Source organism: Paracoccus denitrificans (genome assembly GCF_900100045.1).
Taxonomy (GTDB): Bacteria; Pseudomonadota; Alphaproteobacteria; order Rhodobacterales; family Rhodobacteraceae; genus Paracoccus; species Paracoccus denitrificans.
This window is the reverse complement of the sequence record NZ_FNEA01000030.1, coordinates 1-51,856: the sequence shown is the minus strand read 5'-3', so window position 1 is coordinate 51,856 and position 51,856 is coordinate 1. Positions and strand designations below refer to the sequence as shown.

Sequence of the window (51,856 nt, the reverse complement as noted above, 5' to 3'; positions counted from 1 at the left end):
CCGAACTGGCAATAGAGGAAATCGGCGTAATAGTTGATGTTGTGATAGGAGGTGAACAGCGCCGCATCGACGCCCGCCTGCGCCATATGCGCGCGGATGCCGTCCTGGCGGCGCTGCATCTCGGCGGCCGAGAAGGTCGGGACCGCCTTCTCGCCATTGCCGATGAAACTCTGAAGCCGGTCGCGTTCGGTCATCGATCTCTCCTTGCGTAAGATTTCCTTTACGATGAGGCGGACCTTTGCAGGCGTCAAAGGACGTTTTATAATCAGTTCATTAGATTTCCTCATGATTGCAGCTCATGTCCCAGCCCCCGCTGAACGCTTTGCGCGCCTTCGAGGCGATCGCCCGAACCGGCAGCTTCCGCGCCGCCGCCGAAAGCCTGTTCGTCACGCAACCCGCGGTCAGCCATCAGATAAAGCATCTGGAACAATGGCTTGGCGTTCCCTTGTTCGACCGCAGCGGGCGGGTGCCGAAGCTCTTGCCACGCGGCGTGGCGTTGGCGCGCGACCTGACGACGGCCTTCGACGGTATCGATGCGGCCTGCCGCCGGGCACGGCCCGCTGCCTCGGACGGCGCGTTGGTCGTGGCGGCGATTCCGTCGGTCGCGATCTGTTGGCTGATCCCTCGCCTGCCCGGTTTTCGGGCACGGCACCCGGAAATCCAGCTGCGTGTGATCTATGCCCATCACGGGCACGACATCGATTTCACCACGACCGATCTGGCATTCACCTTTTCCAGTTCATGTCCTGCCGGCGAAACCATCTCCTCCCGGCCTTTCCTGTCGGGGCGCAGCGTTCCGGTGGCCAGCCCGGCCCTGGTCGGATCGGCCCCGCCCAAGCTGTCGGTGGAATGGCTGCTCGGGGTCGGGCTCTTGCATGACACCGATCTGTCGGGCTGGAGGACCTGGCTGGATCGGGCGGGCCAGCCGGTGCCCGAGCGAATGCCCGGCGCGATTTTCGAGGATTTCAACCTGCTGCGCGCCGCCGCGCTGGCGGGGCAGGGCGTGGCGCTGTGCTCGCTGGCGATGATCCGTCCCGATCTGGCAGAGGGACGGCTGGTGCAACTGTCCGAGGTCTCGGTTCTGGAAGAGTTCGACTATTATCTGACGCAGTCCAACCTGACCCCGCGCGACGCCCCCCGCCGCAAGGCGCGGCAGGTTTTCCTGTCCTGGATCGAATCCGAGCAGGCTGCCGGTTAGGGCTGAAAGGCATCGCGGCGAACGGTCAGGGGACCTGCTCGCCCAGCCGGAGGATATGCTGGCGCAGGAAATCGGGCAGAGCGCTGGCCGAGATCGGGGCCTTCGCGCAGGCCCGCTGCGGTTGCTTCGGGCTGGGTGCCAAGCTGTCTTCATGATTGAATTGGTGGAGCCAAGGGGAGTCGAACCCCTGACCTCTTGAATGCCATTCAAGCGCTCTACCAACTGAGCTATGGCCCCACCGGAGGTCTCGGGCGGCGTCTCCGGCGCCCGTGTGAGGCGTCGTATAGGAGGGCGCGCCGGAAGGTGCAAGCGGAAAAATGCAGCCTCGGTACAAAATTCTCGACTAACGCCTCAACCAGTTGAAAAACCTAATTTCATTCGGAAATTCCGGCCGCATTCCGGGCCGAGGGCGAAGCGGCGGCACCGCTTCGCCGGCCGGTTGGCGATCAGCCCAGGCCCAGCTTGCCACGCAGCGTCGCAAGATCCTCGGCCAGCGTATTCACCTTGGCCGAAAGGGCGTTGCGATCCGTATCGGTCAGTTCCTCGTAAGAGACGAAGCCGCCGTCGGCGCTGCGGTATTTCTCCAGCACCTCGTCCACCGCTGCGAAATTGCCGTCCACCTTGGCGGTGAAATCGGCCTCGTCATCGGCGATCAGCGGGCGCAGCAATTCGTAGATCTTTTCCGCGCCCTCGAAATTCGCGTCGAAATCCCACAGGTCGGTGCGCGAATAGCGGTCCTCCTCGCCCGAGATCTTGGTGGCGGCGACCTCTTCCATCAGCACGGCCGCGCCGCCCACCACTACTTCGGGCGGGAAGGTCAGGCCGTTGATGCGCGCGTCGAGTTCCTTCACGTCGGCCAGCAGCTTGTCGGCATATTCCGCCAGCCCCTCGGTCGAGCCCTGTTCCCAAAGCCCGTATTCGATGCGGTGGAAACCGGTGAAGTCCGGGTCCTGCTCGGCCTGTTCGTAATCGTCGGCGCGCGCGTCGATCGAGACGTCGAGATCCGAGAACAGCTCGGCGATGGGCTCGATCTTTTCATAGCTGGTGCGGGTGGGGGCAAAGAGCGACTTGGCCTTTTCCACGTCGCCGGCCTTGACCGCATCGGTGAAGGCGGTGGTGTCCTCGACCAGCTTGGCAGTGTTTTCCGCGACATAGAGCTTGTATTCCGCCAGCGGCTCGACCAGGTCCAGCGAGGGGTCCGCCGCCATGGCGCCCGTGGCCCAGCCGCCCAGGGCCAGCGCCAGCGCCGTCGTCTTCAGGTAATGTCCGACCATCGTTTCCAACTCCCGTTTGGGTAAGATTTCCGGCTTGGCGGGTCAGCTCCGCCTGGCTGCGTTGACAAGGGATGCGCCGAGATAGTCCCCGACGGCTGCGCCGGGCAGGGCGAAGAAATACCCCCCGCCCACCGGCTTGATATATTCCTCCAGCGGCTCGCCGTTCAGCTGGTTCTGCACGGCGATGAAGCCCGCCTCCAGATCGGCCTGATAGGCGATGAACAGCAGGCCCTGGTCGAGCTGGCCATTCCTGAGCACGCCGCGGGAATAGTTGAAGGGGCGGCGCAGCATCAGGTTGCGCTCGCTTTTCGGGGTGCGCGGATTGGCTAGGCGGATATGCGAATCCGGCGGCGTCGTGGCGCCGTCGGGGTCGGCTGCGTAGTCGGGCACGTCGTATTCGCTGGCCCGGGGCGCGTCCAGGGGCGCGCCGGTCATCTTGGTGCGGCCGAAGATGCGCTCCTGCTCGGCCAGGGGCGCGCGGTCCCAGCGTTCAACGAAATTGCGGATCACGCGCACGGCCTGGTAGCTGCCGCCATGGGCCCATTCCGGCTCGTCCGGGCCGTGGGTCCAGACCACGCGCTCCATCAGCGCGGCATCGTTGGCATCGGGGTTGGCCGAGCCGTCGCGGAAGCCCAGGAAGTTCCGTGCGCTGGGGGTCGAGCCATCGGGGGCGGGCGGAACCGGCGGGACCGAGCCTTCGATCATCCAGCGCAGCACCAGGAATTCGGACAGGTTCTTCACGATGTCGCGCAGGGCGTGGATGTTGGTGTCGGGCAGGTTGGCGCAGAATTGCAGCGACAGGTCGCCATGGCACAGCGCCGGGTCCAGCGCGTCGTTGGGAAATTGCACCATGCGTTGCAGCCGCGCCGGCTTCAGCCCCGCCAGCCAGTCGTGCCTGTCAAAGAGCGAGGCGCCCAGCCCCAGGGTGATCGTCAGGTTGTCCGGTGCGATCACCGGACCCAGCAGGCCGGAATCGGCGGGCGGCAGCTTGGGGTCGCGGGCCGGCACCTCGCCGCCCTGGGTCAGGAAAGCGGCGCGCTCGGTCAGCAGCCGCAGCATCCGCTCGAAATCGTCGAGCGAGGCGACGACCACGTCGAAGGCGGCAAAGATGCCGCTGGCCGGGCGCGGGGTCAGGATCCCCGCCTGGTGCCTGCCGTGGAACGGCACATGCTGGGCGGCGGTCTCGGCATGGCCCGGCGGCGCATCGACCACCTGCGGCGCGGTCTTGGCGTCCTGCGCCCGGGCGTGGATGCCAATGCTGCCGGCGATGGTCCCGCCCAGGGCGCCCAGTCCGATCTGCCTCAGAAGGGTGCGGCGCGTGGTGGAAAGGCGGCCCTGGTCGTTCATGTCAATTCATCCCGATGGCGGGTTGCAATTTGCGCAGGCTTTCGGACAGCCGCGTCAGGTCGGCGGCAAGCGCGTCGCGCGCGGCTTTCGGGACATCGCCATAGGTCGGGTGCGCTTCGGCCGCGATGGCGGCAAGATGCGCCTCGGCCGCCTGCATGTCCTGTTCGATGACCTTGTCCAGCGCCGGATCGACCCCGGCCACGACCTGCCGCAACAGGCCGGCCAGCTTGCCGATCCCCTCAAGGCTGGCGGCAAGATCCTGCAAGTCGTTGCCGGCATAAAGGTTCTCGCCCTGCGGTATCTGGCCCTGCGCGATCTGAAGCGCGCTTTCGCCCGGTATCTCGATCAGCAGGCCGGGATCCAGCGGCGCCTGTTTCAGCCGGGCGGCCAGTTCGGTCAGGTCTGCGACCAGCGCATCGGCAAAGGGCGCCAGCCCCTCGGTGCGGTTTTCCGCGAAAAGGCCGTATTCGATGCGGTGATAGCCGATGAAGGCGGGGTCCTGCTCGCGACCGGCCAGATAGGCGGCGCGGGCGTCGATGCGCTCTTCCAGGTCCGAAAAGCGATAAGCCAGCGGCTCGATGCGGCGATAGGGCAGGCGGGCCTGGTGCCATGCCTCGCGCGCGGCCTCCAGATCGTTCGCAGTGATGGCGTCGCGCAGCGCCTCGGCGGCCTTGACCGCGGCATTGCCCTGCATGACCAGATAGACGCGGTATTCCGACAGCGGTCCCAGGAACTTGCGCAGCGTGACTTCCGAGGCGGCGGCCGCGGCCTCGTCCGACGGCGTCACGGTCAGCGTGCCGCGCGGGTTCGACAGCAGGCCGCAGGTGATGGCGTATTCGCCCGGCGCCAGTTGCACCTCCAGCGTTGAGCGGAAGCCGGGTGCGATGTTCTCGCGCTCGGCCACCACCATGACGCCGTTCAGGATCTCCCATTCGATGGGGCGGTCGCTGGCGTTCACGATCTCGAAGCTGCGCCGTCCGCCGGGCACGGTGATGGCATTGGGCTCGCAAGTGGTGGCGTTCACGGTCACCAGCTGGTCCGCCGCGGTCTGCGTGCCGGCATTCCGCTGCGTCGCATACCAGAAGGCCGCGCCGCCCGCGACGGCCAGCACGGCCGCGCCCGCGATCGCCAGGTAAATGCCTTTCGAGGGTGAAGTCATTTGCGCCCCGCAGTCTGCGGCCGGGCGGGCAGGGGTTCTGCCTGCGGCCTGAGGAAAAGCACCAGCGTGACCGCCAGGAAGACGCCCCAGACCAGCGCCTCGCCCAGCGTGGGGGCCTCGCGATAGCCCAGAAGGCCGGACAGCACGGTGCCCAGCGGGCCGGATTCCGGCAGGGTCAGGCTCAGGTCATAGACCCGGTCCTGCAAGCCGTTCCACAGCCCGGCCTCGTGCAGCGCGCGGACCGAGCCTGCCAGCAGCCCCGCCGCCACCAGCAGGATGAACACCCCGGTCCAGCGAAAGAAGCGGCGCAGGTCCAGCCGCAGCGCGCCGGCATAGATGCCCCAGCCGGCGCCGATGGCGACGATCACGCCCAGAAGCGCGCCGATGGGCGCCGCGCCGTCCCGGCTTTGCTGGAATATCGCCAGCAGGAAGAACACCGATTCCAGCCCCTCGCGCGCCACGGCCAGAAAGACCATGCCGATCAGCGCCCAGGTGCCGGCGCCGCCCCGATGCGCCAGCGCCTCGTCGATGCCGGAATGCAGCTCGGCCTTGATCGAGCGCGCGGCCCGGCGCATCCAGAACACCATGCCGACCAGCACCGCCACGGCGACAAGCCCGATCACCGCCTCGAACAGCTCCTGCGTCCTTTGCGGGAAGCCGCTGCTGATCAGCTGGATCGCCGCGCCGGCGAAAAGCGACATGGCGACGGCCAGGAACACGCCGACCCAGATCGCGGGCAGCCAGGCGCGCCGGCCGGTCTGGCGCAGATAACCGGCGATGATGCCGACGATCAGGGCCGCCTCCAGCCCCTCGCGCAGCATGATGAGAAACGGTGCCAGCATCGGCCTTTCCCCAGCATTTTGTCGTGGTGCGGGTCCGGTGGCGGCGGATCGCGCCGGCCGGAAGGGCATCGCGGCAAGTCTCCGGCCAATACGGGCCGGCGGGAAAAGGAATACGCCGCCAGCAGGGCTTGTCAATCCAGAGAGAAACTCTAGGAAAGCCCCGCGACGCCTTGTCTCAGCCCCGGCCGTGCGGCTCGTGCCAGTCGATCAGCGGATTGATCGGGATGATGCGATGCGGGTTTATCGTGTCATGGCTGTAATGGTAGTGCCGCACGATATGGTCGAGATGCACCGTCTCGGCCACGCCGGGCCATTGGTAAAGCTCTCGCGTCCAGCCCCAGAGGTTCGGGTATTCGCGCAGCCAGCGCCGGTTGCATTTGAAATGCGTGTGATAGACCGGATCGAAGCGCAGCGTGGTGGTGAACAGCCGCCAGTCCGCCTCGGTGATGCGCTCGCCGCAAAGATAGCGGTTCGCGGCCAGGTGGCGCTCCAGCCAGTCCAGCGTCTCGAACAGCGGCCCGACGGCCTCGTCATAGGCGGCCTGCGTGGTGGCGAAGCCCGCCTTGTAGACGCCGTTGTTCACGCGGTCGTAGAGGCGCTCGTTCATCGCATCGATCCGGTCCAGCAACTCGGCCGGGCAATAATCGTCGCCGTTGCCGGTCAGCCCGTCGAAGGCCGAATTGAACATGCGGATGATCTCGGCGCTTTCGTTGCTGACGATGGTGTCCTGCGCCTTGTCCCACAGCACCGGCACCGTCACCCGGCCCGAGGTTTTCGGGTCCGCCTTCAGGTAGATGTCGCGCAGAAAGGGCAGGCCGAACAGCCCGTCCCCTGTGGCGCCGGGGAAGTCGGTGGCGAAGGTCCAGCCCTCGGACAGCATGTCGGGATGCACGACCGAGACGTCGATATGCGGCGCCAGCCCCTTGATCGCGCGATAGATCAGCGTGCGATGCGCCCAGGGGCAGGCATAGGAGACATAGAGGTGATAGCGCCCGCTTTCCGGGCCGAATCCGCCCCTGCCGCTGGGGCCGGGACCGCCGTCCGGGGTGATCCAGTTGCGCCAGGCGGTCACGCTGCGGTGGAAGCGCCCGCCGCTGCTGTCGGTGTCATACCATTCGTCATGCCAGACGCCGTCGATCAACTGGCCCATGCTGTCCTCGCGCGTTTCCGTCCGGTCTCCAGCATAGCCAAGCGGGCGGTGCGGGCAACCGCCCCGGCCTTAGCCGCGCAGTTGCGCGCGCGCCCAGCCGGCGATCGAGGCGGCGTCCATGGCGCCGGACTGCCGCCCGATCTCGCGCCCGGGCGGCAGGCGGTTCGTCGCGCCGCAGGCGGTGCAGGCGATCTGGATATCGGTGCCGGACATGCTCGACCTCGGTTCTCGACGGTGCCATGACGATATGTTCGCATTACCGTAGGTGTTCAAGGCCGGGGCCGGCCCGCGGGTCTATCCGCCCGAGACCCCGTCCCGCCGGCAGCCCGGTCCCATCTCTTGTTCGGGGGCCGCGTCCGGGCCCAGTTCGCGGCGCAGGCGGCAAATGGCCTCGTGCTGGCTCAGGAAGACCTTGCCCGACAGGTGGCGCAGGAAATCGCTGCGATGCAGCCGGTCCATCACCGGCCCCTTGACCTCGGAGAGATGCAGCTTGACCCCGCTTTCGGCCAGGCGGCGGTTGATCTCTTCAAGGCTTTCCAGCGCACTGGCGTCGATATCGTTCACCGCCGGGCACATCAGCACGACGTGGCGGACGCGGGGATGCTCGGCCACCAGCGCGGCGATGCGATCTTCGAGAAAGCGCGAATTGGCGAAATACAGGCTTTCGTCGACGCGCAGCGACAGGATCTCGGGCCAGACCAGCACCCGGTGGCGGTCGATGTTGCGAAAATGCTCGGTCCCCGGTACCTGGCCCACGACGGCGGAATGCGGCCGCGAGCTGCGGTAAAGCTGCATGACCAGCGACAGCACCACACCGGCGCTGATGCCCGGCTCGACCCCCACAAGCAGGGTGATCAGGATGGTTGCCGCCATGGCCAGAAAATCGCGCGGGGAATAGTCCAGCACCCGGCGGATGGCACGGAAATCCACCAGCGACAGCACGGCCAGGATGATCGTCGCCGCCAGCACCGCCTGCGGCAGGTCGGCCAGCAGCGGCGTCAGGAACAGCGCGGCCAGCGCGATGCCGATGGCGGTAAAGATCCCCGCCGCCGGCGTCTGCGCGCCCGCGTCGTCATTCACCACCGAGCGCGCAAAGCCCCCCGTCACCGGATAGCCCGCGCTGATCCCCGCCGCGATATTGGCGGCGCCCAGCCCGATCAGTTCCTGATCCGGCGCGATCCGCTCGCGCCGCCGTGCCGCCAGCGTCTGGCCGACCGAGACCGACTCGACGAAGCCCACGACCGAGATCAGCAGCGCCGCCGGCGCCAGCGCCACCAGCAATTCGGCCGACAGCCCCGGCAGCGCCAGCCGGGGCAGGCCCTGCGGGATGGTGCCGACCAGCGCCACGCCCTTGCCCCCCAGCTCCAGCGCCTTGGCCAGCGCGATGGTTGCCGCGATGGCCAGGATCGGCGCCGCCCGCGCCAGCATGTCGGCCAGCCAGCCGGGCAGCCCCGCCCGCATCAGCCCGCGCTTGCCCCAGCGTCGCGCCGCATGGAAAAAGGCCAGCGCGCCCGCGCCGATGGCCAGCGTCCATGGATTGGTCTGCGGCAGGGCACCCCAGAGCGAGGGCAGGATCTCGGGCAGGGTCGCGCCGCCGCCGCCCACCCCCAGCAGGTGCCGGACCTGCCCGGCCGCGATCAGGATGCCCGAGGCGGTGATGAAGCCCGACATCACCGGATGGCTCAGGAAATTCGCCAGGAACCCCAGCCGGAAGATGCCCGCCGCCACCAGCATCGCGCCCGAGAGCAGCGCCAGCCCGACGGCGGCGTCCAGCGGATCGGCCAGCCCGGCCTGAACGACCGGCCCGATGGCCGAGGCGGTCATCAGCGAGACCACCGCCACCGGCCCGACCGCCAGCACCCGCGAAGTGCCGAAGACCGCATAGGCGACCAGCGGCAGGATCGAGGCGTAAAGCCCGACCTCGGGTGGCAGGTTGGCCAGCATGGCATAGGCCAGGCTTTGCGGGATCAGCATGATCGTCACGATCACCGCGGCCAGCAGGTCGGTGCCCAGCACCGCCCCGCCATAGCCGCGCGCCCATTGCAGGAGGGGCAGGCGGCGGATCAGGCGCATCTGCGGTCGATCCCTCGTATCGCCCTGGTCGCTGCGACCAGGCCCGACGGCGCCGGATCGACGCCGGATGCTGCGGGGGCGCCCGTGTTGTGCCTCATGGTGCGGCCCCGCCTTGGGATGCGCGGGTATCGAAAGACAGGTCCAGCCGCCAGCCCGGACAATCCGGCGCCAAGGGGGCGACCCTTGCCGCCAGCGCTTCGGTCGCGCCGGTCGCGGCGCCGGCGCGCGCAGCCAGTTCCGCCGCCCGATCCTCGGTCACGGTGCGGCTGCCGAAGCGGATCGAGACCTGATGCCCGCATGCCCCGCCGCATTCCAGGAAATGCCGCGAATAGCGTGGCGGCGCGCAATGCCCGGGCAGCTCGAAGCCGCGCAGAGCGGCAGGCAGCAGGACCCAGACCCGCGGATCGGCGCCGGAAAGGTCGTCGTATTCCATGGGAAGCAGGCGCAGGACGGCATAGCCCGCGCCAAGCGCAAGCACCGCCAGCGTGGCGGCGATGGCTGAGCCCCGCCTCACGACCCGGCGCCCCGATGATGGAAGGGGACGGCGAAAGGGCGATGGAGCCGCTCGGGACATTTCCCCCTGTCCCGGCGCGGCCATGAGCGGCGTTCGCGCCTTGCCGGGCCGGCAGCGACTTGGTGCGCCCAGCCCGACCGCGCCTTGCGGAACCCTGCCACCCCCGAGGCGTGGATCATCGACTGCTCCCCCCTGCTGTTCGTCGCTTGCGGCAGCCTCAAGACATATTCGGGAATGCGTATATATGCAATGCACCCGATGGGCAATCGTGGCACCGAATGCCGCTGCGGCGGATGCTTGCGCCCATTTTCTTGACGGCGGAAGATTCTTCGATTCTTCTGGTCGACCGGAGGATCCTGTCTCGTTGCGCCCGCTTGCCCGGGGGCAGTTTCGCAGCACCTTGCGAAACGGCAATGTCAGACTGGTGCCAGGAGCCTTGAAACCAGCGGGAGGAGAAGGGAATGAAGATCGGCTGCCCCAGGGAAATCAAGCCGCAGGAATTTCGCGTCGGCCTGACGCCCGCCGCCGCGGCCGAGGCCGTCGCGCATGGCCATCAGGTGCTGGTCGAGACCGGCGCGGGGCTTGGTGCCGGCTTTGCGGACGAGGACTATCTGGCCGCCGGGGCGCGGATCGCGCCGGACGCGGCCGCGGTCTTTGCCGAGGCGGACCTGATCGTGAAGGTCAAGGAACCGCAGGCCGTCGAACGCGCCATGCTGCGGCGCGGGCAGGTGCTGTTCACCTATCTGCACCTGGCGCCCGATCCGGCGCAGACGCGCGATCTGCTGAACTCGGGCGTGACCGCCATCGCCTATGAAACGGTCACCGATGCGCGCGGCGGGCTGCCCTTGCTGGCGCCGATGTCCGAGGTGGCGGGGCGGCTGGCGCCGCAGGTCGGCGCCTGGGCGCTGCAAAAGGCCAATGGCGGACGCGGCGTGCTGCTGGGCGGGGTGCCGGGGGTCCGGCCGGCCAATGTGCTGATCATCGGCGGCGGCGTGGTCGGCGCGGCGGCGGCGCGGGTCGCGGTCGGCATGGGCGCCAACGTGACGGTGATGGACCGCTCGCTGCCGCGGCTGTCCTGGCTGGACGATCTGTTCATGGGCAAGCTGACCACCCAGCATGCCAGCGCGGCGGCGACCGCCGAGCTGATCCAGGGCGCCGACATGGTGGTCGGCGCGGTGCTGGTGCCGGGCGCGGCTGCGCCGAAGCTGGTGTCGCGGGCGCAACTGGCGACCATGCCGCGCGGCGCGGTGCTGGTCGATGTCGCCATCGACCAGGGCGGCTGCTTCGAGACCTCGCGGCCGACCACCCACCAGGACCCGATCTACGAAGTGGACGGCGTGATCCATTACTGCGTCGCCAACATGCCGGGCGCGGTGGCGCGGACCTCGACCCAGGCGCTGGGCAATGCCACGCTGCCCTTCCTGCTGTCCCTGGCCGACAAGGGCTGGCGCCGCGCGCTGGCCGACGATGCGCATCTGCGTGGGGGCCTGGCCACGCATGAGGGGCAGCTGACCTCGCCGCCGGTGGGCGAGGCGCTGGGGATCGCCGCGATCACACCGGGCGAGCTTCTGGCCGGGTAGGCCAGCGCAGGGCCGCCGCCCTCAGCGCCAGAAGCGCTTGGCATCGACGAAGGCGTCATGCGCCTCGGCGGCGGCCTCGATCTGCGCGCGCTTGTCGCGTTTCGTGCCCAGCAGCGCGGCCGCCTTGGGATCGCCGGCAAGGCCCAGCCGTTCGACCAGTTCCGGCGCGCTCACCAGATCGTTCAGCGCGCCCATGCGGTCCTGCAACGCCTCCAGCGCGGCAAGGAAGCGCGCGGCCCGGCGCCTGCGGCGCTTTTCCGCAAAGAGCGGCGCAAAGAACTCCGCGGCATAGCGCAGCTTCTTGGCGTCCTTGCGCAATTCGTGCCGGGCCTCGTCGCCGAGATCGGCAAGGTCGATGCCGTCCTTCTTGACCTTGCGGCGAAAGCGGTCGAGGGCGGCGGCCGCGAATTCCCGCAGCGGCAGGTCGCGGATCTCGGCCGCCGAGGGCAGCGCGGTCCAGGGACTGATGGCGAGATACTCCCCCAGATCCAGCATCAGCAACCGCGCTCGGCGCGATTCCAGCGCCGCTTGCGCCTGGGCATAGGCGGCCATGCGCGCCGGCTCCAGACGGGCGCGCAGCGCCTCGGACCGGCAGCGCATGCGCAGCACGTCCAGGTCGCGTGCCTCGCCCAGCATGCCTGCCAGCCAGCGGCTTTCCCGGTTCAGCCGGCCGGCCTCTTCGTCCTGAAGCATCGGCTTGCAGATGGCAAAGGCCGAGCGCAGCCGGCGCAGCGCCACCCGCGCCTGATGCACGGCCTCGGGATTGCCGGGGCCGATCAGCGGCTCGTTGAGCCGGAATTGCCGCAGGCAGGCGCTTCCGATCAGGCGAAACCCGTCCGCCGCCACCATGTCGCGGCGCAGGGCGACCGGCGCCGCCTTGTGCATGTGCAGCACCGGCCCCAGCAGCCGAAAGCCGTGCTCGGCCTCGGTCTGGGCGGCCAGGCGCAGCGGTGCGATCTCGTCCAGCCGGCGTGCGAGCGCGTAAAGCGCCGCAGGCGGGCCGTCGCGCAGCGCCAGCCGGATCGCGCAACGCATCGCGCGGCGGTCGGCGGCTGTCACCTCGCCCTGATCCAGCGCCAGTTCGATGCCGGCGCCCTGCCCGGGCAGGGTCCAGACATGCCGCATGACGCGCAGTTCGAACAGCGGGCCGATATCCGCGATCTTCGCCCCCAGCAGCGCGGGAACCGGCGTGTGGTCGTCCAGCACCGGCCTGTCGCCCGTCAAGGTCTGCCGCCATTCGGGCAGCAGGAACAGATCGGCGGTGCTGCCGGTGGCCTTGACGGTCTGGAGGCGCTGATCGCCGGTCTCGCCCCCGGTCTTGGTCAGGCTCAGCGTGAAGCCGGCCGCGGCCAGGTCCTGTGCGGGGGTGTCGAAATAGGTCGCATGGACCGGCATGGTGCGCGGCCGGCCGGACAGCAGGTCCGAGGCGCGCAGGATCTCGGCCGCCTCGGGCGTGATGTCCAGCGTCAGTTCCGGCGCGGAGACGATGGTTTCCTGTTGCGGCATTTCGACCTTCCTTCGGGACGCTCCGTGACGTGGTGCCGGGCCATTCTGAAGCGGATGGCGGCGCGCGGGAAGGATAACCGATGGCTGAAACACCTCCATGTCACCTTCGCAGGACCGGACGGGATGGCGAGCCGGCAATCGCCGATCCCGGGTCAGGGAGACATGTGCATCCACGTCGCGAACCCGAACGCGCCCGGGGGGGCGATCCGCATCTGCTGTCGAACGGCCGGCGACATCGCCATGCGCGCCCCACGACCTCTGCATGGCACCGTGGCAGATGACGGGCTTGCCCCGGTTCGCCCTTGCGTTCCGGCCGGAATCCGCCGACCGGAAGCGGTCGGATCTTGTGCGGCAAGGGCCGGCGGGCCTTAATTCCCGCATGACGGGAAAGCGACATGCCTCGTTGCTGCGGCGTCTGAGGGTGCGCATGGCCGCCTCGATCGGGGTTGCGGCCGCGGTGCTGCTCGGCCTGTGGCTGAAGGTCGAAGAGGTGCGGGCGCCGCAGGAACTGCCCCGGATCGTCCCCGGCGAGCCGGTCGATCTGGGCCGGGTCGAACTGACCCCGCTATCGCTGTCGCTGGTCCCGCCCGGGCAGGAGGGCGAGCCCGCCCGCCTGTTGATGCGCGCGCGGCTGCTGAACCTGACCGGAGAAAGCCAGATCGCCGTCTTCGGCTTTCCGCCGCATCCGCCCGAGCTTGCCGCCGGTGGCGCCGCCTGGCCCGAGCCCGAGGTGATCCTGGACCGCGACGGCGCGCCGCTGGCGCAATTGCATCCGCGCCTGGCCGAGCGGGTCACGCTGGTCTGGCAGGTTCCGCCGGACTGGCGGCCCGGGCCGGTCTCGCTGACTTTCCACCGGCAGATCTTCAAGCTCAAGGACAATCTTTACGGCAAGTCGAGCTGGCTGCTGTTTCAGCCCGCCGCCCGCATGTCCGTCGTGCCCGAGGGGGCGCCATGATCCGGGGGGGCAGCATCGCCATCGTGCTGGCCGGCGCCGCCCTGCTGGGCGCGATGATGCAGATCGCGCCGGATTACAACAGCACCGTGCAGCCGTTCCGCAGCCATGTCGCGGCGGGCGGGACGGGCGAGGCGCGCAGCTTTCGCGCCCGCTTTGCCGGCGCGCGCCTGGCCGACCGCATCGCCTTTTCCCGCTTCGGCACCGAGTTCGTGCACGACACCGACGGCGTCTTCCTGATCGCCGAGATCGAGGTCGAGGCGACCATCGTCTCGCAGCGCATCGATGCCTCTTGGCAGGGCGCGAGCGGGCGGCGCTATGCGCTGTCCAGGCGTGCCCAGGACATCCCCCGCGGGCTCGACAGCCACTGGTTCCAGCCCGGCCTGACCGGGCGTGCCATCGCCGTTTTCGAGTTGCCGCCGGACGAGGTCGCGGGCGGCGAGCTGGTGGTGAACAACAGCTTCACCGCGGTTTTCGACAGCGCCCTGCATCTTGCCCCGCCGGAGCCGGCAGGGGGCAGCCAGTCGATCATCCTGTTCGAGCCATGAAACATCTGCTTTGGGTAATCATTGCCGCAGTCCTGCTGCTCGCCAACGTGGTGGTGGGGGGGTGGACCGAGATCGCCGACCTGCGCCGTGCCCGGGAATGGACCGTGTCGCAGGCTGGCGAGGCGGGGGCCAAACTGCGCGGCGTGCATGTCCGGGTCGATCAGGTCTGGGCGGGAAGCGCGCCCAACCTGTCCGAGCGGGCGCTGGTGCTGGTCCGTCTGGCGCTGCGCGGTCCCGAGGCGGCGCGGCAGGGCTGGGCCGGCTGCGACCTCAGCCTGCGCGACGCGGCGGATCGGGTCTGGCTGCCGCTGATCAGCACCGATTCCGAGGGTGCCGTCCGGGTGCTTTCCCCCGACGGCGAGAACAAGGGGCGCTGCAATCCCATCCCCTACGACGCGCCGCCGGACAGGCAGGAGTTCCTGTCTGACCAGCTTTTCCTGGTGCCCTCCGAATTGCTGAAGGGTGCGCGGCTGCGCGTCTCGGCTTGGGGGACGCGGCCCGAGGCGCTGGAATTCGCGGTCAAGCCGGTTCTGCGCGATCTGCAATAGCTGCCTTTTCCGCCTGGGCGCGCCCGGCCAGCTCCAGCCCGGCGGCAAGGATGCAGAACTGCAGGACGCAGACCACCACGCCCTGCTGCGGCTGGCCCGGCGCACCGAACAGCAGGCCCAGCGGATATTGCGCCACCTGCCAGACCCTCAGGTCTTGCGGCCCGATCAGTTCGGCCAGCCCGATCCAGGCCCAGCGGCCGGCCCAATCGGCCAGCCGCCACAGCACCAGCACCGAGACGGTCAGCGCAAGGCCGGCCGACCCGGCCAGCAGCACGCCGTTCGCGACCGCGTGCCAGCGTTTCACAAGCCCGGCCCAGAAATGGCCGATGAAGTCGGTCAGCGGCTTCGGCAATGCCTGCCAGCGCTCCACGACCCTGCCGGCCGAGCGGCGCGTCTCCTCGGCCATCAGGTTCAGGTCATGGCCATAGACGATGGCGCCGAGGTTGAACCAGATCAGCGGCAGCAGCGCATACCAGAACAGCGCCACGAGCCAGGGGCCGGGCTGGAATACGGGCGCCCAGTCCACCGGGCGCCTTGCGGCATCGACGACCTCGGCCGAGGCGGGCGGGGCCAGGTTCCGCCACAGCTCGGCGGGCGAGGGCAGGCCGGCCAGCCATTCGATGAACCCCGCCTGCCAGCCCGAGATGACGTAAAGGCCCAGCACCGCCCAGCTTGCCTCGCAGGCGACGACCAGCAGCGGCCAGATCCCGGCCTCGCTGCGCTTGTGCATGGCCTTGGCGCCGCGCCGGATCGCCCAGATCAGCAGCACGGCGACCATGACCCAAAGCGTGCTTTGCACCTCCAGCGCGGTCGGCTGGGGCTCGGGCGAAACCGCCGAGAAGTCGATCCGCTCCATCGAGGTCGACAGGAAAGCCTTGGAGTAATCCCGCAGCGTGTTTCCCAGAAGACCCCAGCCCGCATAATAGCCATAGAACGGGATCAGCGCCGCCAGCAGCGCCCCGGCCAGCATGCCGATGCCGGGCTGGCCTTGGGCTTCGTCGCGGGTTTCCCCATCGGCGGGCGCCTTGCGACGGCGCCTTGAGCGAAAGCGCAGCACCGGCAGCCCGTCGCGCAGGATGACGAACATGGCGACGAACAGCACCAGTTGCAGCAGGATCACCGGCACCAGCGCGATCAGCCCGGCCAGCCGGTCGACAAAGCCGATCTCGACCGCCAGCATCATCAGGAGCGTGCCGAGCAGCATGCCCGCCAGCCATGTGGCGGCCAGCACCGCGCCGTAGTTCCGAAACAGCCGCGCCGTCAGCAGGACGTGCTGGCGCAGGATATGCAGATCCCCGGTCATGGCGGCAGGATCGCAGGATCGATGCCGCATCGCAAGCGGGGCGTTTCCGGCGTCTCAGGACGGGGCGTCGTCGGCATGGCGGCCAAGGCCAAGCCCCATTCCCATGCCCATGCCACCGCCGCCACCCATGCCACCTCCACCGCCGCCTCCACCGCCGCCGCCCTTGCTGCCGCCTTCGCCGCGCCCGCCCCTGGACGAGCCGCCCGATTGCCGCGTCGGACCTTGCGAGGGGATGGTCACGTCGCCGGGCACCGGACCCAGGTCCAGCGCCTTGCGGATGAAATCGCGCAGCGAGACGACCAGTTCGGCGGTATGGATCGGCCGGCCTGCGGCCATCTCGGTGGCGGCGCGGCTGGCCAGGCGGACCTGTTCCTCGGTGCCCAGCAGGATGATGTCCGAAAGCGCCGCCTCGACCGCGTCGCGGATGCGCCTTGCGCGATCCGAGCCGGCGGCTTCCTCGTCCCCCGCCTCTTGCGCGCGCTGCCGCAGGTCGCGCAGATGGGTCGGATCGACCAGCAACTCGCCGGTGAACGAGCCGCCCAGCACCTTGTAGGCGGCGATCAGCGTGCGCAGGCGTTCGTTGATCTGGCGGTTCATGCGTTGCTGGCGCTGCTGGATGGTCAGCAGCATCAGCACCCGGATGCCCACGCCGATCAGCGTGAACAGCGCAAGGCCCAGCAGGGTGGTCAGAACCCCCTGCCAGGTGCTGAAGTCGAAATAGCGCATCGGCACCCCCATCGGCCTGTCCCGGGCCTTTATCCCATCCCTTCGGCCCGATGCGCCAGAGGAGTTTTCCCGCAGGATGCCGTCTGGCGCCCGTCAGTCCCCTTGCCGCAAGGCCGCGATCAGGTCGTGGAAACGGTCGCCCTGCACGATGACATGGATGCGCAGCGCCTGGGCCGCGCCCTCGCCGTCGCCGGCACGGATGCGCGCCACCACCGCGTCATGTTCGGCGAATGACCGCATCATCCGGTTGCGCACCTTGAGCTGCATGCGCCGATAGGGTTGCAGCATGGCATGCAGCCGCGCCGCCTCTTGCGCCAGGAAGGCGTTGTGGGTCGCGCGATAGATGCAATGGTGGAAATCCGAGTTGCGGGCGTAATAGGCCTCGACCTCGCCGGCCTCGGCCAATTGGCGGCATGCCTCGTGGACGGCCTCGAAATCGGCCATCTCCGCCTCGGTGATGCGGCGGGCGGCAAGGCGGCCGCAGGTCGCCTCGATCTCGGCCATGACCTCGAATCGCTCGGCCAGCTCGCCCGCGCTCCATTCGGTGACGAAGGTGCCGCGCTTGGGCACCACCCGGACCAGTCCCGAGGCTTCCAGCTGGTGCAGCGCCTCGCGGATCGGGGTGCGCGAGACCTCGAATTCCCGCTCCAGCGCCTCGGGGTCCAGCCGGGCGCCGGGCGGATACTTGCCCTCCACGATGGCGTTTTCCAGCGCGTTGCGGATGCGCAGCGTGTTGGGGATCGTCGCCATGGGAAGCCTCCTTCGGGTATCTGCCCGGAAGATAAGCGTTTCCCACGCATTTATCCATGTTCGGATTTGATATATACAACAGACAAGAGGAAACGTATAACAGCCGGGTGAGGATTCGCGTGCCGGAGGAGGGTGCGGGAATCGACGGCCGCCTTGTCGGCCACAGGAGATTGCAAGGAGAGGAGCCGCGCATGACCCCGCATCTGTTTTCAATCTACGCGCTGGCGGCGATGTTCGTCGTCGCTACGATCTGGCCGATCAACATGGGCGTGCTGGCCTATGTCGGCGCCTTCCTGGTCGGCACCTTGCTGGCCGGGCAGGCCGCCAAGGAGATCATCGCCGGTTTCCCCAGCGGCCTGTTCCTGACGCTGGTCGGCATCACCTGGCTGTTCGCCCTGGCGCAGAACAACGGCACCATCGACTGGCTGGTGCGCATGGCCGTGCGCGCCGTCAAGGGCCGCATCGGCGCGATCCCGTGGATCATGTTCGGCATCTCGGCCGTCCTGACTGCGGTGGGCGCGGTCAGCCCCGGCGCCGTTGCCATCGTGGCACCCATCGCGCTGGGCTTCGCGTTCCGCTACCAGATCTCGCCGCTGCTCATGGGCCTGATGGTGGTGCATGGCGCGCAGGCCGGGGGCTTTTCGCCGATCAGCATCTATGGCGGCATCACCAACGGCGTCGTGGCCAAGGCCGGGCTGCCGCTGTCGCCCATGACCACCTTTGCCGCCAGCTTCTTCGTCAACGCGGCGGTGGCGCTTCTGCTGTTCATGATGCTGGGCGGACGCAAGCTGATGCAGGCGCGGCAGGACCGGATCGAGCCTGTCGCGGTGCCGCATGTCGAGATCGCCAGCCCGGCCACCGGCCCGCAGATCTTCGGCGACAGCGAGGCCGAGGCGCTGAGCCGCCGCATCGGCGAGGAGGGCGGCGGCGAATCGAACCGCCTCGTCGCCGAGACGGACGAGGGCGACCAGCCCGACGGCACGCTCTACCAGATCGTCACGCTGGCCGGGCTGGCATTGCTGGCCGTGCTGGTGCTGGCCTTCAACCTCGACATTGGGTTCGTCTCGCTGACCATCGGTCTGGGCCTGGCCTTGTGGAACCCGACCATGCAGAAACGCGCCATGGCGCAGGTGGCCTGGCCCGAGATCATGCTGATCACCGGCGTTTCCACCTATGTCGCGGTGCTGGAACACATGGGCACCATCGATTTCGTCGGCGACAGCGTGGCGGGCATGGCCTCGCCCTTGCTGGCGGCGCTGATGCTGTTCCTGATCGGAGCGGTCGTCTCGGCCTTCGCCTCGTCCACGGCGGTGCTGGGCTCGCTGATCCCGCTGGCGGTGCCCTTCCTGCAAGGCGATACGGGCGTGGGCGCCATCGGCTTCATCGCCGGCATGGCCGTCGCCTCGACCATCGTCGATGTCAGCCCGTTCTCGACCAACGGCGCCCTGGTCCTGGCCAATGCGCGCGGGGTGGACCGTCAGGTCTTTTTCCGCAAACTGCTGAGCTATGGTGCGCTGGTGACGCTGGTCGCTCCGGTCGTGCTGTGGCTGATCTTCGTCGTGCTGCCGGGATGATCCCGGCAGGCCACCCGCTTTTCGGAGGCCCGAAATGATCAAGACCGTCGAGACCCCGCGCCCCAGCCGCCCGGCCTTTCTGGGCGAGCTGTTCGAGGTGCTGACAGAGCGCGGCCGCCGCCTGCTTGGGCGGCGGGGCGCCGGCGCTGCCACCGAGGCGCCCGACCTGTGCGAACTGGGCGAGGCGCTGCTGTCGCGGCGGGGCGAGGCTTCGGGCGTGGCCATCGCGCAGGGCCTGCTTGCCGCCTTCGAGGATGCCGATGAGGCGACGCGGCTGGCCTTCCTGCAAAACCTCGCCGACCGCTTCGGCCCCGATCCGGCGGCGGTCCGCGCTGCGCTGGAGGCCGTGCAGCGCGACCCCGAGGACGGGCGGGCCATCGAGGCGCTGCACGATGCCGCCGAGCCGCGCCGGCAGGAACTGTTCCGCCGCCTGAACCTCGCCCCCGGCGGCACGGCGGCGCTGGTGCGGATGCGCGAGGAGCTGCTGCGCCACCTGAAGGGCAATCCCCCGCTGCGCCGGGTGGACGGCGATTTCGCGCATCTTTTTGCATCCTGGTTCAACAGGGGGTTTCTCGTGCTGCGCCATATCGACTGGAACACGCCCGCCAGCATCCTGGAAAAGATCATCCGCTACGAGGCGGTGCATGCCATCCAGAACTGGGACGACCTGCGCAATCGCCTGCAGCCGACCGACCGGCGCTGCTACGGCTTCTTCCATCCGCAGCTGGTGGACGAGCCGCTGATCTTCGTGGAAGTGGCGCTGACCGAGGAGATCCCGGACAATGTCGCGGGGCTGCTCGACCTCGACCGCCAGCCGATCGAGGCGGAGCGCGCCAGCACTGCGGTGTTCTATTCCATCTCGAACACCCAGCGCGGGCTGGCCGGGGTGTCCTTCGGCAATTTCCTGATCAAGCAGGTGGTCGAGGAGCTCAAGGCGGAACTGCCCAACATCCGCACCTTCGTCACGCTGTCGCCGGTGCCGGGCTTTGCCGCCTGGCTGGCCCAGCAGCGCAAGGACGCGATGTCGGAACTGATCGACGCCGACCAGCGCCTGGCCTTTGCCGTGCTGGACGATCCCGACTGGCACAAGGACCCGGCCGTGGCCGAAAGCCTGCGCGCGCCGCTGCTGGCTGCCGCCGCGGCCTATTTCCTGCGCGCCCGCGACGGCAAGGGCCGCGTCGTCGATCCGGTGGCGCGCTTCCACCTGGGCAACGGCGCCCGGCTGGAGCGGCTGAACTTCCTGGGCGATGTCTCGGCCAACGGGCTGAAGCAGTCGCATGGGCTGATGGTGAACTATCTCTACGACCTCGACCGGATCGAGGCGAACCACGAAGCCTTTGCCGAACGCAGCGCCATCGCCGCCTCGGACAGCGTCAAGCGCGCGCTGCCGGCCTCCAACCCATGAACCACGGGGACAACTCATGAGTGACAATCTGTTCGACCTTCTCACCGCCGGCATCAGCGATCCCGAGGCCGTGGCCATCGAAACGCAGGCGGGCGAGCGCATCCGCTATGGCGACCTGATCGCCCGCAGCGGCCGCATGGCCAACGCGCTGGCGGCCTTCGGCGTCCAGCCCGGCGACCGGGTGGCGGTTCAGGTCGAGAAATCGGTGCAGGCGATCATCCTCTATCTCGCCACCCTGCGGGCGGGCGCGGTGTTCCTGCCGCTGAACACCGGCTACACCCCCGCCGAGATCGGCTATTTCCTGGGCGATGCCGAGCCCCGGGTCTTTGTCTGCGACCCCGCCCGGCAAGAGGCGCTGCGCGGGCCCACTGAGGCCGCCGGTGCCCGCATGGTGACGCTGGACGCCGAGGGGCGGGGCAGCCTGACCGACGCCGCCGATGCTGCCCCCGAGGCTTTCGCCACCGTGGCCCGCGACAGCGACGACCTGGCCGCGCTGCTTTACACCTCGGGCACCACCGGCCGGTCCAAGGGCGCGATGCTGACCCATGGCAACCTGGTCTCGAATGCGCAGGTGTTGCGCGAGGCATGGCGCTTTACCGCGCAGGACGTGCTGATCCACGCCCTGCCGATCTTTCACACCCACGGCCTGTTCGTCGCCACCAATGTGGTGCTGTTCTCCGGCGCCTCGATGATCTTCCTGCCGAAATTCGACGTCGACCGGATATTCGAGGGGATGGCGCGGGCGACCGTGCTGATGGGCGTGCCGACCTTCTATGTCCGCCTGCTTCAGGACGACATGCTGAACGCCGAGACCACGGCCAACATGCGGCTGTTCGTCTCGGGTTCGGCGCCGCTGCTGGCCGAGACGCATCGCGAATGGCAGGCCCGCACCGGCCATGCCATCCTGGAACGCTACGGCATGACCGAGACGAACATGAACGCCTCGAACCCCTATGACGGCGAGCGCATCGCCGGCACCGTCGGCCTGCCGCTGCCCGGCACCGAGATCGTCGTCACCGACCCCGAGACCGGCGCCGAGCTGCCGCGGGGCGAGATCGGCATGATCGAGGTACGCGGCCCGAACGTGTTCAAGGGCTATTGGCGCATGCCGGAAAAGACCGCCGCCGAGCTGCGCGACAACGGCTTTTTCATCACCGGCGACCTGGGGAAATTCGACGAGCGCGGCTACCTGCACATCGTCGGCCGCGGCAAGGACCTGATCATCACCGGCGGCTACAACGTCTATCCCAAGGAGATCGAGACCGAGATCGACGCGCTGCCCGGCGTGGTCGAATCCGCCGTCATCGGCCTGCCGCATCGCGATTTCGGCGAGGGGGTGACGGCGGTGGTCGTCCCGACCGGCAGCCCCGCCCTGACCGAGGCCGATGTGCTGGCCCCGCTGGAGGGGCGGCTGGCGAAGTTCAAGCAGCCCAAGCGTGTGCTGTTCATGGACGAGTTGCCGCGCAACACCATGGGCAAGGTGCAGAAGAACCTGCTGCGCGACCGCTTCGCCGGGCTTTACGACTAGCTAGGGATCTGGTGGCGCTGGCGGGCAAGCGGGGCAGGGCGGCGATGGTCGTCCCGCTCCGATCCCGCCACGGAAAGCCACCACCGGGGCGCAAGGCCGGTGGGCAGGCCAGGCGCCGCATCGCCTTGCCTGCGCCCGGCCCGGCTAGGGCGCGAAGCCGCCTCTGGCCTCAGCCCGGCCCGGCATGATCCGGCGGGCGGGACAGTTCGTGGCCGCGCTCGGCCAGGCTGGCCGACAGAAAGCCGATCACCGCCCGCACCCATTGCATCATGCGCAGGTCGCGATGGCAGGTCAGCCAATAGGTCCGGGTCAGCCGGACCCGGTCGGGCAGCACGATCTGCAGCTCGGGGTATTTCGCGGCGACATACCAGGGCAGGACGCCGATCCCCAGCCCGTTGCGCACCGCTGCCAACTGATTGAAGATGCTGGAGCTTTTCACGCTGGCCCGGATCGCGGGATGGATCTCGCCCAGATAGTCTAGGCCGGGGGCGAAGATCATCTCCTCGATATAGCCGATGAAACGCAACTGGCGCAGGTCTTCGGGACCGGCGATGGGCGGCAGGCTGCGCAGATGCGCCTGCGTGGCGTAAAGATGCAGGGTATAGTCCACCAGCCGTTCCGAGCGATAGGGACCGCTCGTCACCGGGTCCAGCGTGATCGAGATATCCGCCTCGCGCCGCGACAGCGACAGCACCTGCGGCATGGTGATGAGTTCCAGCGAGATCAGCGGGAAGCGCGCGATGAAGGCCGGCAGCAGATGGGTCGAGAACAGGCTGCCGAAGCCCTCGGGCATGGCCAGCCGCAGCGGCCGCGCCTGTCCCGGCGCGGCGGATTGTTCCAGCGGGATCAGCCCGGCGGCCTCCTCCATGCGCTCGGCGGCCTCGATCAGGCGCTGCCCGGCGGGGGTCGGCTCATAGCCGCGGGGATTGCGCTCGAACAGGCGGGTATTCAGCGCCTGCTCCAGCCGGTCGATGCGGCGCGAGACCGTGACGTGCGAGGTGCCCAGGTGCCGCGCGGCGCGCGAAAGCTGGCCTTCGCGCACAACCGCCAGAAAGAATTGCAGATCGTCCCAGCTGAGATTGGCCATCTGTTCGAAAACGCACACACCCTGTAAGAAATTAAACCTATCTGAACACTTGTGTCAAAACCGAATTGCCGGCATCGTTCGGTCCGGGAGGGCGCGGGATGGAGTCGCGCCTGACGGTAACAGGACAGCATTCCCACCCGGCAGGCAAAGTCGGCCGGTGGAAGGGATGCGCCTTTGGGAGGACATTATGCGAAAGTTTCTGCTGTCGACCGCTGCGGTCGGCCTTATTGCCACGCCCGCCCTGGCCGAAGTCTCGGACGGCAAGGTCAAGATCGGCATCCTGAACGACCAGTCCGGGGTCTATGCCGATTTCGGCGGCAAGTATTCCTATGAGGCCGCGCGGATGGCGGTCGAGGATTTCGGCGGCAAGGTGCTGGACGCGCCCATCGAGGTCGTCACCGCCGACCACCAGAACAAGCCCGACATCGCCTCGAACATCGCCCGGCAATGGTACGATACCGAGCAGGTCGACACGATCATGGAGCTGACCACCTCGTCGGTCGGCCTGGCCGTGCAGGCGCTGAGCCAGGAAAAGAAGAAGATCACCGTCAACACCGGCGCGGCCACGACCGAGCTGACCGGAGCGCAATGCACGCCCTACGGCTTCCACTGGGCCTATGACACCCATGCGCTGGCCGTGGGCACCGGCGGCGCCTTGGTGAAGGAGGGCGGCGACAGCTGGTTCTTCCTGACTGCGGACTATGCCTTCGGCTATTCGCTGGAAGAGCAGACCGGCAATTTCGTCAAGTCGCAGGGCGGCACGGTCGCGGGCGCGGTGCGCCACCCGCTGGCGACGACGGATTATTCCTCGTTCCTGCTGCAGGCCCAGGCTTCGGGCGCCAAGGTGATCGGCCTGGCCAATGCCGGCATGGACACGCAGAACGCCATCAAGCAGGCGGCTGAATTCGGCATCACTGCCGGCGGCCAGCGCCTTGCGGCGCTGCTCTTTACCTTGGCCGAGGTGCATGGAATCGGGCTGGACGCCGCGCAGGGGCTGACGCTGACCGAAAGCTTCTACTGGAACCGCACGCCGGAATCGCGCGAGTTCGGCGAACGCTTCAAGGAGCGGACGGGCGTCATGCCGAACATGGTCCATGCCGGCACCTATTCGGCCGTCACCCAATACCTCAAGGCGATCGAGGCCGCGGGCACCGACGAAACCGAGGCCGTCGCCGCCAAGATGCACGAGATGCCGGTCGACGACGTCTTTGCCCAGGGCGGCAAGGTCGGGCCGAACGGCCGGCTGATCAAGGACGTGTATCTGATGGAGGTCAAGGCGCCCGGCGACGTGACCGAGGATTGGGACTACTACAACGTCCTGGCCACGATTCCGGGCGACGAGGCGTTCCTGAACCCGGCCGAAAGCGGCTGTCCTCTGGTCCAGTGATGTCGGCATCCCTGGCAATACAGGCCGAGCCTCGGGTGGTTTTGTCCGCCCGCGGGCTTGGCCGGGACTTCGCCGGTTTCACGGCGGTGAACGATGTCGATCTGGACGTGGAGCACGCGCGCATCCATGCGCTGATCGGGCCGAACGGGGCGGGCAAGACCACGGTGTTCAACCTGCTGACCAAGTTCCTGCAGCCGACGCGGGGCTCGATCACGCTGCTGGGCCAGGACATCACCCATACCCGGCCCGACAAGGTGGCGCGGATGGGGCTGGTGCGGTCGTTCCAGATCTCGGCGGTGTTCCCGCACCTGACGGTGCGCGAAAACGTCAAGGTGGCGCTGCAGCGGCCGGCGGGGCTGGCGGTGCAGTTCTGGCTGCCGCTGTCGGCGCTGGACCGGCTGGATGCGCGCGCCGACCATCTGATCGGGCAACTGGGCCTGGCGCGCTGGCGCGACCACCGCGCCGCCGACCTGTCCTATGGCCGCAAGCGGGTGCTGGAGATCGCCACCACGCTGGCGCTCGACCCCGAGGTGCTGCTGCTCGACGAGCCGATGGCCGGCATGGGGCAGGAGGACGTGGCCATGGTCGCAGGCATCATCCGCGACGTCGCCACCGAGCGCGCGGTGCTGATGGTCGAGCACAACCTGAGCGTCGTGGCGGATATCTGCCACCACGTCACCGTGCTGCAGCGCGGCGAGATCATCGCGGCGGGCGACTATGCCGCCGTCTCGGCCGATCCGCGCGTGCGCACTGCCTATATGGGGTCCGAAGCATGAGCGCGCCGCTTCTGAACGTCCGCGACCTGCATGCCTGGTACGGGGAAAGCCACGTCCTGCACGGCGTGAACCTGACCGTGGCCGAGGGCGAGATGATCTGCATCCTGGGCCGCAACGGCATGGGCAAGACCACGACGCTGCGCAGCATCATGGGCATCCTGCGCAAGCGCAGCGGCCGGATCGAGTTCGCCGGGCGGGACATGACGGCGGTGGCCCTGCACCAGACCGCGCGGGCGGGCCTGGGCTTCGTGCCCGAGGAGCGCGGCATCTTCGCCAGCCTCTCGGTCGAGGAGAACCTGATGCTGCCGCCGAAGGTCGCCGAGGGCGGCATGTCGGTCGAGGAGATCTACGACCTGTTCCCGAACCTCAAGGAACGCCGCAACAGCCAGGGCACCAAGCTGTCGGGGGGCGAGCAGCAGATGCTGGCCATGGCGCGCATCCTGCGCACCGGGGCGCGCTGCCTTTTGCTGGACGAGCCGACCGAGGGGCTGGCGCCGGTCATCATCCAGGCCATCGGCGAGGTGCTGCAAAAGCTGAAGGGGCGCGGCATGACCGTGGTGCTGGTCGAGCAGAACTTCCGCTTTGCCGCCAAGGTCGCCGACCGCTTCTACCTGATGGATCACGGCCGGATGACGGCGGAATTCCCGGTCGCCGAACTGCCGGCGCAGATGGACATGCTGCATCGGGAACTGGGGGTGTGACATGACGATGATCTTCGGTGTTCCCGTCCAGGCGCTGATGGGACAATTGCTGGTGGGGCTGATCAACGGCTCGTTCTACGCGCTGCTGAGCCTGGGCCTGGCGGTGATCTTCGGCCTGCTTCGGGTCATCAACTTCGCGCATGGCGCGCAATACATGCTGGGCGCCTTTGCGGCGCTGCTGCTGTTGACGGTGGGCGGCATCAACTACTGGCTGGCGCTGCTGCTGGCGCCGGTCATCGTGGGGGTGTTCGCGGCGCTGGTGGAAAAGACCATGCTGTCGCGGCTCTACAAGCTGGACCCGCTTTACGGGCTTCTGTTCACCTTCGGGCTGGCGCTGGCGATCGAGGGGACGTTTCGCTACTTCTTCGGCGCCTCGGGCAAGCCCTATGCGCCGCCCGCGCAGCTGACCGGGGCGGTGAACCTGGGCTTCATGTTCCTGCCGATCTATCGCGGCTGGGTGGTGGTGGCCTCGCTGGCGGTCTGCATCGCGGTCTGGCTCTTGATCGAAAAGACCAAGCTCGGCGCCTATCTGCGCGCCGCGACCGAGAACCCCACGCTGGTGCAGGCCTTCGGCGTCAACGTGCCGCTGCTCCTGACGCTGACCTATGCGCTTGGCGCCGGGCTTGCGGGTTTCGCGGGGGTGCTGGCGGCGCCGGTCTATCAGGTCAGCCCGCTGATGGGTTCGAACCTGATCATCATCGTCTTCGCCGTGGTGGTGGTCGGCGGCATGGGCTCGATCCTGGGCGCCATCGTCACCGGCTACATGCTGGGCGTGGTCGAGGGTCTGACCAAGGTCTTCTACCCCGAGGCCTCGAACATCGTGATCTTCGTCATCATGGCGATCGTCTTGATCCTGCGGCCCGCGGGCCTTTTCGGAAAGGATGCCTGACATGGCCGCAAAATCCGAAACCGTCGCCTCGGACCATGTCGCGGCCCATCCCCGCGCCGGGCAGGTCCGGCTGCTGCTGGTCGCCATCGCGCTGGCCGGGCTCTTGGTGGCGCCGATGTTCCTCTATCCGATCTTCCTGATGAAGCTGCTGGCCTTCGCGCTCTTCGCCTCGGCCTTCAACCTGCTCTTGGGCTATACCGGCCTTCTGTCCTTCGGCCATGCCACCTTCTTCGGAGGCGCGGCCTATTTCACCGCCCATGCGGTCAAGGTCTGGGGCTGGTCGCCCGAGGCCGGCATCCTGCTGGGCGTCGCCGGCGCGGCGGTGCTGGGGCTGGTGATGGGCGCCATCGCCATCCGCCGCCAGGGCATCTATTTCGCCATGATCACCCTGGCGCTGTCGCAGATGTTCTTCTTCTTCTGCCTGCAGGCGCCCTTCACCCATGGCGAGGACGGCATCCAGTCGGTGCCGCGGGGGCATCTGTTCGGGCTGATCGACCTGAACCGGCCGATGAACATGTATTACTTCGTGCTGGCGGTGTTCGTGATCGGGCTGCTGATCATCCGGCGCTTCGTGAACTCGCCCTTCGGCATGATCCTGAAGTCGATCCGCGAGAACGAGCAACGCGCGATCTCGCTGGGCTATTCGGTGCAGCGCTACAAGCTGGGCGCCTTCGTGATGTCGGCGGCGCTGGCGGGGCTCGCGGGCGGCGTCAAGGCGCTGATCTTCCAGTTCGCGACGCTGACCGACGTGACCTGGCAGATGTCGGGCGAGGTGATCCTGATGACGCTCTTGGGCGGCATCGGCACGCTGCTCGGCCCCATCGTCGGCGCAGGGCTGGTGGTCACGCTCCAGAACTACCTCGCCACCTCCGACGTCCCGGTCACCATCATCACCGGCGTGGTGTTCATGGTCTGCGTGCTGCTGTTCCGACGCGGGCTGGTGGGCGAGTTCTTCGCAACGAAGATCGGGAAAAAACTCGGGTTCAGGGCGGAATCGTGAGGGTAGGGCCCCCGCGCCGGCGGGGGCCAGCATGGAGTGTCCGATGGAAAGCTACGACTATATCGTGATCGGCGCGGGCAGCGCCGGCTGCGTGCTGGCAAACCGCCTCAGCGCCGATCCCGGCAACCGCGTGCTGCTGCTCGAGGCCGGGGGGCGCGACAATTACCACTGGATCCATATCCCGGTGGGCTATCTCTACTGCATCGGCAATCCGCGCACCGACTGGGGCTTTCGCACCGAAGCCGAACCGGGGCTGAACGGCCGTGCGCTGCTTTATCCGCGCGGGCGGGTGCTGGGCGGCTGTTCCTCGATCAACGGCATGATCTATATGCGCGGGCAGGCGGCGGATTACGACCATTGGCGCCAGATGGGCTGCACCGGCTGGGGCTGGGACGACGTGCTGCCGCTCTTCAAGGCGCAGGAGGACCATTATCGCGGCGCCGACGACGTGCATGGCGCCGGCGGCGAATTGCGGGTCGAGACGGCGCGGGTCCGCTGGGCGGTGCTCGACGCCTTCATGGAGGCGGCGGAACAGGCCGGCATCCCGCGCACCGAGGATTTCAATCGCGGCGACAACGAAGGCGGCGGCTATTTCGACGTGACCCAGAAAAGCGGCTGGCGCTGGAGCGCGGCCAAGGCTTTCCTGCGCCCGGTGCGCCACCGCCAGAACCTGCGCATCCTGACCGGGGCCGAGGTCGAGCGGCTGGTGATCGAGGCGGGCGAGGTCACGGGCGTGGTCTTTCACCACCTGGGCCAGCGGCGCGAAGTGCGCGCCGCGCGCGAGACGGTGCTGGCGGCAGGCTCCATCGGCTCGGTGCAGATCCTCGAACATTCCGGCGTCGGGCAGGGCGGGATATTGCAGGCCGCCGGCATTGCCCCGCAGGTCGAGGTCCCGGGGCTGGGCGAGAACCTGCAGGACCATCTGCAATTGCGGCTGGTCTACAAGGTCCGGGGCGTGCCGACGCTGAACGAAAAGGCCTCGCACCTGATGGGCAAGGCGGCGATCGGGCTGGAATACCTGCTGAAACGCTCGGGCCCGATGTCGATGGCGCCGAGCCAGCTGGGCATCTTCACCCGCTCGGGGCCGGACAAGGCGACGCCGGACCTGGAGTTTCACGTCCAGCCGGTCAGCCTGGACAAGTTCGGCGACCCGGTGCATCCCTTCCCGGCCATGACCGCCTCGGTCTGCAACCTGCGGCCGGAAAGCCGCGGTTCGGTCCATGTCGCCGGGCCGGATTTCCGCGCCCATCCCGCGATCCGGCCGAACTACCTTTCGACCGAGGCCGACCGCGAGGTGGCCATGCGCGCCGTCCGCCTGACCCGCAAGATCGCCGCGCAGCCGGCCTTCAACCGCTTCGACCCCGAGGAGCATATCCCCGGCATCGCCTTCCAGAGCGACGAGGATCTGGTCCGCGCTGCCGGCGATATCGGCACCACGATCTTCCACCCGGTCGGCACCTGCCGCATGGGCGCCGACGAGGGCGCGGTGGTCGATCCGCGGCTGCGGATGCGCGCGCTTGGCCGGCTGCGGATCGCCGATGCCTCGGTCATGCCGACGATCACCAGCGGCAACACCAACGCGCCGGCGATGATGATCGCCGAAAAGGCCGCGCGGATGATGCTGGAGGATGCGAGGGGTTGAGCCCCGGCTTTGACTTTTCGCGCCGCCTTCCCATATGCTTTCGCAGGGCTGGAAATGCGAAAGGCACAGCCATGCTCAGAACCGTCTGCCTGACCCTTTCACTGGTGCTTGCGGTGCCCGTAGCCATGGCCGGCCCGGTAGCGCCGGCCGAGGGGCGCGTCACCGTCAGCTATGTCGCGCCCGAGACCTTCCGCGACCGCGAATTTCGCCGCGAACGCAGCCGCACCTCGGCGCTGGCCGAGTTCGACCGCTGGTTCGCCGGGCTTGGCGCGCGCTACCTGCCCGCCGGACAAAGCCTGCATGTCGAGGTGCTGAACATCGACCTTGCGGGCGAGTTCGAGCCCTGGCGCAGCGGATTTCACGACGTGCGTTTCCTGCGCGACACCACGCCGCCGCGCATCCACCTGCGCTATCGGCTGATGCAGGACGGCACGGTCATTCGCGCGGGCGAAGAGCGGCTGACCGACATGAATTATCTTTCGGACCCGCGCGGCCATGGCGACAGCCGGCGCTTCATCCATGACAAGCTGATGGTGCAGGACTGGTTCCGCAAGACCTTCGGCGCGCCGCAGCGGCCGGCCCGTTCCGATCTTTCCGGCTGATCCGCCCAGGACCGGCGGGCGGGCGGGTCCTTTTCCGGGCCGGCCCGGTCCTGCTCAGCGCGCCTCGTTCACGATGCGGATCTGGGTGAACTCGGCCAGCCCTTCCTCGGCGAACTCGACGCCGAGCCCGGATTGCTTGGCGCCGCCGAAGGGGATGTTGGGGCCGAAATCCAGGTGCTTGTTGATCCAGACCGTGCCGCTTTCGATGCGTTCGGCGACGCTGCGGGCCAGGTCGCGATCCTCGCCCCAGACCGAGCCGCCAAGGCCGAGATCGATGCCGTTGGCGCTGGCCACCGCCGATTCCACCTCGTCGAAGCGGATCACCGGCAGGATCGGGCCGAACTGTTCCTCGTCCACGATGCGGTCGCCGTCCTTCACGTCGGCGACGATGGTCGGGCGGATGAAATAGCCCGGCCCGTCGGGCAATGCGCCGCCGGCGACGATGCGGCCGTCGGCGCGGGCCGAATCGAGGAATGCCTTGACCTTGTCGAATTGCATGCGGTTTTGCAGCGGGCCGATGGTGGTGCCCTGTTGCAAGCCGTCGCCGACCACGGCGGCATCGGCCAGTTCGGCCAGCCGCGCGCAGACCTCGTCATAGATCGAGTCGTGGACATAGGCGCGCTTGATGGCGAGGCAGACCTGTCCCGCGTTCATGAAGGCGCCGGCAAACAGCCCCGGCGCGACCTTGGCCGGATCGGCGCCCGGCAGCACGATGGCCGCATCGTTGCCGCCCAGCTCCAGCGTCAGCCGCTTGATGGTCGAGGCCGCGCTGGCCATGATCTTCTGCCCGGTCGCGGTCGAGCCGGTGAACGAGATCTTGGCCACGTCGGGATGGCCGGTCAGCACCGCGCCCAGGTCGTTCTGGTCGGTGACGATGTTGACGACGCCCGGCGGCAGGATGTCCGCCATGATCTCGCCCAGACGCAGCGTGGTCAGCGGCGTGGTCGGCGCGGGCTTGATCACCATGGTATTGCCGGCCAGCAGCGCCAGCGGCAGCTTGAAGGCCACGATCAGCACCGGGAAATTCCACGGGATGATCGCGCCGACCACGCCCAGCGGCTTGCGGAACTGCCGCACCAGCCGGCTGTCGTTGTCCTCGATCACCTTCACCGGCAGGTCGTAGCCGGCCAGATGGCGGATGAAGGCGCAGGTATAGGCGATCTCGGCCTGCGCCTCGGGCAGCGGCTTGCCCTGTTCCTGCGTCAGCAGCCGGGCGAATTCCTCGGCCTGCGCCTCAAGCTTGTCGGCGATGGCCAGGATCAGTGCGCGGCGTTCCTCGATGGGGCGGGCGGCCCAGGCCGGAAAGGCCGCCTTGGCCGCCGCCACCGCCGCATGAAGCTGCGCCTGCGAGGCGCGGGGGGCGAGCGCCAGCACCTGTTCGTTCGCCGGGTTCACGACCTCCATCGCCATGTCGCCCGCGACCAGCCTGCCGTCGATCAGCAATCGATATTCCGTCATTTCGTCCCTCCCCAAAACGGTCGGGCCAGTCTGGGGCAGAAGGGTCGGGCGATTCTTGCCAAATCCGGCCAAATCATGCGCTCCCGCGGCCCGGGACGAAAATCTGGCCGGGAATGTCAAGTTGCGCCCTGCCGGGAATCGTGGCGCCAGGCATTGGAACTATCGGATTTGTAACGATTTTTCGGCATTTCCCGCCGATCCCGCGCTTGGGTCAGGTTCTTTGGGGATTGCGCCGCCGATATGCTACAGTTTGTCGCAACAGGGAAATAGCCGGGGCAAGGTGCGAAACAGCGGCCACCCGGCGCCAGCCACGGGAAACGCCATGCAGACGTCATGGATTCGCGGAGCCATCGCATTCATGCTGATCGGGACCGAGGCCGATGCCGCGCGCGCGGCCGCCGCACCCGCGATGCCGCTGCAAATCTTCGTCGATCATCTTGAGCAGGAACGGGCGGCCAGTGCGGACGGCCTGCGCTCGTGGCGGTCGGGCGAGGCGATGGAGCTTGCCACCGTCGGCATCCTGGGAGAGGCGGTCGCCCCGCGCCGCACGCTGGGCGAGGCGCTGCGCGTCTTTTCCCGCGGCTTTCCGGTGCTGCAATCGAACAGCCGGGTCTCGTTCGAGGTGATCGACGACGAGGCGCATGTCTCGTATCGCGTGCTCGATCCGCGCATCTGGCCGCGCCGCGCCGATACCGAGCTGACGCTGGGGCTGATCCGCGGCATCTGCGCCCGCTACGGCGTGCCGAACGGCGCGATCCAGGACCTGTGCTTCGAGCATCGGCCCGACCGCGACCTGCGGGTGCTGTCGCATCATCTGGGCCGCACGCCGCGCTTCGGCCAGGACGAAAACCGCATCGTCTTTTCCGCAAGGGTGCTGGGCAACACGCTTTGCGCCGAGCCGGGGGGCGATGCCATGACGAGCTCGAAACGGCTGGACGGCGCGCTGATCGAGCTGCGCAGGCAGACCCCGGTCGCGCAAAGGGTGCATGAGCTGATCCTGAGCCGGATGGATCGCGGCATGGTCAACCAGAGCCATGTCGCCGCCGAGCTTGGCATGTCGGAACGCTCGCTGCGCCGGGCGCTGGCGGCCGAGGGCCAGCCCTTTCACGAGATACTCGAGGAATGCCGGCGCATCCACGGTTTCGCGCTGCTGGTGCGCAGCGACCGGCTGTTCGGAGAGATCGCGCTGCTGCTGGGCTATTCCGATCAGACCGCTTTTTCGCGCGCTTTCTCGCGCTGGTATGGCATCTCGCCGCGCGAAATCAGGAAGATGGGCGCCGAAGAGGTCAGCGTGATCCGCTGATCAAAGCGCCCCTCGCGCGCCGGGCCGCTATGGGCGATGAAGATGCGGGTGGCGTCGGCGTGCCGTGCCTCGATGGCGGCAAGGATACGCTGGCAGGCGGCATCGTCGATCTCCGAGAAGGCTTCGTCGAAGATCAGCACCTCGGCCGGCCGCTGCAGCGCGCGGGCGATGGCGATGCGCTGGCGCAACCCGCCCGATAGATTGGCCCCCGTCTCGCCGATGGGCGTGGCAAGCCCCGCCCCGGCCCGCGCCCAGCCGGCCAGGTCGGCCGCCTCCAGCACCTGCCACAGCGCCGCGTCGCCCGCATCCGGCGCGGCAAGGCGCAGGTTTTCGGCCAGCGTGCCGCGCAGGATCGCCGGGCGCTGCGCCAGGTGGATAACGCGCGCGGCGAGCCGCAAGGGACGCAGATGCGCGACCTCCGCGCCCGCTAGCCGCGCCGATCCCTCGGCCAGTGGTGCGTCGCGGGTCAGCACGGCCATCAGCCGCGACTTGCCGATGCCCGACGGTCCGTCCAGCAGCACGCGCTGGCCGGGCAGGATCGTGGCGGTCACCGGATGATGCGCGGCGCCCTCGGCGCGGGCATCGCGCAGGGCGATGCTCAGCGGTCCGGGCGGCGGCTCGGCGCCCTCGTCGGGGCGGGCCGAGGCGATCACCGCGCCCAGCCGGTCGGCCGCCACCCGCGCGCGGGCCTGCGCATGGTATAGGCCCAGGAGGTTGCGCAGCGGCCCCGACATCATCCCGGCATAGGCGAGAAAGGCGACCAGCGTGCCGATCTGCCATTCCCCGCGCACCACCTGCCAGCCCCCGACCAGCAGGATGATGCCGCGCAGGATCGCGGTGATGGTCTGGCTGACGGCGCCCACCGTTTCGGACCAGAGCCGTTGGCGGGTCAGCCCGGCGATCTGCGCCTGCTGCGCGGCGCCGAAGCTGGCCGCCCGCTGGTCCAGCGCGCCCAGCCCGCGCAGGGTGGCGCGGGCCGACAGCGTCTCGGCCATCTGCGTGGAAAGCGCGCCGCGCTGGTTGCGCACCTCCTCGGCCAGGGCGCGGGTCCGGGGCCGGGCGCGGGACAGGAACCACAGCTCGAACGGCGCGGCCAGCAGCGGCAGGATCGCCATGCGCCAGTCCAGCGCGATCATCAGGCCCAGCCCGCCGGCCAGGCGAAACAGCGCACCGACCGCGACCAGGCCCGTGTCGAAGGCAAAGCCCTGGATCTCGGCGCAGTCCCCGTCCAGCCGCGCCATCGCCTCGCCCAGCGGCAGGTCGGGGCAGGCGGGGTCGCGCGCCAGGGCCGCGCCGAACAGCCGGCCGCGCAGGTCCGCGAGCATCCGGGCCGAGGCGCGCAGGTGCAGCATCCCGTTCACGATGCCGAACCCCACCGCGCCAAGGCCGAGCGCAAAGGACAGCCCGGCCCAGAAGATCAGCGCGCCCATGTCCCGCGCCATGATGCCGGCGTCGATCACCTGCCGGGTCAGCATCGGCATTGCCAGCCCCAGCGCCGCCGCGGCAAGCGAGGCCGCCAGCACCACCAGCCCCGAGGGCAGGGCACGCGCCATCACCGGCGCCAGCCAGCCCGCCGCCTCGGGGCCGAAGATCAGCCGGGCAAGGCGCGCGGCCAGCCTATCCATGGCCGCATTTCCGTTCCGGGCCGTGATGGATTGCGCGCGCCGCCAGCGCGGCGATGGCGGCAGGCTCGTCGAGCCGCCCCGTCCTTGCCATGATCGCCGCCAGATGGCCGGCGATGCGCGCCGCGCCCAGGCTGGCGCCGCCCATGCCGGGCGGGCCGTGCTCGGGCGAGTTGCACCAGGCGCCGAACAGCGCCGGGGCGAGTTGCGACAGATCATCCCAGCCGCAGCGCGCATCGCCGGTGGCGGCGATCACGCCGGGATAGGCCGCGGGAAAGCAGGGCGCGCCACGGGCCGGATGCGCCGCGACCAGCACCGCGCCGCCGGCCACCAGCGCCTCGCAGGCCCGGCGCAGCGGCGCGCGGTCGGCGGCAAGGCCCAGGCTCATGCAGATCACCTGGGGCCGCGCCTCGCCCATGGCGCCGAACCAGCGCAGCGCGGCGGCGACGCGCAACGCGCTGGTCACCGGCCGGTCGTCGAAGACCTGCGCATGGATGATCGCCGCGCCCGGACAGGCGCGGCGGATGATCGCGGCGACGGCGGTGCCGTGGCCCAGCCGGTCGGGCCGGGCGGGGATGGCCGAGCCGTCGGCCATGAAGACGCGGGCGTCCTCGGCCCGGTCATCGGGGCCGGGGCCGCTGTCGATCACCCCCACCCGCAGCATGTCATTCGTCCCGCGTGAACAGCCGCACCGAGGCCAGCGACATCGAGGCGTTGCCGGGCAGGTCGACCTGGCCCTTCTTCTCCAGCGTCTCGGCGTCATAGGCGGCAAGGTCGCCAAGCGCGCCGCCCAGCCAGACCGTGCTGCCGTCGGTCGAGACGTTCACCGAATAATAGCTGTGCGGCAGCGGCACCCGCTTGATCGAGGCGTTCTTTTCCAGATCGAAGCTTTCCAGCACGTTATAGGCGCCGAAGGCGCGGGTCTTGGCCGGATTCACCGCGGTCGAGAAATAGAACACGTCCATGATGCGGACCTCGCGCATCGCCATCTCGCCGGTTTCCAGGTCCATGGTCAGCAGCCCGGTGCGATAGGCCGTCGGGTCGGCCGGGTCGATGTCCTTGCGCGCGGTGTAGAAGGGCGTCGCCATCACGCCCGAGCTTTCGTGCTGGTTCCAGACCGCCAGCACGTCGGGTTGGGCATAGGTCTCGGCCTCCCAGCTCTGGATCGGCTTGTCCTCGACCAGCGTGCCGGCCTCGGGGTCCATGACATGCAGGTCGCGGCCAAGCCCGTAGAGCTTCGAGCCGTCCCGCGCCCAGGCGAGCATGGTGATCTGGCGCGGCGCCTCGAACGCCTTGCGCCGCGAAAGCGTCTCGGCATCGTAAAGGGCGACGCGGGTGGGCTGGACCTCGAAATGCGTCAGCTCCAGCCTGACCGGGCTTTCATAGATGGCCAGCGTCTTGCCATCGGGCGACAGTGCGGCGCCGAACAGGCTTTTCACCCGTTCCTCGGGGGTGGACAGGTCGATGCGGCCCAGCGTCTCTCCGGTCACAAGGTCGATCTTGACCAGGCTTTCGGACTTGTTGACCGTGGCATAGGCGATCCTGCCGCCCGGCGCGACCATCGGCACCATGGGGGTCGGGCCGGCATCGGCGATGGTGATGACCTTGTCCACCGCCATCTTCTCGGTATCGATCACGACCAGCTTGTCGGGCCGCGCCGGGGCCAGGATGTAGTCGCGCGCCAGCGCGGGGCCGGCCAGCATCGCCGCGGCGGATGCCAGGAGCATAAGCGATTTGCGCATCACGACGAGCCTTTCGTTTCGGGGAAGACCGATTGCAGCTTGCGCCAGTCCTGCATGACGTCGTCGGCGCCGGCGCTCCAGTTCGGATAGGTGTTCAGCGTGTCGGCCACCTGCGCCGGCCACCAGCAGGGATCGGCGCAGCCGTAAAGGTCGGCCTCCATCGGCTGGCACAGGTTCGAGACGGCGCCGAAGGCGTCCACCTCCCAGCCGGGATCGAACGAGGTGGTGCAGCCGACCAGCGCATTCATCGCCACGACCTCCTCCTCGCGGCCCTCGGCCTCGGCTTCGACAAAGGCCTTTGCCTTGGCATTGGCGGGCGTCAGATGTTTCATTGGAGAACCTCCCTTGCTGTGCCGGACCGGGCGATCCGGGGCTCCAACTGGCTGCGGAAGAAGGACGGGTTGGCCTGCATGATGCGGACATAGGATTCGATGCCGAAATCCACCCAGTCGCGCATCAGGTCGCAATAGTGCCAGACCGGCGCGAAGGGATCGCCCTGCCGCGCATAGCTTTCGTGATAGCAGCCGCCGGCGCAGATCGAGCGTATCCGGCAGGTCTTGCAGCCATAGGCGCTGCGGTCCTGCGCGGTCTCGATGAAGCCGGCGAGCTTGGGGATGTCGATGCCCTTGGCGACATTGCCATAGGTCGGCTGGTTCGAGCCGACGAAGCGGTGGCACAGATGCAGCTCCCCATCCTTGTCCACCGCCAGCATCCCCAGCCCGGCGCCGCAGGGCACGGCCTTCTTGGTGCCCTGCGCGATGTCGGTCAGCAGTTGGTGCATGTTGGAAAAGCCGATGTTCTCGCCCCGGCAGGCGGCCTCGACATAGCGCCGGCCGAGCGTCTTCATGTCCTCGAAGGCGCGCTTCAACGCCTCGGCGTCGAGGTTGAAGACCGCGATCGGCCCCGAGGTCGCCGGGCCGAAGCCGACCTCGTGAAAGCCCAGCTCGTTCTTCAGATGATCGTGGATGCCGATCACGTCGGTCACGCCGCGGGTCAGCGTCACCCGCCCGCCCACGGGGCGCGAGCGATAGCGCGAAAGCAGCATCCGCACGTTGCGCGCCACCAGGTCGTAGGTGCCCTTGCCGCCCACCGTCTTGCGGTTCGCGTCGTGCAGCGCCTTGGGCCCGTCCATGCTGACCGTCAGCGCAAAGCGATGCGCGTCGAACCAGTCCACCAGTTCCGGCGTCAGCAGCGTGGCATTGGTGGTCAGCGAGAAATCGACCGCCTTGCCCAACTCTGCCGCGCGCGGCCTGGCATAGGCCACCAGCTCGCGGATCAGCGGCATGTTGGACAGCGGCTCGCCGCCGAAGAACACCACGTTCACCCGGTCGCGCGCATGGGCCTGTTTCAGCAGCAGCTCGAAACTGGCCTTCGCCGTCTCGAAGCCCATCTTCTGGCCCTTGGCGGGCGTGGTCAGGTCCTCCTTGTAGCAATAGGTGCAGGCCAGGTTGCAGCCGGTGTTGACGTTCAGGATGATGGTCGAGAGGGGGATCTCCTCGACCTTCACCACCGGGCGCGGAATGTCCGCCGCCTCGGCATTGCGCAGGATGTCCAGTGCCAGAAAGCTTTGCAGGCATTCCGACAGCGTGTCGGGGCCGTGGCGCGGGCCAAGCTCGGCGCGCATCAGGTCGGGGTCGACGGCGGGCGCCCGCCGGAACAGGTCGTAGACGTCGCGCGCCACGCCGTCGAGTTCGAACAGGCTGGTCGTCGGCACATGCATCAGCATGGCGTGGCCGTCGACATCGACGCGGTGGGCGTTGTGGCGGATCAGGGTCAGGGCTCCCATGGCGTCACCGGATCGGCGCATCGACGAAGCGCTGCACCGTCGCATAAAGATGCGCCTCGGCACTCAGCGGCTCGCCTTCGGCATCGACGGTGGCGATCACCTTCAGGTTGCCGGCATTGTTGGTCTGCATCGGGCGTTCAGGGTTCGGCCCGGCCTCGGCCGGCGTGAACAGGCCGGTGTCGTCGATGGAGCCCGCATATTTCGCGTCCTGCATCTTTTCCGCCTCCTCGTCGAAATTGTCTGTGGCCCAACTGGCCGGAAAGGCGCCAAGGGCGATGTCGTCGCCGGTCCCGGGTTGGCCGTCTGGGCCGTTCAGCCAGCCCATCGCCTCGAACTGGGCCGGCACCTTGGGGATCGGGCCGCCATTGCCGCCGATGCGGGCGATGGTCAGGTCGGGCACGATGCTGATGCGGTCGGGCCGGTCATAGGCCACCAGATCGACCTTTTGCCCGCCCAATTCCAGGCTGACCGGCCCGGGCGTGCCGGTGGCGGTCAGCTTCAGCACGGTCACGCCGTTCCCGGCGCTTTCGACGCTGCCGGCGACGCCTTCGGGCAGGGTCAGGTCGCTGCCCAGCCCGGTGCCAGCGACGCGGAGCTGCGTTTCCTCGCCGATCTTCAGCCGCGCGGGCGCGACCGCCAGCACCTGCGGCGCGGCATCCGCCTTGACCGCTGCCAGCCGCCCGCCGATCACGTCGCTGTCCGCGTCGTGCCAGCGGCCCGAGAAGCGGCCGTCCTGCAGGGCAAAGATCTGGCGAATGGTCACCGTCCCGTCGCTCAGCGTCGCTCGCCATTCGCCGGCGCCGAGGATGCGGCCGGTGCCGGAAAAGCTCCGGCTGCCATCGGCGAAGTCGAGGGTCATGGTCACCTCGTAATCCTCGCCTGCCTTCTTCAGCACCAGCCGGCCGGTATAATCGCCGCGCCCCGGCTGCCGTCCGGCCAGCACATAGGCGCCCGAGGCGTCGTCGGCATAGGCGTCCGGCGCCTCGCCCAGCGGATAGGTCCTGGCAAGGAAGGGGATGATCTCGGCCTGCGCGATGCCCCACCAGTCGCGGTCCCGCGCCAGCGCCTGGTATTCCAGCGTCGGGAACTGGCCCAGGTGGAAGTTGACCAGATGCTTCCAGTCCTCGGGCGTGCGGCGTTGCAGCGCGACGCGGGCATAGGAATGGCAGCGGCCGCAGGTCTGGGTCATCGACGTGTCGGGGCCCTCGTCCCAGGCCACCGGCTCGCGTTCCAGGATATAGCGGCGCTCCTCGGTCTCGGCCAGGCTCAGGCCGCGCGTGTCCGAGAGGTGGCGCACGATGGCGGCGCGCTCCTCGGGTTCCAGCGCGACGCCGTGGTTGCGCATCATCCGCGTGACGGTCATGTCCCAGCCTTCCGGCGTCTTGCGCGCGGCGTCGATGCGCTCCCATCGGCCGTCCTCGTGCTGGACATGGCAGGCGGCGCAGGCGTTCTGCAGCACCTCCTCGCCCGTCACCGCAAGGACCGGCGCGGCGAAGGCGAGGGCGGAGACAGAGACCAGCGCGGTTCGGGTGAATGGCTTCATCTGGCGTTTTCCTCTGGCTGGCCGGGCGGGGCCCGATTGCTTCGCCGTCCAGAAAAGCGCCGGGCGCGGCGGCGTTCTTGTCATTCCCGGCCAAAGACGCGGCCAATCGTCGCGGCGCGCCACTCTGGCCGGAAATGTCAGGTATCGCCCCCGATGCGAGGCCAGACTGCTCATTGTCGCAGCGGCGATGGACCAACGCGGGGGACCGGAATGACACGCCATGCCGATCTGATCGTGCTGGGGGGCGGGCCTGCGGGCGCCGTTTCGGCCTGGCTTGCGGCGCGCGAGGGGCTGGGCGTGCTGCTGGTCGATCCCGACCGCCAGCGCCCGCGGATCGAGGGGCTCAGCCCGCGCCTGCATCGCTGGCTGGCGCAGCAAGGGTTGCTGCGCGGCTTTGCCCATACCCACGGGCCCTTGCGGCGGCAGGTGGATTGGGCGGGGATCAGCGACAGCAATGCGGAACATGTGGTGCTGCGCGGTGCGCTGGATGCGCATCTGCGGCAAGCGGCGGTGGCCGCCGGTGCGGTGCCGGTCGTCGCCAGCGGCAGGCCCGAGGCGGGTGGTGCCGTGCTGTCTGACGGCCGGCGGCTTCATGCCCCGCTGGTGATCGATGCGCGCGGTCGCAATGCGCCGGCAACGGCCGGGCGGGCGCCCGCGACGGTGGCCCTGTCGGGCTGGGTCCGGGCGGCGCTGCCCCCCGGCATCCGGCTGACCGCCTTTGCGCGGGGCTGGCTCTGGCGCGTGGCGCTGCCCGATGGCCGGGTCTGGGCGCAGGCCATGCTGGATGCGGCGGGCGAGGGCGACCCGCAGGCACGGCTCCTGGCCGCGCTCGTCGAGGCCGAGCCCGCGCTTTGCGCCGCACCGGCGGGCCCGGTGCTGGCGCGCGAAGCGGCGCCGCGGCTGCCGGCCCCGGTCGCGGACCTGGCGCTGTTGCGCGTCGGCGATGCCTTTGCCGCGATGGACCCGCTGTCGGGGCATGGCCAGTTCTGGGCGGTATCGAGTGCGCTGGCCGTCGCCGCCGTCCGCCGCACCCTGGCCGCCCGGCCGGGATCAGGTCCGCTATGCCGCCGCTTCCTGATCCGCCGCGCCTGGGAGAGCAGCCTGCACCAGATGCGCGTCGGCCGCGACTTCCTGCGCGCCGAGACCCGCTTTCGCGACGCGCCCTTCTGGTCGGCACGCCGGGACTTTCCCGACGATCACCCGCTCATCGCACCGACCGCGCCCCGGATCGAGCCCGCCATCCTGGTCGAGGACGGATTGCTGGCCGAGCGCGAGTTGCTCTGCACCCCCCGCTCGCCCGGCGGCATCGGCTGGTTCGGCGCGATCCCCGCACCCGAGGTCTGGCGCCTCTGGCAGCGGGGCGGCGAAGCGGCGCTGCAGGCGCGATGGGGCGGCGCGGCTCCCGCCCTTGCCCGGAAGTTGTTGTCCGAAATCGCCCCCTGGCCCGCCAGCGCAGCCTGAAAGGCCGTTGCGAAGGCCGGCCTGCAAGGTGCGTCAGGTATCCTCCCGGCGACCGCCCGGTTCGTGGGAAGGCCGCTCGGCTTCGCCCTGGAAGGGCGGATCGAAAGGCGCATGGCAGATCGGGCAGCGCCGGGCGGCGGCGCGCGGCACGTCGCGTCCGCATTGCGGGCAAACCGTGGGCAGGAAGGAGCGGGCCATGTCAGAACCCTGCGACGAAACGAGTGGGCCGTCCGCCGACCCCCGTCCCGCCTTGTCCGGGCCGCGGCGCGGATAGCCGCCGGGGCGTCCCCGATGCCGGGACCACCCGCATCGCATCGTCGTCAGAGCCAAGCCGTTTCACTGTTCAACCTGTCGAAAAAGGGTCGTTAGCGACCTTAACGGTCCCTTCCAACATGGCGCCCCGTGCCGCCCGTTCAACCCCTGATCGGTGCCGGGCGGGGCGGCATGCTGTCACGGTTGCGACAGCGGCGTCCCGGTCAGTCCGCGTCCACCCGGCGGCTGCCGTCGATGTCGAGCCCGCCCGAGAACACCCGGCTTGCGCGGATATCGGCCTCGGTGATGGTCGATAGCGCCTGCGCATCCACCGGCGCATCGCCGGAAAACAGCCGGTTGGCCTGTCGCAGCCGCGCCCGGTCCAGTGCATTGCGGATCGAGCGCGCATTGGCGAAATGCGGCTGGTCGCGGCGCAGGCGGATATAGTCCTCCATCGCCAGCCGCCCGCCCTCGTCGAGGGCATAGCCCTGGTTCTCCAGCATCGAGGCCGAGATCCGCGCCAGTTCCTCGTCGGTATAGTCGGGGAATTCGATGTGATGGGCGATGCGCGACCGAAAGCCCGGATTGGCGGCAAAGAAGCGGTCCATCCGGTCGGCATAGCCGGCCATGATGACGACCAGGTCGTCGCGGTTGTTCTCCATCACCTGCAGCAGGATCTCGATCGCCTCCTGGCCATAGTCGCGCTCGTTGTCGGGCTTGTAGAGGTAATAGGCCTCGTCGATGAACAGCACGCCCCCCATGGCCTTCTTCAGCACTTCCTTGGTCTTGGGCGCGGTATGGCCGATATATTGCCCGACCAGGTCGTCGCGGGTGACGCTGACCAGATGGCCCTTGCGCACATAGCCGAGGCGATGCAGCAGCCCCGCCATCTTCAGCGCCACGGTGGTCTTGCCGGTGCCGGGATTGCCGGTAAAGCTCATGTGCAGGGTCGGCGTCTCGTAGGCCAGCCCCAGGTCGCGCCGCGCCCGGTCGACCAGCAACAGCGCCGCCGTCTCGCGGATGCGTTCCTTGACCGGGGCCAGGCCGATCAGCTCCCGGTCCAGCTCGTCCAGGATCTCACGCACGCCCGAGGATTCATACTCGGCCTTCAGGTCCACGGTCGCCAGCTTCTCGCCCATATCGCCGTCCATCGGCCTTTCTCCGTTTTCCAAATACTCTCGGGGGGTCCGGGGGGCAGACGGCCCCCCGGTCCGGCCATGCCATCAGCCGACCAGCTCATGCGTATAGCGGATATGCCGGCCGTCGGCCTCCATCCGCCATGTCCTGAAGCCGGGCTCCGATTTCGGGCGGTTGACGATGAAGGACATCATCACCGTCTCCCATCCCCGCGTGCTGTCGAAGGCGTTGATGCGGATATAGCTGTCGCCATGCGCCTTGCGGCATTCGTCCAGCTCCATCATCACGCCCTTGGCGTCCTTGAGGTCGAACATCGGATTGCCCCACATCTCCCAATAGGTGTTGCGGGGATGGGGTTCGTCGGTGAACTCGATCCCGACCGCCCAGTCGCGCGACAGGATGTATTCGACCTGGTCGCGGATCTGCTCGTCCGTCAGGTCGGGCAGAAAGGAAAAGCAGCCCTGAGTGATACGCATGTGATCCTCCCTTAGCTGACGGACGCGGTCGGAACGAAGTCCGAGGTGTCGGTCGAGGTATAGTTGAAGGTGATGTTGCCCCAGACATCCAGCGCGGCCTCCAAAGGCTTGCACCATTTGGCGGCGCGGCGCAGGACTTCGGGGCCCTCGGTCTTCAGGTCCACGCCCTCGTTGCGGGCCAGCACCATGGCCTCCAGCGCCACGCGGTTCGCCGTGGCGCCCGCCTGGATGCCCATCGGGTGGCCGATGGTGCCGCCGCCGAATTGCAGGACCACGTCGTCGCCGAACAAGTCCAGCAACTGGTGCATCTGCCCGGCATGGATGCCGCCCGAGGCGACCGGCATCACCTTTTTCAGGTTGCCCCAGTCCTGCTCGAAGAAGATGCCGCGCGGCAGGTCCACCTCGTTCACCATCTCGCGGCAGGTGTTGTAATAGCCCTGCACGGTCAGCGGATCGCCCTCGAGCTTGCCGACGGCGGTGCCGCAATGCAGGTGGTCGACGCCCGCCATGCGCAGCCATTTGGCGATGACGCGGAAGCTGATGCCGTGGTTCTTCTGCCGGGTATAGGTGCCGTGCCCGGCGCGGTGCATGTGCAGGATCATGTCGTTCTGCCGGCACCAGTTCGAGATCGACTGGATCGCCGTCCAGCCGACGATCAGGTCCACCATGACGATGACCGAGCCCAGCTCCTTGGCCAGTTCGGCGCGGCGATACATCTCTTCCATCGTGCCGGCGGTGATGTTGAGGTAATGGCCCTTGACCTCGCCGGTGACGGCGGTGGCCTTGTTCACCGCCTCCATGCAATAGAGGAAACGGTCGCGCCAATGCATGAAGGGCTGCGAGTTGATGTTCTCGTCGTCCTTCATGAAGTCGAGCCCGCCCTTGAGCCCTTCATAGACCACGCGGCCGTAGTTCTTGCCGGAAAGGCCCAGCTTGGGCTTGGTGGTGGCGCCCAGCAGGGGGCGGCCGAACTTGTCCAGCCGCTCGCGCTCGACCACGATGCCGGTGGGCGGGCCGGCAAAGGTCTTCATGTAGGCGACCGGAAAGCGCATGTCCTCGAGCCGCGCGGCCAGCAGCGGCTTGAAGCTGAACACGTTGCCGATGATCGAGGCGGTGACGTTGGCGATCGAGCCTTCCTCGAACAGGATCAGGTCATAAGCGACATAGCAGAAATACTGGCCTTCCTGCCCCGGCACCGGCTCGACCTTGTAGGCTTTCGCGCGATACTGGTCGCAGGCGGTCAGCCGGTCGGTCCAGACCACGGTCCAGGTCGCGGTCGAGCTTTCGCCGGCCACGGCCGCCGCCGCCTCGATGGGGTCCACGCCATCCTGCGGGGTGATGCGGAACAGCGCCAGGATGTCGGTGTCCTTGGGCTGGTAGTCGCCGTCCCAATAGCCCATCTGGGCGTATTTCAGCACGCCGGCGGCATAACGCTTCTTCTTGTCGGTGATTTCGGATTTGCTCATCTCGTTCATCGGGCTTCCTCCTCTCAGGCGGCTTTCGCGCCAGTGATTGCCGGGTCCAGCGCCCCCGACGCATAGCGCCGGGCCATCTCGTCCATCGGGATGACCCTGATCTTGCTGGCATGGCCCGCCGTGCCGAAACGCTCGAAGCGGTCGCGGCACAGCGCGGTCAGTTCCTTCATCGCGGGGATCAGGAATTTCCGCGGGTCGAATTCCTCGGGGCGCTCGCGGGCGACCTTGCGGAACTGCCCGGTCATGGCCATGCGGCAGTCGGTGTCGATGTTGACCTTGCGCACGCCGTGGCGGATGCCGCGCTCGATCTCCTCGACCGGGACGCCGTAGGTCTGGGGCATCTCGCCGCCCGCCTCGTTGATGAGGTCCTGCAGGTATTGCGGCACCGAGCTGGAGCCGTGCATGACCAGATGCGTGCCGGACAGGCGTTCATGGATCGCCTCGATCACATGCATGGCCAGGATGTCGCCATCGGGCTTGCGGCTGAACTTGTAGGCGCCGTGGCTGGTGCCGCAGGCGATGGCCAGCGCGTCGCAGCGCGTGCGCGCGACGAAATCCACCGCCTGGTCGGGATCGGTCAGAAGCTGGCTGTGATCCAGCTTGCCCTCGGCGCCCGAGCCGTCCTCGGCCGCCGCCTCGCCGGTCTCCAGCGAACCCAGCACGCCCAGCTCGCCCTCGACCGAGGCGCCGACGGCATGGGCGGCCTCGGAGACCTTGGCCGTCACCGCGACGTTGTAGTCGTAATCGGCGGGCGTCTTCATGTCCTCGTGCAGCGAGCCGTCCATCATCACGCTGGTGAATCCGTGGCGGATCGCCGACATGCAGGTCGCGAGGTTGTTGCCGTGGTCCTGGTGCAGGCAGATCGGGACGCCCGGGTTCATCTCGGCCAGCGCCTCGACCATGCGCTTCAGCATGATGTCGCCGGCATAGGAGCGGGCGCCGCGGCTGGCCTGCAGGATCACCGGCGCATCGACCTCGGCCGCGGCCTTCACGATGGCCAGGCCCTGTTCCATGTTGTTGATGTTGAAGGCGGGCACGCCATAGCCATGCTCGGCGGCGTGGTCCAGAAGCTGTCGCAGCGTGATGAGGGCCATCACTTTCCTCCCTGGATAAGCTGGTTGGCAAGGTCGGCGGCACGTTCGGGGGTGATGCCGAAATGCCGGTAAAGCGCGGGGGCAGGGGCCGAGGCGCCAAAGCCCGCCATGCCGATGAAGCCGTCGCCGGGACGCAGGATCAGCCCGTCCCAGCCCTGCCGGATCAGCGCCTCGACGCCGATGCGCGGGGCGCGGCCCAGCACGGCCTCGCGCTCGGCCTGCGGGCGCGCGGCGAAAAGCTCGAAGCAGGGGGCCGAGACGACGGCGGCGCGCACGCCCTGCGCGGCCAGCAGGTCGGCGGCCTCCAGCGCGATCTCGACCTCGGAGCCGGTGGCGATCAGCGTCACGTCGCGCGCGCCCTCGGTCTCGCGCAGGACATAGGCGCCCTGCCGGGTCAGGTTGTCGTCGCCGGCCTCCAGCCGCACGGCAGGCAGGTTCTGGCGCGACAGGCACAGGACCGAAGGGCTGGCGGGCGCGGTCAGCGCGATCTCCCAGCTTTCGGCGGTCTCGGCCGCATCGGCGGGGCGGAACACCATCAGGTTCGGGATCGCCCGCAGCGCCGCGACATGCTCGACCGGCTGGTGGGTCGGGCCGTCCTCGCCCAGCCCGATGCTGTCATGGGTCATGACATGGACGACCGGCACCCCCATCAGCGCGCCCAGCCGGATCGCCGGGCGGGAATAGTCGCTGAAGGCCAGGAAGGTGCCGCCATAGGGCACCAGCCCGCCATGCAGCGCGATGCCGTTCATGATCGCGGCCATGCCGTGCTCGCGGATGCCGTAATGGACATAGCGGCCGCTGCGGTCGCCGGGTGTCACCGAGGCCATGCCCTTGCTGCGGGTGTTGTTCGAGCCGGTCAGGTCGGCCGAGCCGCCCACCGTGTTGGGCAGGGTGGCGTTCACCACCTCCAGTGCCATCTCGGACGCCTTGCGGGTCGCGACCTTGGGCCGGTCGGCCGCCAGCTTTGCCGTATGGTCGCGGATGGCGCTGCGCAGCGCCGCCGCATCGGGCGCGGCCAGCATGGCGTTGAAGCGGCCCTGATCTGGGGACGTTTCCAACCGCTTCTGCCAGGCCGACCGCGCCTCGGCCCCTCGCGCGGAGACAGAGCGCCAGGAGTCCAGGATGTCTTGGGGAATTTCGAAGGGCGGATGGCTCCAGCCCAGATGCGCGCGCGCGGCGGCGATCTCGTCGGCGCCCAGCGGCGCGCCATGCACGTCGTGGCTGCCCTGCTTGTTCGGCGCGCCATAGCCGATCACCGTCTTGCAGGCGATGAGCGAGGGGCGGTCGTCTTCGCGCGCCGCCTCGATGGCGGCGGCCACCGCCTCGCGGTCATGGCCGTCCACCGCCTGCACATGCCAGCCCGCAGCGGCAAAGCGCGCCTGCTGGTCGGTCGAGGTCGAAAGGTCGGTCCCGCCGTCGATGGTGATGCCGTTGTCGTCCCACATGAGGATCAGCCGGCCAAGCTGCTGGTGGCCGGCAAAGTCGATGGCCTCGTGGCTGATGCCCTCCATCAGGCAGCCGTCGCCGCTGATGACATAGGTCCAGTGATCCACCAGATCGTCGCCGAAACGCGCGTTCATCATCCGCTCGGCCAGCGCCATGCCGACGGCGGTGGCGATGCCTTGGCCCAGCGGGCCGGTGGTGGTCTCGATGCCCTTGGCATGGCCGTATTCGGGATGGCCGGCGGTGCGCGCACCCAACTGGCGGAAGCTCCGCAGCTGGTCCATGTCCATGTCGTCATAGCCCAGCATGTGGTTGATCGCATAGACCAGCATCGAGCCATGGCCGGCCGACATCACGAAACGGTCGCGGTCGGGCCAGGACGCATCCGCAGGGTCGATCTTCATGAAGCGGTTGAACAGCACCGCGGCCACGTCGGCCATGCCCATGGGCGCGCCGGGGTGGCCGGATTTCGCGGCCTCGACCGCATCCATCGCCAGCGCGCGGATGGCATTGGCCATCTGCGCCTCTTGCCCGGTGTCGATCCTTGCCATCTGGTTCATCATCCTTCCTCCCTTCAGGCGCGTTTCGATTCGCCGACCAGACGCAAGATCATCGGCGTCAGGATCAGCTGCATGGCGAGGTCCATCTTGGGCCCCGGAATGACGATGGAATTGGCGCGGCTCATCCACGAGCCCTGGATCATCGAGGTCAGGTAGGGGAAATCGATGCCGCTCGGGCTCTTGAAGCGGATGACGACCAGGCTTTCATCCGGCGTCGGGATCCAGCGGGCGATGAAGGGGTTCGAGGTGTCGACCACCGGCACGCGCTGGAAGTTGATGTCGGTCTGGGTGAATTGCGGACAGATCACATGCACATAGGCGTGCATCCGGCGCAGGATCACGTCGGTCACGGCCTCGGTCGAATAGCCCCGGCTGGCCTTGTCGCGGTGGATCTTCTGGATCCATTCCAGGTTGATCACCGGCACCACGCCGATCTTCAGGTCCGCCTGCCCGGCGATGTCGATGCCATCGGTCCTGACCGCGCCGTGCAGCCCTTCGTAGAACAGCAGATCCGAGTCCGCCGCGAAATCCTCCCATGCCGTGAAATGACCCGGGGGCGTGCCGTATCTCTCGGCCTCGCGGTCGTCATGGACGTAATGCCGGGTCTGGCCGGTGCCGGTCTGGCCGTAATGGCGAAACACCTGCTCCAGCCGTTCAAGCTCGTTGGCCTCGACGCTGAAATGGCTGAAGGTATGGTCGCCCGCCTCGGTTCGCCGCGCCAGCTCGGCCTTCATTGCCGCGCGGTCGAAGCGGTGGAAGGCGTCGCCCTCGATGCTGACGGCGGTGATCTTTTCGCGGCGAAAGATCTGGTCGAAAGTGTTCTTGATCGTGGTGGTGCCCGCGCCCGACGAGCCGGTGACGGAAATGATCGGGTGTTTCTTGCTCATGGTTGTCCCTCGGTTTTCCAGGTCAGGCCCGGAACAGGCCGCGATGGCCGAAAAGCGCCGAAACCTCGGTCTCGGGCAGTTCGTGATAGGCGGCGATGCGGGCGACCTTCTCGGCCGAGCCGAAGACGAAGGGCGTGCGCTGGTGCAGCGTCGGGGCGCCCTGTTCCAGGATTGCGGTGCGGCCGTCCGTGGCGCCGCCCCCGGCCTGTTCGATCAGGAAGGCGATGGGGGCGCATTCGTAAAGCATGCGCAGCCGGCCGTGCTCATAGCCCTTGCGCGCGTCGGAGGGATAAAGGAACACGCCGCCCCGGACCAGGATGCGATGGGTTTCGGCCACCAGCGAGGCGATCCAGCGCATGTTGAAGTTCTGCTCGCGCGGGCCGTCGCTGCCGGCCAGGCAGTCGTCGATATAGGCCCGGATCGGCTGCGGCCAGTGCCGGTAGTTCGAGGCGTTGATGGCGAATTCCAGCGCGCAGTCCGGCATCTGCCGCCGCGTGGCGACCAGCCGGAAGGCGTCGTCCTCGGGGTCCAGCGCATAATGCTGCACGCCGTCGCCGAAGGTGACCATCATCGCGCAGCGCGGACCATAGATGATGTAGCCCGCGCCGATCTGCTGGCGGGCCGGGCGCAGGAAGCTGGCCTCGGCCGTGGCCTCGGCGGGGTAGATCGAGAAGATCGTGCCGATCGAGACGTTGGTGTCGATGTTCGATGAGCCGTCCAGCGGGTCGATGGCCACGGCCAGCGTGCCCTCGGGGTCCAGCGCGACGGCCTGCTCTTGCTCTTCCGAGGCAAGCCAGCGCACGCCCGCCCCGGCAAGCGTCTGGCAAAACAGGTCGTCCGCAATCACGTCCAGCGCCTTCTGCCCGTCGCCATCCGCATTGGTGCCGACCGGCTGGGCCAGGTCGCCGCCCCGGCGTATGATCGCGGCCAACCGGGCGCCGGCCTCGGCCAGGGCCTGCATGGCCGGTCGCAGATGCGGGGGAATCCGGTCGGTCTGGATTGTTTCGGCGGTCATCGGCCCCTCCTCTGGCGCAAGTCCCACCCTCTTGTTGACATGTCGAAATTTTAAGGAACATTTAATAATGCAAAAATGTATTTCGGAAATTCTGAATGGCCCGCATCAATGCCGTCACCCTGCGCCAGTTGCGCGTGCTGCGCGCGGTGATCGACAGCGGCTCGCTGACCGGCGCGGCGGGGCTGCTGAGCCTCAGCCCGCCCGCGATCCATAGCCAGCTGCGCGCGCTTGAGGACCTGCTGGGCGCGCCCATGGTGATCCGGGGCGAGCATGGCGCCTTCCTGGCCACCGAAGAGGGGCGCGCGGTGCTGGAGGCCGAGGCGCAGATCGCCATCGCGCTGGAGACCTGCGCGCGCCGGGTGGCGGCGCTGCAAAGCGGCCATACCGGCAACGTCTCGCTGGGGGTGGTCTCGACCGGGAAATATTTCGCGCCGCGCCTTGTCGCCGACCTGCGCCGCGCGCTGCCCGAGGTCGAGGTGACGCTGCGCATCGGCAATCGCGATGCGGTGATCCAGTGGCTGACCTCGCGCGCGCTGGACCTGGCGATCATGGGCCGGCCGCCGCGCAGCCCGGCGGTGCTGGCCGAGCCCATCGGCCCGCATCCCCATATCATCGTCGCGCCCCCCGACCACCCGCTGGCCGCCGCCGATCCGGCCCTGCCGCAGGACCTGCTGGCCGAGACCTATCTGGCGCGCGAGCCCGGCTCGGGCACGCGCATCCTGATGACGCGGTTCCTGGACCGGATCGGGGACGGCACGCCCTGGCGCATGGTCGAGATGGGCACGAACGAGACCATCAAGCAGGCGGTGATCGCGGGGCTGGGGATCGCACTGATCTCGCAGCACACGGTCACCGAGGAACTGCGCGCGGGCCGGCTGGTGGCGCTGAAGGCGGCCGGGCTGCCGATCCAGCGCAACTGGTTCATCATCCGGCGCGAGGACATGGCGCTGTCGCCGGCCGGGCAGCGCGTTCACGATCATGTCCTGGCGCTGAACGGGGCCTTCCTGCCGGCGGTGGAATCGTAAGGGCCGGCCGCGGGCGGATCGCCTGCGGCCGGCCCCCTGGGCGGTGCGATCAGTCCTCCAGCGGCTTGCCGGCGGTCTCGCGCGCCATCAGCATGGCGATCAGCGCCAGCCCGGCGGCGCCGACCAGATACCAGGCCGGGGCCAGCTTGCTGCCGGTCGCGCTGATCAACCAGGTCGCGACGAAGGGCGCGGTGCCGCCGAACAGCGCATTCGCGGCGTTGAAGCTGAAGGCGAAGCCGGAATAGCGCACCCGGGTCGGAAAGATCTCGGACAGGAAGCAGGGCAGGGTGCCGTCGTTGACGGTCAGAAGCGCCCCGAAGGCGATCTGGATCAGCACGATGGTGGCGAAGCTGGCGCCGTCGAGCATGCTGAACAGCGGCACGGTCAGGCCGATGAACAGCACCGAGGCGGTGATCAGCGCCGTCTTGCGCCCCAGCCGGTCCGACAGCATGCCCATCAGGAAGATCAGGAAGATATAGCTGGCCAGCGAGATGCTGGTGGCCAGGAAAGCCTGGGCCTTGCCCATGCCCATCTCGGTCGAGAGATAGGTGGGCATGTAGCTGAGGATCAGGTAGAAGCCCACCGCGTTGAGGCAGGTGACGCCGAAGGCGATGGCGACCTGCCGGCGGTGGTTGCGAAACAGCTCGCGCACCGGGGTGGCCTCGACGTGATGGGTCTTTTCCAGCTCGCGGAATTTCGGCGTGTCCTCCAGCCGCAGCCGGATATAGAGGCCGATGAAGCCCAGCGGCAGCGCCAGCAGGAAGGGGATGCGCCAGCCGAAGCTTTGCATCTGCGCCTCGGTGAGCAGCGAGAACAGGCCCGCCGACATCAGCGAGCCGGCCAGCAGCCCCGCGGCGGTCGAAGCCGGTACGATGCTGGTATAGAGCCCGCGGCGATGGGTCGGCGAATACTCGGCGATGAACGAGGTGGCGCCGGCATATTCGCCCGCGGCGGAAAAGCCCTGCACCATGCGCACCACCAGCAGCAGCACCGGCGCCAGCATGCCGATCTGGTGATAGGACGGCAGCAGCGCGATGACGGTGGTGGCGCCCGACATGATTAGGATCGACCAGGACAGCGCGGTGCGCCTGCCGACCCGGTCGCCGATTGCACCCCAGATGATGCCGCCGACCGGGCGGATGATGAAGGAGATGGCAAAGACCGCGAAGGTCGCCAGCAATGCGCTGGTCGGCGCGATCTCGGGAAAGAAGGCATGGGCGATGACGGTGGCGAAATAGCCGTATGAGGCATAGTCGAACCATTCGACGAAATTGCCGACGAAGCTGGCGCCCAGCACCTTCTTCACCACGTCGGGCGAGACTTCGGCGTCTTTCGCCGCATCCTGCGGCAGCCCGGCCGCCGAGGCGAGCATTGGATTGGACATTGATTACCCTCCCTTGGGTGTTTTGCCGGCCTCCTCTGCCGGCAGCGGGCATCCTGTCCGGCCCGTTTGGGATGCGGGCCGGTTGGGGCGGTCGGGACCGCCGTTGCGCGATCCGCCTGCCGGGTGTTCCGG

General features: G+C 68.4%; 47 protein-coding genes, 1 tRNA gene and 1 pseudogene. 18 read left to right on the top strand and 31 right to left on the bottom strand.

Annotation, left to right across the window (positions count from 1 at the left end):
• Window positions 1-194: pseudogene (locus BLT64_RS20935) on the bottom strand (creatininase); the annotation flags it as partial.
• Window positions 195-298: 104 nt separating this feature from the next.
• Between BLT64_RS20935 and BLT64_RS20930 the strand changes: the two are divergent.
• Window positions 299-1,198, top strand: coding sequence for a LysR family transcriptional regulator (locus tag BLT64_RS20930; RefSeq protein ID WP_011748032.1), 900 nt, complete (start codon window positions 299-301; stop codon window positions 1,196-1,198).
• A 161-nt stretch (window positions 1,199-1,359) separates the two neighbouring features.
• On the opposite strand, the gene BLT64_RS20925 is transcribed toward BLT64_RS20930, so the two are convergent.
• From BLT64_RS20925 to BLT64_RS20890, 9 genes are all read right to left on the bottom strand, one after another.
• Window positions 1,360-1,435, bottom strand: a tRNA-Ala gene (locus BLT64_RS20925).
• A 209-nt stretch (window positions 1,436-1,644) separates the two neighbouring features.
• Complete coding sequence (gene efeO / locus BLT64_RS20920) at window positions 1,645-2,472, bottom strand: iron uptake system protein EfeO (protein ID WP_011748031.1); 828 nt, start codon at window positions 2,470-2,472, stop codon at window positions 1,645-1,647.
• 42 nt (window positions 2,473-2,514) lie between these two features.
• Window positions 2,515-3,819: an iron uptake transporter deferrochelatase/peroxidase subunit gene (efeB, locus tag BLT64_RS20915; RefSeq protein WP_011748030.1), complete on the bottom strand. Its 1,305-nt coding sequence runs from the start codon at window positions 3,817-3,819 to the stop codon at window positions 2,515-2,517.
• Window position 3,820: 1 nt separating this feature from the next.
• Window positions 3,821-4,978 carry an iron uptake system protein EfeO gene (gene efeO / locus BLT64_RS20910; RefSeq protein WP_011748029.1) on the bottom strand — a complete coding sequence of 386 codons (1,158 nt, stop codon included), beginning with the start codon at window positions 4,976-4,978 and terminating at the stop codon, window positions 3,821-3,823.
• Window positions 4,975-5,820 carry an iron uptake transporter permease EfeU gene (efeU, locus tag BLT64_RS20905; protein ID WP_041529881.1) on the bottom strand — a complete coding sequence of 282 codons (846 nt, stop codon included), beginning with the start codon at window positions 5,818-5,820 and terminating at the stop codon, window positions 4,975-4,977. The genes efeO (BLT64_RS20910) and efeU overlap by 4 nt, the downstream gene beginning before the upstream one ends.
• Before the next feature lie 175 nt (window positions 5,821-5,995).
• Window positions 5,996-6,970 (bottom strand): glutathione S-transferase family protein, encoded by a 975-nt coding sequence (locus BLT64_RS20900; protein WP_011748027.1) that lies wholly within the window; start codon window positions 6,968-6,970, stop codon window positions 5,996-5,998.
• A gap of 69 nt (window positions 6,971-7,039) precedes the next feature.
• Window positions 7,040-7,183: a hypothetical protein gene (locus tag BLT64_RS26990; protein ID WP_157137432.1), complete on the bottom strand. Its 144-nt coding sequence runs from the start codon at window positions 7,181-7,183 to the stop codon at window positions 7,040-7,042.
• An 81-nt stretch (window positions 7,184-7,264) separates the two neighbouring features.
• Complete coding sequence (locus BLT64_RS20895; RefSeq protein ID WP_011748026.1) at window positions 7,265-9,043, bottom strand: SulP family inorganic anion transporter; 1,779 nt, start codon at window positions 9,041-9,043, stop codon at window positions 7,265-7,267.
• A gap of 94 nt (window positions 9,044-9,137) precedes the next feature.
• Window positions 9,138-9,557, bottom strand: a complete 420-nt coding sequence (locus BLT64_RS20890) for a hypothetical protein (protein ID WP_041529880.1) — start codon at window positions 9,555-9,557, stop codon at window positions 9,138-9,140.
• 461 nt (window positions 9,558-10,018) lie between these two features.
• On the opposite strand from BLT64_RS20890, the gene ald reads away from it, so the two are divergent.
• Window positions 10,019-11,137 carry an alanine dehydrogenase gene (ald, locus tag BLT64_RS20885; protein ID WP_011748024.1) on the top strand — a complete coding sequence of 373 codons (1,119 nt, stop codon included), beginning with the start codon at window positions 10,019-10,021 and terminating at the stop codon, window positions 11,135-11,137.
• 21 nt (window positions 11,138-11,158) lie between these two features.
• Here ald and BLT64_RS20880 read toward each other — a convergent pair whose 3' ends face one another.
• Window positions 11,159-12,643 (bottom strand): CYTH and CHAD domain-containing protein, encoded by a 1,485-nt coding sequence (locus BLT64_RS20880; protein WP_011748023.1) that lies wholly within the window; start codon window positions 12,641-12,643, stop codon window positions 11,159-11,161.
• Between the two features lie 427 nt (window positions 12,644-13,070).
• Between BLT64_RS20880 and BLT64_RS20875 the strand changes: the two genes are divergently transcribed.
• Genes BLT64_RS20875 through BLT64_RS20865 form a run of 3 tightly spaced genes read left to right on the top strand, consistent with a single transcriptional unit; the run spans window position 13,071 to window position 14,691 of the window.
• Window positions 13,071-13,598: a hypothetical protein gene (locus BLT64_RS20875; RefSeq protein ID WP_011748022.1), complete on the top strand. Its 528-nt coding sequence runs from the start codon at window positions 13,071-13,073 to the stop codon at window positions 13,596-13,598.
• Window positions 13,595-14,143 carry a hypothetical protein gene (locus BLT64_RS20870; protein ID WP_011748021.1) on the top strand — a complete coding sequence of 183 codons (549 nt, stop codon included), beginning with the start codon at window positions 13,595-13,597 and terminating at the stop codon, window positions 14,141-14,143. Before BLT64_RS20875 ends, BLT64_RS20870 begins: the two co-directional genes overlap by 4 nt.
• On the top strand, window positions 14,140-14,691 hold the full coding sequence (locus tag BLT64_RS20865; protein ID WP_011748020.1) for a hypothetical protein: 552 nt from the start codon (window positions 14,140-14,142) through the stop codon (window positions 14,689-14,691). The genes BLT64_RS20870 and BLT64_RS20865 overlap by 4 nt, the downstream gene beginning before the upstream one ends.
• Here BLT64_RS20865 and BLT64_RS20860 read toward each other — a convergent pair.
• The 3 genes from BLT64_RS20860 to BLT64_RS20850 form a co-directional block, all read right to left on the bottom strand.
• The gene (locus BLT64_RS20860; protein WP_041529879.1) at window positions 14,663-15,994 is read right to left on the bottom strand and encodes a hypothetical protein; all 1,332 of its coding nucleotides are present in this window, start codon (window positions 15,992-15,994) and stop codon (window positions 14,663-14,665) included. The two genes, BLT64_RS20865 and BLT64_RS20860, sit on opposite strands and share 29 nt — an antisense overlap.
• Window positions 15,995-16,048: 54 nt before the next feature.
• Window positions 16,049-16,720, bottom strand: a complete 672-nt coding sequence (locus tag BLT64_RS26985) for a hypothetical protein (protein ID WP_041530194.1) — start codon at window positions 16,718-16,720, stop codon at window positions 16,049-16,051.
• Window positions 16,721-16,813: 93 nt separating this feature from the next.
• On the bottom strand, window positions 16,814-17,470 hold the full coding sequence (locus BLT64_RS20850) for a GntR family transcriptional regulator (protein WP_011748017.1): 657 nt from the start codon (window positions 17,468-17,470) through the stop codon (window positions 16,814-16,816).
• A gap of 191 nt (window positions 17,471-17,661) precedes the next feature.
• Between BLT64_RS20850 and BLT64_RS20845 the strand changes: the two genes are divergently transcribed.
• The 3 genes from BLT64_RS20845 to BLT64_RS20835 are packed head-to-tail and all read left to right on the top strand — an operon-like array spanning window position 17,662 to window position 21,977.
• Window positions 17,662-19,044: an SLC13 family permease gene (locus BLT64_RS20845; RefSeq protein WP_011748016.1), complete on the top strand. Its 1,383-nt coding sequence runs from the start codon at window positions 17,662-17,664 to the stop codon at window positions 19,042-19,044.
• Between the two features lie 34 nt (window positions 19,045-19,078).
• A complete protein-coding gene (locus BLT64_RS20840) occupies window positions 19,079-20,449 on the top strand; it encodes a malonyl-CoA decarboxylase (protein ID WP_011748015.1) in 1,371 nt (456 codons plus the stop codon).
• A 16-nt stretch (window positions 20,450-20,465) separates the two neighbouring features.
• Window positions 20,466-21,977: a malonate--CoA ligase gene (locus tag BLT64_RS20835; protein ID WP_011748014.1), complete on the top strand. Its 1,512-nt coding sequence runs from the start codon at window positions 20,466-20,468 to the stop codon at window positions 21,975-21,977.
• A gap of 169 nt (window positions 21,978-22,146) precedes the next feature.
• On the opposite strand, the gene BLT64_RS20830 is transcribed toward BLT64_RS20835, so the two are convergent.
• Complete coding sequence (locus tag BLT64_RS20830; RefSeq protein WP_011748013.1) at window positions 22,147-23,064, bottom strand: LysR family transcriptional regulator; 918 nt, start codon at window positions 23,062-23,064, stop codon at window positions 22,147-22,149.
• 187 nt (window positions 23,065-23,251) lie between these two features.
• Between BLT64_RS20830 and BLT64_RS20825 the strand changes: the two genes are divergently transcribed.
• The 7 genes from BLT64_RS20825 (at window position 23,252) to BLT64_RS20795 (ending at window position 30,061) form a co-directional block, all read left to right on the top strand.
• On the top strand, window positions 23,252-24,451 hold the full coding sequence (locus BLT64_RS20825) for an ABC transporter substrate-binding protein (RefSeq protein WP_011748012.1): 1,200 nt from the start codon (window positions 23,252-23,254) through the stop codon (window positions 24,449-24,451).
• A complete protein-coding gene (locus tag BLT64_RS20820; protein ID WP_011748011.1) occupies window positions 24,451-25,227 on the top strand; it encodes an ABC transporter ATP-binding protein in 777 nt (258 codons plus the stop codon). The genes BLT64_RS20825 and BLT64_RS20820 overlap by 1 nt, the downstream gene beginning before the upstream one ends.
• Entirely contained in the window at window positions 25,224-25,928 is a 705-nt protein-coding gene (locus BLT64_RS20815; RefSeq protein WP_011748010.1) for an ABC transporter ATP-binding protein, read from the top strand. The genes BLT64_RS20820 and BLT64_RS20815 overlap by 4 nt, the downstream gene beginning before the upstream one ends.
• A 1-nt stretch (window position 25,929) precedes the next feature.
• Entirely contained in the window at window positions 25,930-26,817 is an 888-nt protein-coding gene (locus BLT64_RS20810; RefSeq protein ID WP_011748009.1) for a branched-chain amino acid ABC transporter permease, read from the top strand.
• Between the two features lies 1 nt (window position 26,818).
• Window positions 26,819-27,817, top strand: a complete 999-nt coding sequence (locus BLT64_RS20805; RefSeq protein ID WP_011748008.1) for a branched-chain amino acid ABC transporter permease — start codon at window positions 26,819-26,821, stop codon at window positions 27,815-27,817.
• Between the two features lie 43 nt (window positions 27,818-27,860).
• Window positions 27,861-29,459 carry a GMC family oxidoreductase gene (locus BLT64_RS20800; protein ID WP_041529878.1) on the top strand — a complete coding sequence of 533 codons (1,599 nt, stop codon included), beginning with the start codon at window positions 27,861-27,863 and terminating at the stop codon, window positions 29,457-29,459.
• 71 nt (window positions 29,460-29,530) lie between these two features.
• On the top strand, window positions 29,531-30,061 hold the full coding sequence (locus BLT64_RS20795) for a DUF3016 domain-containing protein (protein ID WP_221246521.1): 531 nt from the start codon (window positions 29,531-29,533) through the stop codon (window positions 30,059-30,061).
• A gap of 54 nt (window positions 30,062-30,115) precedes the next feature.
• On the opposite strand, the gene qhpH is transcribed toward BLT64_RS20795, so the two are convergent.
• Complete coding sequence (gene qhpH / locus BLT64_RS20790; RefSeq protein ID WP_011748005.1) at window positions 30,116-31,519, bottom strand: aldehyde dehydrogenase QhpH; 1,404 nt, start codon at window positions 31,517-31,519, stop codon at window positions 30,116-30,118.
• Between the two features lie 322 nt (window positions 31,520-31,841).
• Here qhpH and qhpR point away from each other — a divergent pair, with 322 nt between their 5' ends.
• Window positions 31,842-32,822, top strand: a complete 981-nt coding sequence (qhpR, locus tag BLT64_RS20785; protein WP_011748004.1) for an AraC-like transcriptional regulator QhpR — start codon at window positions 31,842-31,844, stop codon at window positions 32,820-32,822.
• On the opposite strand, the gene qhpF is transcribed toward qhpR, so the two are convergent.
• The 6 genes from qhpF to qhpA are packed head-to-tail and all read right to left on the bottom strand — an operon-like array spanning window position 32,726 to window position 39,515.
• Complete coding sequence (gene qhpF, locus BLT64_RS20780) at window positions 32,726-34,447, bottom strand: ABC transporter ATP-binding protein QhpF (RefSeq protein ID WP_011748003.1); 1,722 nt, start codon at window positions 34,445-34,447, stop codon at window positions 32,726-32,728. The two genes, qhpR and qhpF, sit on opposite strands and share 97 nt — an antisense overlap.
• Window positions 34,440-35,108, bottom strand: a complete 669-nt coding sequence (gene qhpE / locus BLT64_RS20775) for a subtilisin-like serine protease QhpE (protein WP_011748002.1) — start codon at window positions 35,106-35,108, stop codon at window positions 34,440-34,442. Before qhpE ends, qhpF begins: the two co-directional genes overlap by 8 nt.
• A 1-nt stretch (window position 35,109) precedes the next feature.
• On the bottom strand, window positions 35,110-36,186 hold the full coding sequence (qhpB, locus tag BLT64_RS20770; RefSeq protein WP_011748001.1) for a quinohemoprotein amine dehydrogenase subunit beta QhpB: 1,077 nt from the start codon (window positions 36,184-36,186) through the stop codon (window positions 35,110-35,112).
• Window positions 36,186-36,518, bottom strand: a complete 333-nt coding sequence (gene qhpC / locus BLT64_RS20765; RefSeq protein WP_011748000.1) for a quinohemoprotein amine dehydrogenase subunit gamma QhpC — start codon at window positions 36,516-36,518, stop codon at window positions 36,186-36,188. The genes qhpB and qhpC overlap by 1 nt, the downstream gene beginning before the upstream one ends.
• Window positions 36,515-37,972 carry a quinohemoprotein amine dehydrogenase maturation protein QhpD gene (gene qhpD / locus BLT64_RS20760; protein ID WP_011747999.1) on the bottom strand — a complete coding sequence of 486 codons (1,458 nt, stop codon included), beginning with the start codon at window positions 37,970-37,972 and terminating at the stop codon, window positions 36,515-36,517. Before qhpD ends, qhpC begins: the two co-directional genes overlap by 4 nt.
• Before the next feature lie 4 nt (window positions 37,973-37,976).
• The gene (qhpA, locus tag BLT64_RS20755) at window positions 37,977-39,515 is read right to left on the bottom strand and encodes a quinohemoprotein amine dehydrogenase subunit alpha QhpA (RefSeq protein ID WP_011747998.1); all 1,539 of its coding nucleotides are present in this window, start codon (window positions 39,513-39,515) and stop codon (window positions 37,977-37,979) included.
• A 210-nt stretch (window positions 39,516-39,725) separates the two neighbouring features.
• Here qhpA and qhpG point away from each other — a divergent pair, with 210 nt between their 5' ends.
• Window positions 39,726-40,976 carry a flavin-dependent monooxygenase QhpG gene (gene qhpG / locus BLT64_RS20750; protein WP_011747997.1) on the top strand — a complete coding sequence of 417 codons (1,251 nt, stop codon included), beginning with the start codon at window positions 39,726-39,728 and terminating at the stop codon, window positions 40,974-40,976.
• A 33-nt stretch (window positions 40,977-41,009) separates the two neighbouring features.
• Here qhpG and BLT64_RS26980 read toward each other — a convergent pair whose 3' ends face one another.
• From BLT64_RS26980 to BLT64_RS20715, 8 genes are all read right to left on the bottom strand, one after another.
• A complete protein-coding gene (locus tag BLT64_RS26980) occupies window positions 41,010-41,174 on the bottom strand; it encodes a hypothetical protein (protein ID WP_157137431.1) in 165 nt (54 codons plus the stop codon).
• Window positions 41,175-41,452: 278 nt separating this feature from the next.
• The gene (gene cbbX, locus BLT64_RS20745; protein WP_011747996.1) at window positions 41,453-42,379 is read right to left on the bottom strand and encodes a CbbX protein; all 927 of its coding nucleotides are present in this window, start codon (window positions 42,377-42,379) and stop codon (window positions 41,453-41,455) included.
• Window positions 42,380-42,451: 72 nt separating this feature from the next.
• Window positions 42,452-42,841: a ribulose bisphosphate carboxylase small subunit gene (locus BLT64_RS20740; protein WP_011747995.1), complete on the bottom strand. Its 390-nt coding sequence runs from the start codon at window positions 42,839-42,841 to the stop codon at window positions 42,452-42,454.
• A gap of 11 nt (window positions 42,842-42,852) precedes the next feature.
• Window positions 42,853-44,316, bottom strand: a complete 1,464-nt coding sequence (locus BLT64_RS20735) for a form I ribulose bisphosphate carboxylase large subunit (protein ID WP_011747994.1) — start codon at window positions 44,314-44,316, stop codon at window positions 42,853-42,855.
• A 14-nt stretch (window positions 44,317-44,330) separates the two neighbouring features.
• Window positions 44,331-45,410 (bottom strand): class II fructose-bisphosphate aldolase, encoded by a 1,080-nt coding sequence (gene fba / locus BLT64_RS20730; RefSeq protein WP_011747993.1) that lies wholly within the window; start codon window positions 45,408-45,410, stop codon window positions 44,331-44,333.
• On the bottom strand, window positions 45,410-47,413 hold the full coding sequence (gene tkt, locus BLT64_RS20725; protein ID WP_254777248.1) for a transketolase: 2,004 nt from the start codon (window positions 47,411-47,413) through the stop codon (window positions 45,410-45,412). The genes fba and tkt overlap by 1 nt, the downstream gene beginning before the upstream one ends.
• Before the next feature lie 14 nt (window positions 47,414-47,427).
• On the bottom strand, window positions 47,428-48,300 hold the full coding sequence (locus BLT64_RS20720) for a phosphoribulokinase (protein ID WP_011747991.1): 873 nt from the start codon (window positions 48,298-48,300) through the stop codon (window positions 47,428-47,430).
• A 22-nt stretch (window positions 48,301-48,322) separates the two neighbouring features.
• On the bottom strand, window positions 48,323-49,315 hold the full coding sequence (locus BLT64_RS20715) for a class 1 fructose-bisphosphatase (protein WP_011747990.1): 993 nt from the start codon (window positions 49,313-49,315) through the stop codon (window positions 48,323-48,325).
• A gap of 95 nt (window positions 49,316-49,410) precedes the next feature.
• On the opposite strand from BLT64_RS20715, the gene cbbR reads away from it, so the two are divergent.
• Complete coding sequence (gene cbbR, locus BLT64_RS20710) at window positions 49,411-50,340, top strand: LysR family regulator CbbR (protein ID WP_011747989.1); 930 nt, start codon at window positions 49,411-49,413, stop codon at window positions 50,338-50,340.
• 49 nt (window positions 50,341-50,389) lie between these two features.
• Here cbbR and BLT64_RS20705 read toward each other — a convergent pair whose 3' ends face one another.
• On the bottom strand, window positions 50,390-51,724 hold the full coding sequence (locus BLT64_RS20705) for an MFS transporter (protein WP_011747988.1): 1,335 nt from the start codon (window positions 51,722-51,724) through the stop codon (window positions 50,390-50,392).
• Window positions 51,725-51,856: the final 132 nt, after the last annotated feature.

Coding starts and splice junctions, on each gene's coding strand:
- BLT64_RS20930 (WP_011748032.1), top strand. CDS start 299: ATGTCCCAGCCCCCGCTGAACGCTTTGCGCGCCTTCGAGGCGATCGCC.
- efeO (WP_011748031.1), bottom strand. CDS start 2,472: ATGGTCGGACATTACCTGAAGACGACGGCGCTGGCGCTGGCCCTGGGC.
- efeB (WP_011748030.1), bottom strand. CDS start 3,819: ATGAACGACCAGGGCCGCCTTTCCACCACGCGCCGCACCCTTCTGAGG.
- efeO (WP_011748029.1), bottom strand. CDS start 4,978: ATGACTTCACCCTCGAAAGGCATTTACCTGGCGATCGCGGGCGCGGCC.
- efeU (WP_041529881.1), bottom strand. CDS start 5,820: ATGCTGGCACCGTTTCTCATCATGCTGCGCGAGGGGCTGGAGGCGGCC.
- BLT64_RS20900 (WP_011748027.1), bottom strand. CDS start 6,970: ATGGGCCAGTTGATCGACGGCGTCTGGCATGACGAATGGTATGACACC.
- BLT64_RS26990 (WP_157137432.1), bottom strand. CDS start 7,183: ATGTCCGGCACCGATATCCAGATCGCCTGCACCGCCTGCGGCGCGACG.
- BLT64_RS20895 (WP_011748026.1), bottom strand. CDS start 9,043: ATGCGCCTGATCCGCCGCCTGCCCCTCCTGCAATGGGCGCGCGGCTAT.
- ald (WP_011748024.1), top strand. CDS start 10,019: ATGAAGATCGGCTGCCCCAGGGAAATCAAGCCGCAGGAATTTCGCGTC.
- BLT64_RS20880 (WP_011748023.1), bottom strand. CDS start 12,643: ATGCCGCAACAGGAAACCATCGTCTCCGCGCCGGAACTGACGCTGGAC.
- BLT64_RS20875 (WP_011748022.1), top strand. CDS start 13,071: ATGGCCGCCTCGATCGGGGTTGCGGCCGCGGTGCTGCTCGGCCTGTGG.
- BLT64_RS20870 (WP_011748021.1), top strand. CDS start 13,595: ATGATCCGGGGGGGCAGCATCGCCATCGTGCTGGCCGGCGCCGCCCTG.
- BLT64_RS20865 (WP_011748020.1), top strand. CDS start 14,140: ATGAAACATCTGCTTTGGGTAATCATTGCCGCAGTCCTGCTGCTCGCC.
- BLT64_RS20860 (WP_041529879.1), bottom strand. CDS start 15,994: ATGACCGGGGATCTGCATATCCTGCGCCAGCACGTCCTGCTGACGGCG.
- BLT64_RS26985 (WP_041530194.1), bottom strand. CDS start 16,720: ATGCGCTATTTCGACTTCAGCACCTGGCAGGGGGTTCTGACCACCCTG.
- BLT64_RS20850 (WP_011748017.1), bottom strand. CDS start 17,470: ATGGCGACGATCCCCAACACGCTGCGCATCCGCAACGCGCTGGAAAAC.
- BLT64_RS20845 (WP_011748016.1), top strand. CDS start 17,662: ATGACCCCGCATCTGTTTTCAATCTACGCGCTGGCGGCGATGTTCGTC.
- BLT64_RS20840 (WP_011748015.1), top strand. CDS start 19,079: ATGATCAAGACCGTCGAGACCCCGCGCCCCAGCCGCCCGGCCTTTCTG.
- BLT64_RS20835 (WP_011748014.1), top strand. CDS start 20,466: ATGAGTGACAATCTGTTCGACCTTCTCACCGCCGGCATCAGCGATCCC.
- BLT64_RS20830 (WP_011748013.1), bottom strand. CDS start 23,064: ATGGCCAATCTCAGCTGGGACGATCTGCAATTCTTTCTGGCGGTTGTG.
- BLT64_RS20825 (WP_011748012.1), top strand. CDS start 23,252: ATGCGAAAGTTTCTGCTGTCGACCGCTGCGGTCGGCCTTATTGCCACG.
- BLT64_RS20820 (WP_011748011.1), top strand. CDS start 24,451: ATGTCGGCATCCCTGGCAATACAGGCCGAGCCTCGGGTGGTTTTGTCC.
- BLT64_RS20815 (WP_011748010.1), top strand. CDS start 25,224: ATGAGCGCGCCGCTTCTGAACGTCCGCGACCTGCATGCCTGGTACGGG.
- BLT64_RS20810 (WP_011748009.1), top strand. CDS start 25,930: ATGACGATGATCTTCGGTGTTCCCGTCCAGGCGCTGATGGGACAATTG.
- BLT64_RS20805 (WP_011748008.1), top strand. CDS start 26,819: ATGGCCGCAAAATCCGAAACCGTCGCCTCGGACCATGTCGCGGCCCAT.
- BLT64_RS20800 (WP_041529878.1), top strand. CDS start 27,861: ATGGAAAGCTACGACTATATCGTGATCGGCGCGGGCAGCGCCGGCTGC.
- BLT64_RS20795 (WP_221246521.1), top strand. CDS start 29,531: ATGCTCAGAACCGTCTGCCTGACCCTTTCACTGGTGCTTGCGGTGCCC.
- qhpH (WP_011748005.1), bottom strand. CDS start 31,519: ATGACGGAATATCGATTGCTGATCGACGGCAGGCTGGTCGCGGGCGAC.
- qhpR (WP_011748004.1), top strand. CDS start 31,842: ATGCAGACGTCATGGATTCGCGGAGCCATCGCATTCATGCTGATCGGG.
- qhpF (WP_011748003.1), bottom strand. CDS start 34,447: ATGGATAGGCTGGCCGCGCGCCTTGCCCGGCTGATCTTCGGCCCCGAG.
- qhpE (WP_011748002.1), bottom strand. CDS start 35,108: ATGCTGCGGGTGGGGGTGATCGACAGCGGCCCCGGCCCCGATGACCGG.
- qhpB (WP_011748001.1), bottom strand. CDS start 36,186: ATGCGCAAATCGCTTATGCTCCTGGCATCCGCCGCGGCGATGCTGGCC.
- qhpC (WP_011748000.1), bottom strand. CDS start 36,518: ATGAAACATCTGACGCCCGCCAATGCCAAGGCAAAGGCCTTTGTCGAA.
- qhpD (WP_011747999.1), bottom strand. CDS start 37,972: ATGGGAGCCCTGACCCTGATCCGCCACAACGCCCACCGCGTCGATGTC.
- qhpA (WP_011747998.1), bottom strand. CDS start 39,515: ATGAAGCCATTCACCCGAACCGCGCTGGTCTCTGTCTCCGCCCTCGCC.
- qhpG (WP_011747997.1), top strand. CDS start 39,726: ATGACACGCCATGCCGATCTGATCGTGCTGGGGGGCGGGCCTGCGGGC.
- BLT64_RS26980 (WP_157137431.1), bottom strand. CDS start 41,174: ATGGCCCGCTCCTTCCTGCCCACGGTTTGCCCGCAATGCGGACGCGAC.
- cbbX (WP_011747996.1), bottom strand. CDS start 42,379: ATGGACGGCGATATGGGCGAGAAGCTGGCGACCGTGGACCTGAAGGCC.
- BLT64_RS20740 (WP_011747995.1), bottom strand. CDS start 42,841: ATGCGTATCACTCAGGGCTGCTTTTCCTTTCTGCCCGACCTGACGGAC.
- BLT64_RS20735 (WP_011747994.1), bottom strand. CDS start 44,316: ATGAACGAGATGAGCAAATCCGAAATCACCGACAAGAAGAAGCGTTAT.
- fba (WP_011747993.1), bottom strand. CDS start 45,410: ATGGCCCTCATCACGCTGCGACAGCTTCTGGACCACGCCGCCGAGCAT.
- tkt (WP_254777248.1), bottom strand. CDS start 47,413: ATGAACCAGATGGCAAGGATCGACACCGGGCAAGAGGCGCAGATGGCC.
- BLT64_RS20720 (WP_011747991.1), bottom strand. CDS start 48,300: ATGAGCAAGAAACACCCGATCATTTCCGTCACCGGCTCGTCGGGCGCG.
- BLT64_RS20715 (WP_011747990.1), bottom strand. CDS start 49,315: ATGACCGCCGAAACAATCCAGACCGACCGGATTCCCCCGCATCTGCGA.
- cbbR (WP_011747989.1), top strand. CDS start 49,411: ATGGCCCGCATCAATGCCGTCACCCTGCGCCAGTTGCGCGTGCTGCGC.
- BLT64_RS20705 (WP_011747988.1), bottom strand. CDS start 51,724: ATGTCCAATCCAATGCTCGCCTCGGCGGCCGGGCTGCCGCAGGATGCG.